This is a genomic window from Secundilactobacillus mixtipabuli (assembly GCF_002217925.1).
Taxonomy (GTDB): Bacteria; Bacillota; Bacilli; order Lactobacillales; family Lactobacillaceae; genus Secundilactobacillus; species Secundilactobacillus mixtipabuli.
In genome coordinates this window covers 57672-102115 of sequence record NZ_BCMF01000010.1, presented here as the reverse complement: position 1 = coordinate 102115, position 44444 = coordinate 57672, and the positions used below count along the sequence as shown (strand labels likewise).

The 44444-nt window shown below is 43.2% G+C and carries 39 protein-coding genes, 1 tRNA gene and 1 pseudogene (1 of these 41 only partly in view); 8 read left to right on the top strand and 33 right to left on the bottom strand.

What is annotated here, in order from left to right; translation table 11 throughout:
* Positions 1-176: 176 nt before the first annotated feature.
* From IWT5_RS10170 to IWT5_RS12325, 3 genes are all read right to left on the bottom strand, one after another.
* The gene (locus IWT5_RS10170) at positions 177-1169 is read right to left on the bottom strand and encodes a cation diffusion facilitator family transporter (RefSeq protein ID WP_225360273.1); all 993 of its coding nucleotides are present in this window, start codon (positions 1167-1169) and stop codon (positions 177-179) included.
* A gap of 205 nt (positions 1170-1374) precedes the next feature.
* Positions 1375-2133 carry an SDR family NAD(P)-dependent oxidoreductase gene (locus tag IWT5_RS10165; protein ID WP_089109839.1) on the bottom strand — a complete coding sequence of 253 codons (759 nt, stop codon included), beginning with the start codon at positions 2131-2133 and terminating at the stop codon, positions 1375-1377.
* 40 nt (positions 2134-2173) lie between these two features.
* Positions 2174-2758: a hypothetical protein gene (locus IWT5_RS12325; protein ID WP_191981309.1), complete on the bottom strand. Its 585-nt coding sequence runs from the start codon at positions 2756-2758 to the stop codon at positions 2174-2176.
* A 172-nt stretch (positions 2759-2930) separates the two neighbouring features.
* Between IWT5_RS12325 and IWT5_RS10155 the strand changes: the two genes are divergently transcribed.
* Entirely contained in the window at positions 2931-3410 is a 480-nt protein-coding gene (locus IWT5_RS10155) for a MarR family winged helix-turn-helix transcriptional regulator (protein ID WP_089109838.1), read from the top strand.
* A 69-nt stretch (positions 3411-3479) separates the two neighbouring features.
* Here the strand turns inward: IWT5_RS10155 and IWT5_RS10150 are convergent, their stop codons facing one another.
* The gene (locus tag IWT5_RS10150) at positions 3480-4034 is read right to left on the bottom strand and encodes a TetR/AcrR family transcriptional regulator (RefSeq protein ID WP_089109837.1); all 555 of its coding nucleotides are present in this window, start codon (positions 4032-4034) and stop codon (positions 3480-3482) included.
* A 126-nt stretch (positions 4035-4160) separates the two neighbouring features.
* On the opposite strand from IWT5_RS10150, the gene IWT5_RS10145 reads away from it, so the two are divergent.
* The 3 genes from IWT5_RS10145 to IWT5_RS10135 all read left to right on the top strand — a co-directional run bounded on the left by IWT5_RS10145 (position 4161) and on the right by IWT5_RS10135 (position 7112).
* A complete protein-coding gene (locus IWT5_RS10145; protein ID WP_089109836.1) occupies positions 4161-5165 on the top strand; it encodes an amidohydrolase family protein in 1005 nt (334 codons plus the stop codon).
* A gap of 17 nt (positions 5166-5182) precedes the next feature.
* Positions 5183-5494 carry a DUF2316 family protein gene (locus IWT5_RS10140; RefSeq protein WP_089109835.1) on the top strand — a complete coding sequence of 104 codons (312 nt, stop codon included), beginning with the start codon at positions 5183-5185 and terminating at the stop codon, positions 5492-5494.
* Between the two features lie 448 nt (positions 5495-5942).
* Positions 5943-7112 carry a DUF2075 domain-containing protein gene (locus IWT5_RS10135; RefSeq protein WP_089109846.1) on the top strand — a complete coding sequence of 390 codons (1170 nt, stop codon included), beginning with the start codon at positions 5943-5945 and terminating at the stop codon, positions 7110-7112.
* Between the two features lie 68 nt (positions 7113-7180).
* On the opposite strand, the gene IWT5_RS10130 is transcribed toward IWT5_RS10135, so the two are convergent.
* The 10 genes from IWT5_RS10130 to yycF form a co-directional block, all read right to left on the bottom strand.
* The gene (locus IWT5_RS10130; RefSeq protein ID WP_159459320.1) at positions 7181-7510 is read right to left on the bottom strand and encodes a DUF3658 domain-containing protein; all 330 of its coding nucleotides are present in this window, start codon (positions 7508-7510) and stop codon (positions 7181-7183) included.
* Positions 7511-7636: 126 nt separating this feature from the next.
* Positions 7637-7888 carry a hypothetical protein gene (locus IWT5_RS10125; RefSeq protein WP_089109833.1) on the bottom strand — a complete coding sequence of 84 codons (252 nt, stop codon included), beginning with the start codon at positions 7886-7888 and terminating at the stop codon, positions 7637-7639.
* A gap of 30 nt (positions 7889-7918) precedes the next feature.
* Positions 7919-8500 carry a GrpB family protein gene (locus IWT5_RS10120; protein ID WP_089109832.1) on the bottom strand — a complete coding sequence of 194 codons (582 nt, stop codon included), beginning with the start codon at positions 8498-8500 and terminating at the stop codon, positions 7919-7921.
* 13 nt (positions 8501-8513) lie between these two features.
* Complete coding sequence (gene rlmH, locus IWT5_RS10115; RefSeq protein ID WP_089109831.1) at positions 8514-8993, bottom strand: 23S rRNA (pseudouridine(1915)-N(3))-methyltransferase RlmH; 480 nt, start codon at positions 8991-8993, stop codon at positions 8514-8516.
* A gap of 499 nt (positions 8994-9492) precedes the next feature.
* Entirely contained in the window at positions 9493-10755 is a 1263-nt protein-coding gene (locus IWT5_RS10110) for a S1C family serine protease (protein WP_089109830.1), read from the bottom strand.
* 198 nt (positions 10756-10953) lie between these two features.
* Positions 10954-11763: an MBL fold metallo-hydrolase gene (locus IWT5_RS10105; RefSeq protein ID WP_089109829.1), complete on the bottom strand. Its 810-nt coding sequence runs from the start codon at positions 11761-11763 to the stop codon at positions 10954-10956.
* 166 nt (positions 11764-11929) lie between these two features.
* Positions 11930-12760, bottom strand: coding sequence for a two-component system regulatory protein YycI (locus tag IWT5_RS10100; RefSeq protein ID WP_089109828.1), 831 nt, complete (start codon positions 12758-12760; stop codon positions 11930-11932).
* Between the two features lie 16 nt (positions 12761-12776).
* Positions 12777-14075 (bottom strand): YycH family regulatory protein, encoded by a 1299-nt coding sequence (locus tag IWT5_RS10095; RefSeq protein ID WP_089109827.1) that lies wholly within the window; start codon positions 14073-14075, stop codon positions 12777-12779.
* The gene (walK, locus tag IWT5_RS10090) at positions 14065-15879 is read right to left on the bottom strand and encodes a cell wall metabolism sensor histidine kinase WalK (RefSeq protein ID WP_439959104.1); all 1815 of its coding nucleotides are present in this window, start codon (positions 15877-15879) and stop codon (positions 14065-14067) included. The genes IWT5_RS10095 and walK overlap by 11 nt, the downstream gene beginning before the upstream one ends.
* A gap of 97 nt (positions 15880-15976) precedes the next feature.
* Positions 15977-16699, bottom strand: a complete 723-nt coding sequence (gene yycF / locus IWT5_RS10085; protein WP_089109825.1) for a response regulator YycF — start codon at positions 16697-16699, stop codon at positions 15977-15979.
* 407 nt (positions 16700-17106) lie between these two features.
* On the opposite strand from yycF, the gene IWT5_RS10080 reads away from it, so the two are divergent.
* Positions 17107-17179: transfer RNA gene (locus IWT5_RS10080), tRNA-Lys, on the top strand.
* A 120-nt stretch (positions 17180-17299) separates the two neighbouring features.
* On the opposite strand, the gene IWT5_RS10075 is transcribed toward IWT5_RS10080, so the two are convergent.
* The 5 genes from IWT5_RS10075 to IWT5_RS10055 form a co-directional block, all read right to left on the bottom strand.
* Positions 17300-17797, bottom strand: coding sequence for a GNAT family N-acetyltransferase (locus IWT5_RS10075; RefSeq protein WP_089109824.1), 498 nt, complete (start codon positions 17795-17797; stop codon positions 17300-17302).
* Between the two features lie 77 nt (positions 17798-17874).
* Positions 17875-18801, bottom strand: a complete 927-nt coding sequence (locus IWT5_RS10070) for an NADP-dependent oxidoreductase (protein ID WP_089109823.1) — start codon at positions 18799-18801, stop codon at positions 17875-17877.
* 243 nt (positions 18802-19044) lie between these two features.
* Positions 19045-20241, bottom strand: a complete 1197-nt coding sequence (locus IWT5_RS10065) for an aminotransferase-like domain-containing protein (protein WP_089109822.1) — start codon at positions 20239-20241, stop codon at positions 19045-19047.
* Positions 20241-21245: a ketopantoate reductase family protein gene (locus IWT5_RS10060; RefSeq protein ID WP_089109821.1), complete on the bottom strand. Its 1005-nt coding sequence runs from the start codon at positions 21243-21245 to the stop codon at positions 20241-20243. Before IWT5_RS10060 ends, IWT5_RS10065 begins: the two co-directional genes overlap by 1 nt.
* Before the next feature lie 534 nt (positions 21246-21779).
* Positions 21780-22181 carry a MarR family winged helix-turn-helix transcriptional regulator gene (locus tag IWT5_RS10055; RefSeq protein WP_089109820.1) on the bottom strand — a complete coding sequence of 134 codons (402 nt, stop codon included), beginning with the start codon at positions 22179-22181 and terminating at the stop codon, positions 21780-21782.
* Positions 22182-22311: 130 nt separating this feature from the next.
* Between IWT5_RS10055 and IWT5_RS10050 the strand changes: the two genes are divergently transcribed.
* Positions 22312-22749 (top strand): GNAT family N-acetyltransferase, encoded by a 438-nt coding sequence (locus tag IWT5_RS10050; RefSeq protein ID WP_089109819.1) that lies wholly within the window; start codon positions 22312-22314, stop codon positions 22747-22749.
* A gap of 94 nt (positions 22750-22843) precedes the next feature.
* Complete coding sequence (locus IWT5_RS10045; RefSeq protein ID WP_089109818.1) at positions 22844-23401, top strand: LysE family transporter; 558 nt, start codon at positions 22844-22846, stop codon at positions 23399-23401.
* A gap of 89 nt (positions 23402-23490) precedes the next feature.
* Here the strand turns inward: IWT5_RS10045 and IWT5_RS10040 are convergent, their stop codons facing one another.
* The 4 genes and pseudogenes from IWT5_RS10040 to IWT5_RS10025 form a co-directional block, all read right to left on the bottom strand.
* Complete coding sequence (locus IWT5_RS10040; protein ID WP_089109817.1) at positions 23491-24582, bottom strand: Ldh family oxidoreductase; 1092 nt, start codon at positions 24580-24582, stop codon at positions 23491-23493.
* Positions 24583-25375: 793 nt separating this feature from the next.
* On the bottom strand, positions 25376-26767 hold the full coding sequence (gene dnaB / locus IWT5_RS10035) for a replicative DNA helicase (RefSeq protein WP_089109816.1): 1392 nt from the start codon (positions 26765-26767) through the stop codon (positions 25376-25378).
* A gap of 82 nt (positions 26768-26849) precedes the next feature.
* Complete coding sequence (gene rplI / locus IWT5_RS10030) at positions 26850-27302, bottom strand: 50S ribosomal protein L9 (RefSeq protein ID WP_089109815.1); 453 nt, start codon at positions 27300-27302, stop codon at positions 26850-26852.
* Positions 27303-27457: 155 nt separating this feature from the next.
* Positions 27458-29479: pseudogene (locus IWT5_RS10025) on the bottom strand (DHH family phosphoesterase).
* Between the two features lie 234 nt (positions 29480-29713).
* Here IWT5_RS10025 and IWT5_RS10020 point away from each other — a divergent pair.
* Complete coding sequence (locus tag IWT5_RS10020) at positions 29714-31132, top strand: DHA2 family efflux MFS transporter permease subunit (RefSeq protein ID WP_089109814.1); 1419 nt, start codon at positions 29714-29716, stop codon at positions 31130-31132.
* A 74-nt stretch (positions 31133-31206) separates the two neighbouring features.
* Here IWT5_RS10020 and IWT5_RS10015 read toward each other — a convergent pair whose 3' ends face one another.
* The 10 genes from IWT5_RS10015 to dnaA form a co-directional block, all read right to left on the bottom strand.
* Positions 31207-34101 (bottom strand): leucine-rich repeat protein, encoded by a 2895-nt coding sequence (locus IWT5_RS10015; RefSeq protein ID WP_159459319.1) that lies wholly within the window; start codon positions 34099-34101, stop codon positions 31207-31209.
* A gap of 189 nt (positions 34102-34290) precedes the next feature.
* A complete protein-coding gene (gene rpsR, locus IWT5_RS10010) occupies positions 34291-34527 on the bottom strand; it encodes a 30S ribosomal protein S18 (protein ID WP_054655617.1) in 237 nt (78 codons plus the stop codon).
* A gap of 24 nt (positions 34528-34551) precedes the next feature.
* Positions 34552-35076, bottom strand: a complete 525-nt coding sequence (gene ssb / locus IWT5_RS10005) for a single-stranded DNA-binding protein (protein ID WP_089109812.1) — start codon at positions 35074-35076, stop codon at positions 34552-34554.
* A 35-nt stretch (positions 35077-35111) separates the two neighbouring features.
* Entirely contained in the window at positions 35112-35399 is a 288-nt protein-coding gene (gene rpsF / locus IWT5_RS10000; RefSeq protein WP_089109811.1) for a 30S ribosomal protein S6, read from the bottom strand.
* Positions 35400-35691: 292 nt separating this feature from the next.
* Positions 35692-38205 (bottom strand): DNA gyrase subunit A, encoded by a 2514-nt coding sequence (gyrA, locus tag IWT5_RS09995; RefSeq protein WP_439959106.1) that lies wholly within the window; start codon positions 38203-38205, stop codon positions 35692-35694.
* A 136-nt stretch (positions 38206-38341) separates the two neighbouring features.
* Positions 38342-40288 carry a DNA topoisomerase (ATP-hydrolyzing) subunit B gene (gene gyrB / locus IWT5_RS09990; RefSeq protein ID WP_089109809.1) on the bottom strand — a complete coding sequence of 649 codons (1947 nt, stop codon included), beginning with the start codon at positions 40286-40288 and terminating at the stop codon, positions 38342-38344.
* A 34-nt stretch (positions 40289-40322) separates the two neighbouring features.
* Positions 40323-41441 (bottom strand): DNA replication/repair protein RecF, encoded by a 1119-nt coding sequence (recF, locus tag IWT5_RS09985; protein WP_089109808.1) that lies wholly within the window; start codon positions 41439-41441, stop codon positions 40323-40325.
* Positions 41442-41445: 4 nt separating this feature from the next.
* Positions 41446-41691: a S4 domain-containing protein YaaA gene (yaaA, locus tag IWT5_RS09980; protein ID WP_159459318.1), complete on the bottom strand. Its 246-nt coding sequence runs from the start codon at positions 41689-41691 to the stop codon at positions 41446-41448.
* A gap of 278 nt (positions 41692-41969) precedes the next feature.
* A complete protein-coding gene (dnaN, locus tag IWT5_RS09975; protein WP_089109806.1) occupies positions 41970-43109 on the bottom strand; it encodes a DNA polymerase III subunit beta in 1140 nt (379 codons plus the stop codon).
* A 249-nt stretch (positions 43110-43358) separates the two neighbouring features.
* On the bottom strand, positions 43359-44444 hold the 3' portion of the coding sequence (dnaA, locus tag IWT5_RS09970) for a chromosomal replication initiator protein DnaA (RefSeq protein ID WP_089109805.1). It continues 252 nt past the right edge of the window; 1086 of the gene's 1338 nt are visible here — the last part of the coding sequence; the start codon falls outside the window, past its right edge — the gene reads right to left on this strand; its stop codon occupies positions 43359-43361.

The following is a 44444-nucleotide window of genomic DNA, read 5'->3' as shown; positions in this document are numbered from 1 at the left end:
GTGGTTGATTTTAATGAATGGGCGGGAATGCCCGTTTTTTATTAAATAGTAGTGTAACAAAAAATCTGTTATCAGTAATAGATAAAATCTATTACCAACAACAGATATTGTAGAACCTAAAAAACTAGCGGAAGCTCATTAAGCTTCCGCTAGTTTTTTTGTCTCCCCTACTATCATCATTCCAGCTCATCATCAGGATCCGGTACGGCTTGAGTCGTCACATCGAAAATCTGAAACTGTTCTTCTAACATTTTTTCAATCCGTTCAGTTAGCCCATAAAGTGTTAAGACATCCATCTTGGCATTAACCATAATCAGCATTTCAACAATTAAAACATCACCGTTGTAGCGGCTTCTGAATTCCCTGATCTGGTGAACGTCATCAAACTGCATAATGGCGGACTTGATCCGCTGTTCCAAATCAGGATCCACGTAATCAGCTAAGTTCAAGGTACATTCCTGAAAAATCACTAACCCCGACCAGAGAACGAAGAAACCAATAATGATACTAACAGTACTATCAATCCAGGGCGTTTTAAATCCGAAAGCCATCAGGACCGTTACTAGGGTGCCAAAACTAGTTGCCACGTCGCCCATGCTATCCTTTGCCGCTGCTGACAGCACAGCATTACTGAGCCGCTTACCGTTGTGATAATTGAAGTACCAGACGACCGCCATGAGCACCGTTGCAATGCCTGCGCCAAGTGCGGAATAAAGATTAGGATGATGACTGATGCCCGCAGTATACATGGTTTTTACACCCTGAAAAATAATTTGACCCGCAATAAAGATAATGATAAAACTGGTGACCAGCGTAAAGATCGTCGCCATCCGAAACCGCGACAACTGCATCCGGTCATCGTTACGACCATTTAGCAACGGAATCCGTTTGCCAACTAGAAAGTGGTCATCTGAGTCCGTCGCGGTGTGCAAGCCGACAATCAGAAACAGAGTGGAGATCACGCCAGACAGGTTGTTCATCGCATCCGCCCGCAGTGCTTGAGAATGGCCAATAGCAGCCAGCCAGTATTCAATGAGGGTAATCAGTAGGTAGATGGCAATATTCACCCACAACGACCTCAGTGCCGTCTGAAGCTTCTTGATTTCTTGTTCTTCAATGACTGATAAATGAACCCCTTCGCGTTTTAGATATTGTGCGAGATTGTTCACGCTGTCCACCTCCCCTATAATCACTCAAATTATAGCGCCAAATAGGGTAAATGACGGTTGGAAAGGCTCCGCAAAAATGTTTCACATGAAACATCTGTTCTGTTGCAAATATAAAAAGCGTTCCAGCTATGAAAGTTCATATCCGAAACGCCTTTTGATTTCTATTGAAAAAATTGCGGCTTGCCAGAGCGCTTGTTAAACCTGATTACCAAGGTAAAGTGCCGGCATTTTCCGTAAAGGTACCCGTGGTGGTATCATTCATCGGCAAACTGGCCATCTTGATGATCTGTGCAGCACCAGTAGCAACGTCCTGCATTCCTGTTGGAGCAGGTGCATCCTCTGGACGGCCACCAAATCCGGTAGCAGTCCAGCCTGGGTTAACCGAGTTCACCGTAATGCCATCATCCGCTAACTCTTTACTGAAAATAATCGTGGCAAAGTTAACTGAGGCTTTTGATGACTGGTAGCCCAATGAATTAACCTTATAGAACCGAGAACTAGGATCACTAGCCAAGCCCATGGAGCCCATGTTACTGGAAACGTTGATGATTTTAGCTGGACTAGCTGCTTTTAATAGTGGAATCATCGCCTGAGTCACATCGATCAGGCCAAAGTAGTTCACGTCAAAGTCCTGACGAATAGTATCAGTACTGAGTTCTGAGGCAGGCTGATGGTGATCCATGGCGATCCCTGCGTTATTGATCAGAATGCTGAGATAACCGTAATCAGCCTTGATTTTAGCCGCTGCAGCCTTGATCTGTGCCTTATCAGTCACATCGAGTTGAATGAAATCAGCTTTAATCCCGTCATCCTTAAGCTGTTCAACCGCTTTTTCGCCACGTTCTTGGTTACGGGCACCAATCAAAATATGCTGGCCCTTCTTGCCAAGTGCTTGAGCGGTAGCAAAACCAATGCCCTTATCAGCACCGGTAATTAGTGTCAAAATTGTTTTTTCTTCTGCCATAAAATGATTCTCCTTATCGTCTGTGATTAATCTCGTTTAATTAGTCGTTTTCATGAAGCCAGTTCTCTGTTTTTTGGTAAAGCCCATCTTCATCAGTTTTTCGGTCAGTTCCCATGAGGTCCTGGCTGATTTCACCACCAGCTTTTATACGGCCATAGGCTAAGAACCGGTAACTCCGGCGTAATTTAGCAACGTCATCTGGGTTAACCTTGAGATCTTGACCAGGAATCGCTGGCTGCATTTTATCAGCCTCGTCGATTGAAGTTAAATTAACGATTTTCCATTCATTGTTCCGCTTCTCAACCCGGTAGATCAAGCGCATATAAGATTCAATGACAGCTTCAACGCCATTGATCATCTGCCAGTGATTAGTGGTTGATGAAAGTTCAACGTAGGCGCGGCTCCCATTTTGATGTACGATAGGTGCGCCAAAACGGCCGACGATCGGTAATGAATTGGCAAAATCTGCCGGTTGCTTGCCTAAAAAGGTTGAAACCGGTCCGCTTTGCCAGCTCGTCGTCACAGTGGCATCCGGAAAATAACAATCGGCAGCTTCCTTAACGTGCCGACCACGATACATCCGTTCCTTCAATACAAGTTGGCTAATTGTTTCAAAATCATTCATGATTTTCCACGTTCCTTTCGATCAACCGTTAACTCTCATCACTAACGACAATTACAATATCAAATAGTCTATAATTGACAGAAATCTACTTTATACTTATAATTGATAATTGTCAATTGTTAATAATTAATTACTATTACCAACCTCAAAACCTCACTAAGGAAGTGATGAAATGGCAGACAACACTAACAACGCATTAGAACTCGAGCAGTTATTTACCGATTTGACACAAGCAATCACCCAAAACCGAACACTGGATGAATTCGGTCTGACCCGGCTTCAAGCCATTACGTTAAAGAACGTCTATACGCGGCTTGGTATCAGCATGAGTCAGCTTGCTGATACCACCGGCATTTCCCGGGCACAACTCACCCGCTTGATTGCCACGTTAGAAAAACGTGACTTGGTCGAACGCCGGCACAACGAAGATAACCGTCGGGTAGTTAACGTGTACGGCACCGAACATGGTAAAAACGTGATTCATGAGCACAGTCAGCTGATTGCTCACCGGATTCAATCGCATACTGAAAACCTATCTGAGACCGAGAAAGCTGCCCTGACTCATCACTTGCGAGAGGCAATTCGGCTGATGATCAAAGCGGGAATCATTACACCAGATGATCAGTCGCCGCTGAATCAAATTCGAAAGTAAATAATCTAAATAGCGTTAGAGGGAAATTTTCCTCTAACGCTTTTTTTGACGCTAATGTCAGTTAATATCTCATAAATTATTGGGAATCAACAACCGATATAAGTCCAGTGCCTCAGCCTGTGAAATGGGTTCTGGTGCTTCAGCAATTTGTTGCGCAAAGTTCAGAATCGCTCCGCCAAGAAACTCACTGACAAACTGTCTTTTCGCAATTGGATAGTCCCGTAAAATCAGAATTTGTTGGGCGGTTCCACTTAACACCGACTGTACTTTTTTCTGCGTACCACTCCAAGAAACGAGCTTAATCAGTTCCAGGTTGTTTTCAATTTCAGACACAACCACCTGACTACTATTCTCAAAGTTTGGCTGCTGTAAAGCATCGATTTGCTTCTCAAAATCCGAAATAACGATCAGAAAGTGAACCACGATCACATCCGCAATATTTTGATAATGCCTGTAGAAGGTCGCCCTTGAAACGCCAGCGCTTTTACAGAATTCTTTGATCTCAATTTGCTTAAAATCAGTACCAGCCTGATACTTCGCCACTATGGCATTGAATAGCCTGGCATGTGAACGTTGCTTTCGTTGATCGATTTTTACTGGTTGATTGATGAATGCTCTAGCCATTTTTACTATGCGACATAAGACACATATATGTCTTACATCTTCCTTTCATCCGACTTTATTGCTCCCTATAATACTCAATGTAGCGCGAAAGTACAAACCTGATTTGGAAGATAAAGGAGTAGCACAATGAAAATCATTACAGTTGAAGAACATTTTGAATCCGCGAAAATCACCCAAGCCATCAACGAAATCGTTGGTAAGGCGGCTATGCCAAACGTCAGCAAAGAAATGCGACACTACATACAGACCACGTTGCCAACGCCTGAAATCATGCATGACGTCACTAAACAACGAATTGAATTTATGGATAAATTCGAAATTGATCAACAAATCCTTTCTTACGGTAATTCATCACCGCAGAATTTAGACCCTAAGATTGCTGTGAAGCTCTGTGAACAGGCTAATAATGAATTAGCTAAAGCGATTGCCACTAATCCGACCCGTTTTGGTGGCTTAGCCGTACTACCCGTTGGTGAACCAGTGGCCGCCGCGACTGAATTAAAGCGGGCTGTTAACGACTTGCATTTAAACGGTGTCTTACTCAAGGGAAATTATCAAGGCAAGTTTTTTGATGACCCGTTCTTCTTCCCAATTTTTGAAGCAGCCAGCCAATTAGATGTTCCGGTCTATTTCCATCCGTCGTTCATTCCAACCGACGTGACGCAGCACTACTTTGCTAATGAAAACTGGTCAGACGTAGTGACCGGAATTCTGTCCTCTGCCGGATTTGGCTGGCACATGGACGTTGGTATCCAGGTCATGCGCATGATTGTTTCTGGCATCTTTGACAAACTGCCTAACTTAAAACTGGTTTCCGGTCACTGGGGTGAATTCGTGCCCATGTTCCTGGAACGATTGGACGATGAAATTGATGCTTATGCTGGTTTGGAAAAGTCCTTCTCAGACTATTACCGAAATAACGTCTACGTTACTCCTAGCGGTATTTTGAGCAAGCCGCAACTCAACTTCTTACTTGCCGAAATGGGTCCAGAACATTTGATTTACTCGATTGATTACCCTTATAAGCAGCCTAAGAATACTCGCACCTTCTTGGATAATACTGATTTAACGAGCGATCAGCTGGACGCCTTTACGCATGGTAATGCTGAACGAATTTTCCATCTGAATTAGAAAGGAACCTGATAAGAATGACTTTAAACCCACAACAACTTAAAAACACCCAGAACGAATTACAGCAAAATTTTGAACTCAGCGGATTAACGAAGGAACAAGTTGCCGGTGATCTCAACATCAGCCTAACTAAGTTGAATCATTTATTTACACTTACCCAGAATTCACTTAATGATCCTTGGATCTTGCGTAACTACCTCATTCAAAAGGTCGAAGAACAAGGTAAAAAACCGGTTCCTTTTACAGCTTTGGTTGGTGATTGGCATCAGTACTGGTTCCTGAATAGCCATCTGATTGACGCGCGAAAGATGTCGGCTGGGGATAATTAAAGCACCTTGCTGAGTTTCTTTATCAACCACTGTTAAGGCCTTTATAACTACCACGCCTGAAGTCCCTGATCCTCTTAACTGGTCATTACAGTAAGTTACCGATACTTTAAATCTGGATTAACCAGCAATAATGTTTCACATGAAACATTTTTAACTTGATCAACAAAAAGACGTATCTCCTAACAAGCTCTAGCCTGTCAGAGATACGTCTTTCTTATTTGTATAATTGAATAAAACAACTACACGTTGTAATTGTATTACTCGGGGACAATCCAATTCATTTAATCAATACTATCCCGCTAATCCACCACTCTGGGGAATCCAAGTTAATACAAAATACCAACTGGCATTACCGCAAGACTAAGCAGTATAATGTTAAGGCAATTGTTTTTTATCGCACGAAGCTAATAACAACTAATCAACTAGGAGTTTTCTAATGACCAAACCAATGAACAAAGTTTTAAAAGCACAATTTTTTGTGGATGATCTATCCGACGATCAAAAAAATGTGATTACTAATATCAACTGCTACATTAAACAGGGACTCACCGGCAAGACATCTTCAGTTGCCATCATCGAAGGTGCAGCCGGAACTGGTAAGTCGGTCGTCTTAATGGAACTGGTACGCCAGTATATGACCGATAAGCGCTATAAGACCTCTCTGGTAGTAAATCACCCTGAACTGTACAAGGCCTACCGTGAAATGGGCTCAGCTATTCCAAATATGAATGTCAGCACCATCCGCCGTCCTACTTCACTGATTAACTACGCTCAAAAGAATCACGAAAAATATGACATTATTTTTGTGGACGAAGCGCACTTGCTCTACTCCAAATCAGAACCCTACGCCCATTACCGCGGTCAAAATCAACTAACTGACTTGATGAATCTGGCAAAAGTAGTGGTCGTCGTGTACGATTTTGATCAAGTCTTCCAATCAAAGATGTACTGGGACAAAAAGCTGCTCTTCAAAACCATCGGTAACCACCCTTACAAGCAGTTTGACATGAACTTCCAGTACCGAATGGTGGCTAGTGACGAGCAGGTTAAATGGATGAACGATTTGACTGAAGAAAAGCCGATTAAGCCATTTCCTGACAACAGTGACTTCGAATTCAAAGTGTTCGATAAAGCTGGTGAGATGTTCGAAAAAATTAAGGAACGAAACAAGGAATATGGCATGAGCCGAATGGTCGCAACGTCTGGTTTCCCACGAATCGATGGCCGGCATAACGTTGAAATGGATACCTTTAACCTGCCATGGGACGAATGGGATCCGCAACGGACGCCATGGGCTAAACGTGAAGGCTCCATTACTCAAGTTGGAACCATTTATACCTTGCAGGGCTTTGATTTAAACTATGTCGGCATGGTCATTGGCCCATCATTCGGTTATGACAAAGAAACCGACACAATGACTGTCATTCCAGAAAAGTATTCTCACAAAGAAGTCTTCAAAAAGCGCAAAGACATCAAATTTAGCCGTGAAGAATACAAGGCGTTCATTGCTAACGTTTTGAACGTGCTGATCAAGCGGGGGAAGTACGGTTTGTATCTGACTGCTTACGATGATGCTTTGCGGGCACGGTTGTTGGAGTTGAACAATACAGGTAAGTAGAATTAATCTACTCAACAAATAAAAGCAGATCGGGAAATTTCTCGGTCTGCTTTTTTATGAATATTAAGTTAGTCGCCTTTGGAAGAAAGCCTATCCAATCTATACCGATACCACCAGTCTGGCACATCCACGGGATAGTTACCCATCGCTTTACCAATGACTCGGGTTGCTGACCAGCTAGTTAATTTCTCTAAGCTCAAAAAGCGAACAAAAAAGGTCTCCCCAACACCAACGACTGCTCCGTTTAGGTTCACTCTTACAGGTACGTTCTCTTCCAACACTGCTTGCCATCCATTTGCATACGACTGACGCTCATTGACTGATAAGGGATGTTCATTCTGCAATACGGACTGAATATCAGCAAAATCGAGTTCACCTAAATGCGAGACTCGATACAATGCTGACCATTTTTTCGCTTTTGGCAACAGTAATGGCACCCGCACTTGCGTAACCCGATTAGTTACGCGTTGAGTTAACTGACAAAACCAGTAAAACCCAAGCTGGTCGTCTGCCGTTTCACTCCATCACACTCGCAACGGTTCTCCAGCAGCAATGGCTGATTTAAGCTGCTCTATTTGTTTCATAACGGATGTCCGTAATTCACCAGCTGTTTGCCCATCGGTATTATGGCTAGCTTTCAATTGCCAAAATGAGTTCTTGGCACCGCTAAATCGGTATAAATCCCCAAATTGAGCATCTAACTGCAAACCGATTGTCAATAGTTTTGCTTCGTATTTCAACATACCCGCAAAACTTTCGTCAAAAGTTACTTCCATGGATGCCACCCCTTATCTTATTTTCAGCATCTATTTACCCGGTCGATACCTGCCGTTAAATGCTTCTCGCCCTTTTTGCGTATACCTGGTGACAAAATCCGTTTTAGCAGCAGTGTAAGCGTCACGGTTATACTTGTACTTTTGTTCTAACTTTAACTTTAGTTCCCCATACTGCTTTGCTACTTTCGGATTTGCGATCAGGTAATCACGAAAATAGAGCTCTCCCCAATCACCAGCGGGTTTGACGTGTAAATGGTACACCTTTTCCGCAAAGCCAGTAGGTGTATACCCCTTGTTCAAATCAATTGTTTTTAAACGGTCATTTCTAGCCATGACCCGCCATTTCAATGATTGCAAATCTGAAATGACACTGTCCAGATCATATGAACCAACAAGTTCTAACAAAATATCAACCGTGGGCTTCGCAATTAATCCAGGAACAGACGTACTGCCAATGTGATTAATGCGATAAATAGCCGCACTATGCAAATGTTGGACTATCTTTTGTTTTTCGTCCTCATACCACCGCTGATAATTCGGATCAGGTGCTTTCAAGACAATTGGAAACAGCTGCCAAAGCTCATGAAGACTCATTTCTTCTAATTTTTTCATGAAGTGGTCCTCCTCACTTATGATACGGACTACCCTCATTAATCATAAACGCCCGGTAAATCTGTTCTGTCAACACTAGCCGCATCAGTTGGTGGGGTAGCGTAAATCGACCAAATGAAATTTGGGTATCCGCACGTTTCAGGACTTCTGGCGCCAATCCCAGCGAACCGCCAATCACAAAGGTAATATCAGAGTGCCCATACGTAGTGAGATCCTTGATCTCTTTAGCAAATTCCTCTGATGAGCGCTCTTTTCCTAAAATAGCTAAAGCATAGACATATTCCCGATCCTTAATCTTAGAAAGGATCCGTTCGCCTTCTTTTGCCATCACCTGAGCCATCTCAGAGTCACTTAAACTTTCTGGCGCTTTTTCGTCTGGCACTTCCACAATTTCAAATTTGGAAAATCGCGACAGCCGTTTGGCGTATTCCGCGATTCCTTGTTTAAAATACTTCTCTTTTAATTTCCCGACGACGACCAGTTTGATGTTCATAACTTACTCCTTAATTTAAGTTGTCCACAAAGTTATCCACAGTTGATAAAGTCGTTTTTGCGCTTCCTTGTGGACAATAGTTTGCTTGCTAAAAACGCTTATTCGTTTTCAATACATACCGTTCTTTAACTCTTATTGTACCAATGTAAACGCCGTCATAGCAACGTTTTATTAAAATTTAGTTAACCCCATTTTTGAGTTATCCACAGTCTGTTAATAGTTTTTAAGAAACGCCTGGAAGAATTCAGCAAACAAGGCATTTATAGCAATTTAAATGTTATCCACAAAGTTATCCACAGTTTCTTGTGGATTACTCACACTTCCGAATTTTCCACAGCAATAGCGCTTTCGTTATTCGACTGCTACCGCCCACCAGCCCCATTAAACTGTCTTTATCAACTAGTGAATAACTCGAACATTCGTCTTTTTCACTCAAAATGAAAAGGCTGAAGCCTGATAATTCAGGTTTCAGCCTTTTATTCACATGCACGCTTTTTGATTATTGATTCAGTTGTGACGTCGTTTCCGTCAACTTAACTTTGGCAGTCTTTTGATTACCGTTGTGGTAGTAGGTAACGGTAACCGTATCATTAACCTTATATTTATACAGTAGGTCTCTCAGCGTCGAATTCGTGCTGATCTTCTTACCATCTAAAGCTGTGATCACATCGTACTTCTTAATGCCGCTACGTCCAGCTGGTGTAGAAGCACCCGGAGTTTCCATGACAACAACCCCGTTTTCAACGCTGCTTGGTAATTTCAAAATGGACTTCTGCTGCGTCTTTGAAATTTCGGACAAGTCGACGTACTTAATGCCTAACGCTGGCCGAACGATCTTACCGTTCTTAATCAATTGGTTGATGACAGAAACCACTTCGTTACTTGGAATGGCAAAACCCATCCCTTCCACGCTGGTTCCTGTACCGCTACTAGCAAGCTTCATGGAGTTGATCCCAACGACTTGGCCGGCAAGGTTGATCAGTGGGCCACCAGAATTACCAGGGTTAATCGCTGCATCGGTTTGGATAACGGTTGCATTACCCGTTTGCTGGTTCGTGGCTTCATCCGTTGTCGCTACCGTCCGCTTCTTGGCAGAAATAATTCCTTCCGTTAACGAAGTGGCGTACTGTGAGCCAAGAGGTGAACCAATGGCAAGCGCCGTTTCACCGACTTTAATGTTATCTGAGTTAGCAAAACTGGCCACCTTAGAAACGTCAGCACTATTGACCTTCAACACAGCAAGGTCCGTGACTGCATCCTTGCCCACCAGCTTAGCATCAATCTTTTTACCATTACTCAAAATCACTTCAAGGGCGTTAGAACCAGACACAACGTGGTTATTCGTGACGATATAAGCGCTATTGCCAGCCTTTTTATAGATAACACCTGAGCCTTCTGAACTAGCCTGCAAACTGCCGCTAGACGAAGAATTACTGCTGGAATCGTTACCGCCGAAAATACCATTCAGGGTGCTAGAGGACTGGGTCTTCTTTTGTAGGTTAATGACCGAGACCACTGAATCCTTCACGTTTGAAAAGGCCTTAGAAGCTTGTGAACTGACATTGACCTTCATGTTGCTGGTAGTGGCAGTCCCCGATTTATTTGAGCCTGCTGGCACCGACGTCGTATCGCGATTACTCATGTAATTGGCACCGCCGTATGCAATACCACCACCAAGTAACCCGGCAACTAACGCCGTCACAGCAACCTTAATCAATAGTCCACGGTTATTGTTTGATCCTGGTCTTTGTTGATTATCCATACTTCCGCGCGAATCGCGCTTCCCTCCTTGTTCATCATCACAACTGATGTCCAGTGATGACTGCTGTTATTTAGGCCATATTGGTTCTTAAATTTGCTTAACTAACTTATGAAACCATTTTAACTATTAGATGTGAACTTTATTTGAATCTTTACTCGTAAAAAAACTTAAGCTTTTACTAAAAAATTCTTAAGCTAACTACAGTGTTATCAAACCACTGGCCTTTTCTGGATCGGTATCTAGAATCTTAAAATCATGGTTAACGCCAAAATCGTGGTCTTCCATGATTGAGGCTACGGTTAAGTGGGCCAAGGACTTCATGTTATTTTCCTGACTTAAATGACCCAAGAAAATCCGCTTGGTATGTCGACCCAAAACGTCCATCATCACATCGGCCCCGTCTTCGTTACTTAAATGACCGGTATCGCTCAAAATTCGTTGTTTCAACGGCCATGAATAACTACCCATCCGCAGCATTTCAACATCATGGTTACACTCCATTAAATAAGCGTCCGCATCTTTAATAACACCCTCGACATGGTCTGAAACGTAGCCAGTGTCTGTGAGTACCACAAAACTCTTACCACCGCTGTGTACAGCGTAAAATTGAGGCTCAGCAGCATCGTGAGAGACCGTAAAGCTCTCTACGTCCAGATCCCCCATGCTGAGTACGGAATCTGGCGCAATAATGTTCTTTTGTTCAGTAGGAATGACCCCAATTTTACTGGCCATCGCATCCCAGGTACCCTGGTTGGCGTAAACGTTCATCCCATAGCGCCGGGCTAAAACGCCGACACCCTTACGGTGATCCGAGTGTTCATGCGTGACGAAAAGAGAATCCACGTCACTCAAGTCGCGACCGATGGATTGCATCAAATTTTCGATTTTTTTACCGCTCAATCCGGCATCAATTAAAATCTTGTGTTCAGCTGTTTCAATGTAAGTACAGTTTCCCGTGCTACCACTGGCTAAAACACTCACTTTTAATCCGTCATTTTGCTCTTGCATAAACTGCCCAACTTCCTTTTATTTAAAATACAAAAACCCCGCCAACGTGGTCATTGGTAGGGCCGTGAATAATCCGTCCATACTCACTTTTCAATGATTGTTCGTCGTTACTATTACAACGCATTTTGCAACGAAACGCAATCATTAAATACTTACTGATATATCACTATGTGAGCGTGAAAATTTCTGAATTAGCGTTACTTGTTTGATTGTTATCTCCCGTTTTAATCACTTCACCCGTATAGGCGTTTACCCGCTTCAAAATCACTGAAGAGGAATTATTGATTTTAACGGCAAATACCCAGGTTGGTAAGAAGACATACTGTCCCCGTGCCGTTAATAGCCTCGTGTAAGCTAAATGCACCCAAGAAACTTTGGCGCCATTTGGAATTTCATTGTATTGATACAGCCAGGTTAACGCCCGTTCTTCACTGATTGTCTTGGATGCTTCCTTTAGGAATTTAACACCCCCCAGATAGTTTTGACTGTAGCCGATCACTCGGTGCTGACTGTCTAAATCAAACCGAATTTGGCAAAAATGCGAATAGATCGGCTTTTTGGCAACCCGCTGAACGTAAATGATCTCGTTGTTATTCGATAACTGCTTACTATATTCATACTGCTTACCCTTAGCAATTAGTCCAGGATTAGCAACAATTTTATCTAAAATCTGTTTAGCCGACCCATCGGTTAGCTTAACCGGCTTTTTAAATTCACTGACTAACTCACTGCCACTGAAGTGCAAATCTTGCTGCTGCAGGTTTGTCGCACTCTGCCGCAACGCATCACCGTTATTTCCTGAGAAATAATAGCCTTCGTGCTTGTCGGTAGTCGGTTTGCTAAACGTAATCTGATCCTTACGCATTTCCTCTAAGATGTTGTTATTCCCTGAAGCAGTTGAATCACCAACACTGTTGCGATTATATGATAGAAATAGTAAAACATCCATTGCGATAAAAATCGCTAGGAAAATCATTTGAATTCGTTTAAAATTCACGACCGGCTACCTCCTTTCACTGTTGGCCAAGTAGTTTACGATAATTCTGCCACTGATTATTCGTTTTGACGTACCAGGTTGGCACTAAATTAACAACGTTTGCTAGTGACTTGTCACGACTCCATTCATAGCCCAGTTCAATACCTTGAATCTTATTTTCCTTAATACCAGCGTTTTTCAGCTGTTTTAGCAGATCAGTACTCGACATAATCGTTGCTGAAGTCTGAACGGGTGGAACTGGCACCTGCAAGCTGTCTAGTGAGAACTTCATCCGGTAAGACGATTGATCCAGCACTTTCATTTGAATGGCACCAAAATTGCTCTGATCAAAAATAGGAAGTCCACCTGCGTATGTTCGGAAAACAGCAGTGTTGCTGCCAGAATCATAGGAATAAAAGCGGACACTGTCTAATGGCATACCGACCATGACTAACTGGTCATAAACGTGATTCATGGTCTGCAAAAAGCTGTTGCTCTTAACCTGCGAATTATAATCAGTAAAGGTGACCGTATCCGTCGTTTTATCAACACTCATATGACGGAAACCGTGATCATCATAATCGGTACTATTTTGATGCCGCTTAATCTGAACATTACTGTTAGAATTGGTGGTCATGATCCGGTTAGCGTAGTAATCTTGCGTCTGCTGAGTTAACTGATAACTATACGTGCGTAATTTAACAGCCTTCGGATAGGTCAAAATGACTTTACCGTTGAACAATTCAAAGGCCACTCGATGTTTGACCATTCTATCCGCTAAAACATGGCGTAGCTTATCAGCCCGATTATTTTTGAGGGTTACTCTAACGATGCGATACCCTTGATCGTTCAGCAGATAAAGATGCTTAGGATCATTGAGCAGTAACTGCATCCGGTTGAACTTCTGGTTTGGAATCTTCAACTGATTATTAAATGCTTTGCGGAAGAAATTAACCGAAATAGCAGAGTTATAGTTCAGCAGAACTGACTCCTTGCGCTTTAACTGAGCGAGATACCGTTTGGAATTCCCTTTGCTGACACTTTTTGCTTTTTCCGCCGTAAAATGACTCATTCGATCACGTAAATCGGAGGCCACGTTAACCCGGTTATTCGTTAATAACTCCTGCCTACCTAAACGATCGGTCGAAAGAAGCTGTGATGGTAAATAAATGTCTTGAAACGTTGTATTACTGGTACTATCTGAATTTTTAGTCACTTTGGTACGATTACTCAAGTTCGAGTGGGCCGGATTAGTCCACATCATACCCGAAAGTCCGAGACTGATTAATACTGCTGCTACCAGACTAACTGGCAGCCATAATTTTCTAAGCTTCATCCCAGAGATCATCCCCCTCATCGTAAGGTTCGTACGGCAGTGAAATGTAGAAGGTGGACCCGTGTCCTTCACGGCTCTCTACCCAAATTTTACCGCCCAAGGACTGAATAACTTCTTTAGAAATAGCCAATCCAAGCCCAGTACCGCCTTGAGCCCGGGAACGAGCTTTATCCACTCGGTAGAACCGGTCGAAAACGTGAGGAATATCCGCACGCGGGATACCTAATCCCTGATCAGAAATACTCAAAATCACGTTATTATTCGTTTCAATCAAACGGCAAGTAATGACCCCGCCATCTGGTGAATACTTGATCGCATTATTCATAATATTATCGATCACTTGTGTAAAGCGGTCCGTATCAATCTCAACCCAGAGATCTCGCTTAGTCAGCTCTCGTTTGATCGTATAATGCTTGTCAGACCGGTCTTTTTGTTCGTCACTATCAATGATCATATCAAACCGATTCAAGATGTAATTATACAGTTCATTCAAGTTGACCAGCTCTAAATTGAGCTTCTGCGTGCCAGAATCCATTCTTGAAAGGGTCAGCAAATCGTTAATCATTCGAATCATCCGATCCGTTTCTTCTTGTGTAACCTTCAAGAATTTCGGCGCAACTTTAGGATCCTTCCAGGCACCGTCAGATAACGCCTCAACGTATGACCGAACACTGGTTAACGGCGTCCGCAACTCATGTGACACGTTAGAAACAAATTGCTTACGATCCTGATCAATCTTCTGTTGTTCAGTAACATCATGCAGAACACAGGCGAGGCCACTAATGAACCCAGATTCACGCTGAATCAGTGAGAAGTAGGCCTGCAGGATCAAATCATGATCGTCCGTTGAGAAGTCCAGCATAATCTCATCAGGATTTTCGAGTAAATCACGCAATGTATATTGATTACGAATATGCAGAATATCCAAAATTGATTCACCAATGGCTTGATTGGAGTCAACGTCCAAAAATTCAACAGCCGTTTCGTTGATAATAGTGACATTCCCACGTCGATCGGTCGCAAGAACCCCATCAGTCATATGTGCCAAGACAGAATTCAGCCGTCTTCGCTCAGATTCAGTAGACTCTTGCGCTTCTTCCACACGAACAGAAAGGTTATTAACCGCACTGGCTAACTGACCCAACTCATCGTTTCCATAAACTTTTACCTGCCCAGAGTAATCCCCGCGAGCAATCCGCTGGGTTTGTTCCTTCATTTCTGTGATTGGGACAGTAATTGCCCGGGAAATAACGATTGATAGCACTAATCCCATGGCAATCGCAATAATGGCCGCAACTAAATAGATGGCAGTCACTTTGCTAATACTGTCATAAACGCTCTCTAAATTGGCACGAATGTACACAACCCCAACGGGCGTACTGCTCCCGCTGCTTTGTTTGATCAATGGTGTGACTTTCGTGTAATAATATTGATTGGCTGATGCGTCAAACGTTGTCGTTTCACTACCAGCGCTATTATTATAAATAACTTTTTTTACCGTGTCGTCAGTGGTTTTTTGACCAACGACCTGCTGATTATTAGCTTCGTTTGTGCCACGAATGGTGCCCTTATTATCAATAACAAGAATTTGTGCGTTCGCCGTACTTGGAATGTTAGCATCCGATAGCAAAATTCGAATTTGCCGGTTAGATGCGTCGGTGTTCGCTCGTGACAGCTGAGTGGTTAAGTTTGTACTGACGTAACGCTGCAGCGAAATTTGGCTTTTAAATTGCCGCAAGTTTTGCGTCTCTAATTGCTGTACAAACACGGCGCCGACAATTTCCAATGTAATAATGAGCATCATCGCGAATACAAACGCGATTTTGAATTGTATCGAATGATACCATTTAAGTTTTCGTTTCACGCTACCGTTTACCCCTTAAACGCTCTTATGCGTATGATTACGCTTGACCTGACTCACTTTCAGTATTCCGCAAATAATACCCAACACCGCGACGAGTGACTAACCACGTTGGGTGACTGGGATTATCCTCAATCTTTTCGCGAAGCCGACGGACAGTCACATCGACCGTTCGGACATCACCAAAATAATCGTAACCCCAGACCGTTTGCAGTAAGTGCTCACGCGTCATTACTTGACCGATATGTTGCGCTAAGTAGTGCAACAGTTCAAATTCACGGTGAGTTAATTCAATATTTTGACCCCGCTTAGTAACGGAGTAAGCATCTGGATGAATGACCAAATCGCCAATTTCAATGTCTTTGTTTTCCTCTTCTTCTGGCTGAGCAGCGTTAACCGTATTTTGGCGACGCAAATTAGCCTTAACACGAGCCACTAGTTCACGGTTTGAAAATGGCTTAGTCACATAGTCATCCGCACCAAGTTCCAAGCCCAGAACTTTATCCAGTTCAGAATCCTTAGCCGTGACCATAATAATCGGCATGTCATGCTTCATCCGTACCTGGCGGGCAACTTCCAGCCCGTCGATCTTAGGTAACATCAAGTCTAAGATAATCAAATCTGGATTAACTTCTTCAACTTGTTTAAGGGCTTCTTCACCATCATGGGCAACAACCACTTCGTAGCCCTCTTTAGTTAGGTTAAATTTAACAATATCAGTAATTGGTTTTTCATCATCGACAACGAGAATAACTTTTTTCATCTGAACATGTCCTCCTTCAGATAACGATTCGTTCAAGTATTATAGTTTTAAGTTAGGTGCTTTTCGGTCATTCCTGCGCAGTAGCACGGGCCACACAGGATCTTACAAGTAGGTGGCAGGTACATTTAAAATAATACCTGCACAAGGTTTATTATATCACAGTATTTTACATTACGCGAAATGGCCAAATCTAGCGCGTATCAAAGGTTTATCGCGTAAAAAGATTAAATGCTTGTATAATACAATTATTTAATCTTGATCAGCCTATTTTGTCCATCTTATTCATTAATTTAAATATTCTGCCACTTTTTTTCAAAAAATAGTTGCCAATCACTTTTTATCATGATATATTAGTAAACGTTGATTAAGACAGGTGCTTAATCGCAAGGCTTTAAACAAGCTGTAATGGGCAGTTAGCTCAGCTGGCAGAGCAACGGACTCTTAATCCGTGGGTCCAGGGTTCGATCCCCTGACTGCCCATATTACGCAACAAACCATTAATCAGTTTTCACGCTGTGCTTGACACCGTGGATGCTGATTTTTTTGTGTCTTTAAACTAAACGCCCAAGTGCCTTCGCACTTGGGCGTTTTCACTGGTCACTATTTAAATCGACGTCCTAAAATATCCAAACTATACAGTTTGCCATCCATATCAGCCACGTCTGGTAAATGTCCCCAGGTTTCGAAACCATTTTTCTTAAAGAGGCCAATGCTAGGCATATTATGGTGGAAAATAAATGCCACCAGTGTATCAATATCCAACTCTTTTAACTGTGAGAAAACGTACGTTAACGTCTTTTGTCCCAGTCCATGGTGGCGATAGTTCTCATCAATATAAATACTGATCTCAGTGGTGTGTACGTAAGCTGGCCGGCCATAAAACGACTCTAGGCTCACCCAGCCGGCAATGGTGCCATTATCCTTCATCACCCAAATTGGGCGCGAATGCGGGTCAAATTGGTCAAACCACGCCTGCTTAGAAGCAACGGATACGGGTTCTAAATCCGCCGTCGCCTGTCGGCTTGGAATAATCTGATTATAAATTGCGGTAATGGTTGGTAGATCAGCTTCAGTTGCGTATTCAAAGTTAATACTCATCGGTCAATGCTCGCTTTCAAAATTTCTATGAATAGCATACGCCTTTCTAGTCATCCATACCACTTCACACCATGATGTTATTTAACTGGTGAATCTGCAATCGTGATGACGATCTTACCATGCGCATGATGAGACTCACTGCGGATATGCGCCGCGCGAAGGCCAGCCGTTGTTAACGGATATTCACTATCAATGATCACCTTGACCTTCCCCGTAGCCACTAACTCAGCCACTGCTGCTGTATCCTGACCATTAGGATGCATCCGCCAGTGTCTAGCTGAAGGATGCCCGTTTTGCTGTGTAAATGACGGTTGCCCAGCAATGCTAATAAGCCGTCCTGTTGGCTTCAAGATCTTTAGGCCATTATCAATATCATCCATCGTGTCAAACACCCCGTCGTAGTCATGCAAAACGTCAGTATACTTAGTTTGATGGTAATCAATCACCTCATCAGCCCCCAGGGAACGTAGTAAAGCATGATTTTCCGTACTGGCAGTCGTTGCCACATAGGCTCCTCTAGCTTTGGCAATCTGAATGGCAAACAAGCCAACACCACCGGCACCACCTTGAACAAGCACTTTATCACCTTTACCAACGGCTAATTGTTGGACGATCACTTGATAGGCAATCGTTCCAGCCAACGGAATGGCAGCACCCTCTTCAAACGAAATAGTCGCTGGTTTTAAGGCTAACTTGTCTTCTCTAACCGCTACATACTCCGCATACGTCCCACGGTTGTCCGGTCTAGCAATGACAGCATCACCGACTTTAAACCGATGAACGTTTGAGCCTACTTCAGCAATCACACCAGAAACGTCCATCCCTAGCAATAACGGAAAACCCCAACCTGCTCGCGTCCCGTTTCGGGTACGCCAATCAATGGGATTGACACTAGTCGCGACCATTTTTACTAGTACTTCGTCTGAATCAATGCGTGGTACTGGGATCTCTGCTTCGTGAAGTTCTTGAGCATCCCCAAAACGGTCAATTACAATTGCCTTCATTATTTTCAGCCCTCTTTCGTAAAATCCTGTGGTTTAATTTTGCGCACAATATAGGCTGATTAGCGCAGAAAAGCAAGCATTTCAAACCGCAATTTGAACGCACTAAAAAAACGCTGATATCCCCAAATCATGGGCTGATATCAGCGTTTTTTTGATATGTGTGAATGGTGCTATGTGTATTGCTTAGAAGCAATTTTAAAATTTTTTCTACTATATATTATGTGTTTAGTTATGTGTCTGCAATTAAACTTTAACTTGTTGGCCGATGGCTTCCTTGATGGCATTCCCTAACCGCTCGATTCCGGTGACGATCTTGTCATCTTGCATATTGGAATAGTTTAAACGGAATGTGCCAGGAATAACTTTGTCGGCGTAGAATGGTTCGCCGGGAACAAAGGCTACATTATGGTCAGTGCAAGTGTTGAAGAGTGTTTGCGTATCCACGCCGGGAACTTCGACCCAGATGAACAGGCCGCCTTCTGGATGACTGCAATGGGCATCCTTTGGGAAATACTTCTTGATGGCGTCCATCATAATGCCTTCACGGCGACGGTAAACGTCTCGAATTTTAGCGATGTGATCATCAATATTGTAATCGGACATGTACTTCGCAATAATATGCTGCGTTAAATTGTCGGAGTGCACATCAACCGTTTGTTTCATCAAAGTAAACTTCTTAACCAACGTTTTTTCAGCAACAATCCAGCCGATCCGTAGGCCTGGTGCTAAGATCTTTGAGAAGGTGCTCATGTAGATCACCCGTTCATCATGTTCGTAAGTTTTAACGGGTGACACATCCTTACCAGCAAATCGAATGGCACCGTACGGGTCGTCTTCCAGGATCATGACGTTGTACTTATCAGCAATTTCAATCATCTTTTGTCGGCGGTCTGCAGGCATCGTCCGGCCAGTTGGATTTTGAAAACTTGGAATCGTGTAAATGAATTTAGTATTTGGATTATCCTTAACCGCCTGTTCCAAAGCGTCCATCTTCATGCCGTCATCATCCATCGGAACCCCCACCATGTGAGCGCCGTAGCTGCGGAAAACATCCAGTGCGCAAAGATATGTTGGTTGTTCCACAATAACTGTGTCGCCAGGATTAACAAAAAGCTTAGCGGTTAAATCAATCGACTGCTGGGAACCAGTGGTAATCATAATGTTATCAATATCGCACTTAATACCTGAACGGTTCATCCGTTTAGCAATCTGCTCACGTAATGCTGGAAAACCAGCTGCAATACTATATTGTAAGGCCTGACGACCAGATTCATCATAGACTTCATTAGTCACTTTCTTTAAGTCTTCAACGGGGAATAATTCAGGTGCGGGTAATCCGCCTGCAAAGGAGATCACTTTAGGATCGCCAGCCACCTTTAAAATATTACCAACTGGATCAACGTTGCTTTCAGGTATATTGTCCGAAAATTGATATTTCATTATGCTTCCACCTCTGTTTGTTTTGGATCTGCCACGTTTTCTGTTGGCTTGTGATACTTACGCATCATTTCTGCCATGTGAACTTCTTCAACAACGAATTCGTGAACCCGGCAAACGTAATCGTGTTCGCGGCCAATCTTAGCAATGTAGCCGTTAATGTAATCTACTTCAGTAGGACGGCCCTTTGAAAAGTCTTGATACATTGATGGATAGTGGTACTTGTAAGCTTGACTAACTGGAATAATAGAATCGATTTCTTCTTGACGAGATTCAATAAGACGAATGCCAGCACGTTCGCAAGCATCAAAGGCTTCGTTGAATAGCGTGGTTGCCATTCGGGTAACACCTTCATATTCAATAAATTGGCCCATTTGCATTTCATACATCGTACAAAGCGTGTTGGTAACGGCGTTGAAGACCACCTTTGACATGCACATGCCCTTCCATTCGTCCACCATCACTGGACCCATCTTAGCGGCTGTAAAGTCCTTGAAGATAGCTTGAGTTGTTTCATCGGCTGGTTTGTTGTTGTAAGGAGCCATATGCATCACTTCGCTATTTACGGGACCCATGAAATCAACGTTGGCTGGACCATCCATCCGGGTTGCAATCATCGCGGTACCACAAACGATGTGATCTGCTGGGAAGTACTTTTCAATCTTTTCAAAGTGGCCCATGCCGTTCATAGCTGAGAAGACGTATTGGTCATCATGGAAAATACCAGCTTTACTGTCGCGTTCAAGTTCTTCGGCTAATTGCATCTGCTTCTTAAAGATGATCCAAACATCTGGATGACCCTTGTATTCTTCTGGATAATACATGTTGATTGGAATGATCCGACGATTTTCATGGTCACGGGCAACTGAGACACCGCCCTGTTCACGAACCTTTTCAACGTTTGGTTCCCATGTATCGATAAAATCAACGTCGACACCAGCGTTTTCCTGAAGCATGACACCATACCGATAACCCATTGCACCTGCACCAATAATTCCGTATTTCATTACAACCACTCCTTCTAGATTTTTTGATTTTATCAGCTATACGACAACTAAAAAACGCCCTTTGGTCAAAGACCAAAGGGCGTTTAGTAACGCGGTACCACCTTAATTCAAATTACCGTTTGAAGTAATTCCTCAACACGCACGGCAACTAATAGTTGCGATACGCTGCACGATAATGGGTGCCACCAGTTCGCCTCGAGAAGCGAACCCGTCGAACACGATCTTTCAAGTCACAGTCCTAATACCGTCTCACCAAACCGGTACTCTCTTCATAAGGCTATGACCCTAATCCATCGGGTCAAATCTTGTTGTCGTATTTGATTTGTTGCAAGTAGTGTATCCCTGAACATGAGAAAATGTCAATCTTTTTTAATAAATTAATTTTAAGCGGAAGGTTTTCATAATGGTATAAGTATTGTTATATCAATATTTATTACCATAAAAATTTTTTTGAACTTTTGGCGAAAAAGATCGCTTAAGCGTCTCTCACCAAAATAACATAACCAAGAATTCAAATGACGGTTTGCCCTTTAACTAATAAATTAATTTACCTAATAACCGTTTCAACTCATTTTTCTCGTTATCTGTTAGCTGTGATACCAGTGTATCGGATGAATGCTGCTCAAAGGCATGTAATTCCGGATAAACGTCGGCACCCTTTTTCGTCACGTAAACGCGCCGTAAACGTTTGTCATTGGCATCGTCTTCTAACCTCAGATAGCCACTGTCCACTAGTTTGCGGACCGTTCGAAAAGCGGTCGTTCGGTCAATCTGAACGGAATCAGCTAATTCCCCCAGAAACATCCCCGGCTTTTCATAACTGCGAATCACATAGATAAAGGCATTATTTGCTAACCCGAGTCGTCTAAACTCCGCATTAGTATTGATTTCAATCTTGCGTGTAATTGCCCCGATATCACGAATAATCTCAAACATCATAATCCTCCGTATGATCCATTTGACTCTAATCTACAGGAAGGTTATTGTATTTGCAATTAAATAGTGCTAAGATTTTGAAAGTAATTGCAAATGCAATGAATTGAAAATATCGTTAGGAGTGTCATTTATGTGGAAAACCAAATCATTTTCAGAATTATCAACCAAGGAACTATATGAACTTTATCATCTCCGGGTCGCAACATTTGTCGTGGCGCAAAAACGAATTTATCAAGAAGTGGATGAAAATGATTTAAAGGCACTGCACGTTTTTTATCAGGATGACCGTATTGTGGCTTATTCTCGAGTGTATAAAGAAGACGGTCATGTCACCTTTGGCCGAGTTGTTACGGATCCCGCCCACCGTGGCATTGGATTAGGTGATCAACTGATGACCAATGTTTTAACCGCGATTCGAACCCATTTCGGTCACCTACCCATTGAAATCGAAGCACAGGTTCAAGTTCAAGGCTTTTATGAAAAATATGGCTTTAAGACTGTTGGTGACCCCTTCATTTTCAATTCCACCCCTCACATCAAAATGGTCCACGAAGCACTCAAGGTATAACCGTTCCAATCTTTAGCACCAGTGGACGGGGGCAGTACAAACACAAGAATTGTGATTTCAATGAATAATCATACATAGTTTAGGAGGAAGGCGAATGTCAGCCTTTTTTATCTTTGTTTTTGTGATGTCTTTTACGCCTGGCCCAAATACGATGATGGCAATGGTTTCCGGCCAGCAACGCGGGTTTCACGCCAGTTTGCGTCTTAATCTTGGTATGTTATTCGGAATGGGATTCATGGGTTTAATGGGTGCCTTATTTGCGCATTGGTTACAATCCACACCCACTTTTCTAACCGCCATGAAAATCATTGGCAGTGCTTATCTCTTGTACCTTGCTTACCATATTTTAATCAGCCGTCCTGGAGAAACAAACAATTCCACCGGTGATTTTCGCACTGGTATGTTACTTCAGCTAACGAATATTAAAGGCTATCTGTATTTTATAACGGGTCTTGGCGCGTTCAGCTTGTCTGGCATTTTAAATAACATACCCATTAAATGGCTGCTGATGGTCCTAATTGGCAGTTTTGGAACCCTCGCTTGGACTGTCTGCGGTCAAATGATGAGTCGTTTCTATACGCGTTACTACCGAGGGTTCAACACAATCATCACACTATTATTGATGTTTGCAGCATTCGATCTTTGGCGTTAACTACGATCAGTAATGTTTCACGTGAAACATTACGCAGGAAAAAAGCTTAGTTCTAAACCCTTTGATGGTTTCAGAACTAAGCTTTTTCATTACTCTATATCAAGCGACCCATACGTCACACCAAGTCGGTCAGCAATTCCAGTCACTTCTGCAAGTGTCTTATCATCAATAACCATACCATTTTGTTTGCGGTCTTCATACGCGAGTGCTTCCTTGTCACCAGCGACATAAATCGTTTTGCCAGGAATCGCAGGTAATTCACGAATTTGCTGTAAATAATCGGAGAAACGCTGAACAATTTGATCCACGTCCCCAAAAATTGCCGGATCGATGGCAATGAAGCTCTGACATGGGCCCACTTTTAGATCTTCAGGTGTTATCTCAGTTGACGTGTTTCCCAGAGATAAGATTGACGTGAACACTTCAACGATAATACCTAAGCCAAACCCTTTATGACTCCCAGTTTCTTCAGTCACGCCTCCCAATGGCGTTAGACCGACATTGGACAGTGGATCACGTAAAGCATCCAAGTCCTTAGTATCATTGTGATCATTAATCTCTTGATTGCCATCTTTAGCGACCCATAGCGCTGGTAAATCTTTTTCCAACTTACGGTAAACCTCAATTTTTCCTTGAGGAACCGTCGTGGTAGCTGCATCATAGATAAAATTATGCGGTTTAGCCGGCATAGCAAAGGCAATCGGATTAGTACCAACAAATGCCTGCGTTGCGTGGGTCGGCAGCATTGCTGGACGCGAATTAGTCGATGAAAGGCCAATTAAACCTTGATCAGCTGCCATATTAGCATAGTAACCCGCAATCCCATAGTGACCGGAACGCTTGGTTGTCACGATGCCGACACCATGCTTCTTCGCCTTTTGAATGGCAATATTCATACTGTAAATGCCGTTTAATTGACCTAAGCCAAAATTAGCGTCAACAACCGCACTGACATCTGTTTCCTTCACAATTTCTGGTTGACTTTTAACTCGAATCTTACCGTTTTGAATAAAGTGGTCATACATCACCATCCGTTGAACACCGTGTGAGGCAATCCCATGTAAATCAGTATAGATCAGTGTTTCAGCTACTTCTGCGCTCTGCTTTTCCGTAAAACCATAGGCTTTGTAGATCTTATGTACCAGTGCTTTGACTTTATCACTATCATATCTTTTAACCATTTTAAGCACTCCTTAAGTATTATTTGTTATGAGGGAAAAATGAGACTTAGGCGTTTTTTATTATCTTCTTATTAGTATCGACTTGCAACCACATTTCTTATTGAAAATATTAGTAATAGTCAAGTTTCCACTAGTATGAAATGCATTTTTATAATATAATCAAAATTTTATGCATACTTAATTCTGCTTCACACTTTACCATTTCATAACGATTCCTTTAGAAAGTAGCATGAAAAACTTCATATTTTCATCATATTTATTGCGTATCATTTAACCATAGTCAATTAAATCTTAATTGGCTTCCCTTTTAAACTAGATAACATTTTTTCGATTTTTCCTCCTCCCCTAAATCAGGACAAACCTATTCATAAAACGTTATCGATCCCCTTTGAACCTCATCACAACCCCTAATGTGATGAGGTTCTTTTTGTGCGGTGGCTCTTTTAACTCACCACTTAGTGGAACCTCATTCTCCACAATCTCAATCGACAAAAAAACCGACCACTTAATGGTGGTCGGATCATTTAATTGCAATAGAAAAGGCAGGCCCGCCGACCTTCGGAACGCACGAATGCGCCGATCTTTGGAATCCCGCCATGGTTTGGCACCGTTTGATAGTATCGCATGGATGGTGAGGTGTGTCAAGGTTGTTGGCTGTTATCTAGCCTAATCGGGCTACAACAAGGCAAAAACTGGAGCATAAGGGCACCTCGGCACAAATCCAAGTTCGGGATTTATGCCTAAGTGCCCTTATGCTCCAGTTTCTAAACGCCTTGTTTCCGCACCTTACACCTTACTTATTTGGTTCCGCCCCATACGCTATCGAGGAGAACTTATTATACGACTTCACAAACAGCAATTTTACCGTTCCTCGTGGACCTGAACGGTTCTTTTCAATAATGACTTCAACTTCGCCAACGTTTTGGTCGTCGTCACTGCCACCGCCATCACCGCTGTCATTGTCATCTTCATCCCGTTCATAGTAGTCATCACGATACAGGAATGACACGATATCGGCATCTTGTTCAATTGAACCAGACTCACGAATATCCGACAAAACCGGCCGCTTATCCTGACGCTGTTCCACACCACGAGATAGTTGTGATAACGCAATAACTGGCACGTGCAGTTCCTTGGCCAATTTTTTAAGTTGCCGTGAAATGGCAGAAACTTCTTGTTGCCGGTTTTCAGCACCAGTACTTTCAACCAGTTGTAAATAATCAACCACAACTAAGCCTAAATTACCGTTTTGTTCCTTATCTAACCGACGGCATTTAGCCCGAATCTCCGACATTTTAATCCCGGCCGTATCATCGATGAAGATCTTAGCCTTTGACAAGCTCCCCATTGCAACAATCAGGTTCTGCCATTCGCCCTCTTCAAGCTGACCCGTCCGCAAATGATTGGCATTAATACTGCCTTCCGCACACAGCATCCGGTTAACTAAAGATTCAGCACTCATTTCAAGACTAAAGATGGCTACCGTTTTATCCGTTTTTGTCCCTACATTTTGCGCGATATTGAGGGCGAATGCCGTTTTACCAACGGCAGGACGCGCGGCTAAAATCATCAACTCGTCGTCATGAAGCCCCGTTGTCATTTTATCTAAATCAGGATAACCAGTGGACAATCCCGTTACCGTATCACCTTGTTGTGATAGCCGGTCAATCTCTTCAAACGTGGAATTCAGCACATCCTTGATGGCTTTAAAACCAGCTCGATTGCGTGATTCGTTGACATTCATAATGGCTTGCTCGGCCTGATCCAGTATGTCAGCCACTGGTTCGTCTTCAGAATAGCCATCCGTGACGATCTTAGTAGCCGTTTGAATCAACCGCCGTAAAATGGCCTTCTGAGCAACGATTTTGGCATAGTAGCCCACGTTAGCAGCCGTTGGAACAGCCGCCGCTAATTCAGCAATATAAGGCATACCACCGATATCTTCAAGCTGGTTAAGCCGCTTGAGTTCATCTGAGACCGTTACCACATCAATGGCTTCATCACGATCGTTTAAATTAACCATTGTCTGGAAAATCAACCCATGCGCACGACGATAGAAATCATCCGCGGTAAGTTGTTCCATTGCGTCGACTAGGGCATCGCCGTTTAAAAAGATGGCCCCAAGCACCGCTTTTTCTGCCTCAATATTTTGAGGTGGCGTTTGATCTCTCAACCCTTCACTCATTATTAATTACCCCTTGCTATGATAAACGAAAGGGTCGGGGCAAACTGACTTTGCCGACGACCCTTAGAAAATGGACTTCAAATTACTTTTCTGAGATATGAACCCGAATTCGGCCAGTCACATCTTGATGTAATTTAACGGGCACGTTCACAAAGCCCATCACTTTAATCGGTTCGCGTAATTCAATCTTTCGCTTATCCAATTTGATGCCATACTGCTTTTCCAATGCCTGTGCGATCTGCTTACTTGGAATCGACCCAAACAGCCGACCGTCAGTACCTGCTTTTGCCGCTAATTGAACGATTGTTTTATCGTCTTCCAAAACCTTCTTAACGGCTTCGGCTTCCTGACGTTCTTCTTCTTCGCGCTTAGCTTCAGCTTTTTGCTGACCCTTAAGCTGACTGATTGCATTAGCCGTTGCAGCCTTTGCCTTCCCTTGCTTGATTAAAAAGTTTTGGGCATAGCCATCTGGAACGTTCTTAATTTCGCCGCGCTTACCTTTGCCGCGAACATCTTGCAAAAAAATAACTTTCACAACAAGTCCTCCTTATCCGACACAACGGCCAACGCCGATATGTCGAGACTTTCTCGATCCCATTTTGGGAGCTTTCATTTAATAACTTTACCATAAATCGAGCCCTGTTTAAATAACCCCAGCAACGCGATTCGGTAAAGTTAAATAACCGTTTTTTATGACGCAGATGCTGGCTGATCATCCGTTTGTGCCTTTAAAATAGCAACCAGCTGTTCCTTTACTTCCGTAACCGTGCTGTCAGCGATTTGAGTTGCACCACTCGATAAGTGACCGCCGCCACCCATCTTTTCCATGATGACCTGAACGTTAATTTCACCCATGCTTCGAGCAGAAATCCCAATTCGGCCATCTTCGCGCTTAGTAATGACAAATGAGGCATCCACACCGGACATATTAAGCAGATCATCCGCTGCTTGAGCAGCCGTCACAGAATCATAAACTTCATCTTCTTCACCGGCAATCACCGCCATGTCCTCGTTCACAAACGTCACGAGTTCAATCAAGTGATTCCGTTGCAGATAACTATCCACGTTTTCCTTCATAAACTGCTGCATTTGAACCGAATCGGCACCAGCTGAACGTAAGTAGCTAGCGGCGTCAAAGGTCCGTGAACCCGTTCTCAGGGAGAATGACTTGGTATCAATAAAGATCCCGGTCAGCATCGCTGTCGCTTCAATCTTATTGATTGGTTCGCTTTCTTGTGATTGATATTCAAACATCTCGGTAATCAGCTCACAAGTTGAGCTAGCATATGGTTCAATGTAAACCAGCATTGGATTTTCAGGGAATTCCTCGCCCCGACGGTGATGATCAATAATCATGACCCGGTTTTCAAGTTGGTGATAAAGTTCAGGTGAAATCGATAACGATGGCTTAGAGTGATCCACCATGACTAACAGACTCTGTTTCGTCATCTTAGCCAAAGCTTCGTCAGGCGTAATAATCGCATCATTAATTTCAGGGTAGTCTTTGAGCGAATTCAATAGGCGCTGCACGTCACTATGAACATCGTTACGATCCAAAATGATATAGCAGACCTTCTGGTTCATCTGAGCGATCCGCCGAATCCCCATACAAGCGCCAATTGAGTCCATATCGGGCTGGTGATGTCCCTGGACGAAGATTGCATCAGACTGATTCATTAACTCCTGTAGGGCCTGTGAAATCATCCGTGCACGGACCCGCGTCCGCTTCTCCATTGGGTTGGTCTTGCCACCATAGAAACGGGCCTCTTCATCCTGAGCCCGCACAACGACTTGGTCACCACCACGGCCGAGGGCCAGATCAAGGTTGCTCTGAGCCTGATCCGCCAACTTAGTCAAATCAGCGCCACCATAAGCAATCCCAATACTAAGCGTTAACGGGAAGTTTTGTTTAGACGTACTTTCACGGATGGTATCCAAAATACTGAATTTATCGTTTTCCACCGCTCTCATCGCTTGCGCATACATGAAAACCAGGTAGTGATCATCATCCAGCCGCTTCAGGTACATCCCAAAATGCTGAGCCTAAACAGAGAGTTCGTTCGTCACGTAATTTCTCAAATTAGATATTTCTTGATCAGTCATTGACTGCGTCACTTCATCGTAGTTATCCAGGAAAACCTGACCAATCGCGATTCGTTCGTTTTCGTAGCGCTGCTCAATTTGAGTAAAGTGAGTGACTTCAATCATGTAAACCGCGCGGAAATCTTTTTGAACTAAAAACGAGAATTGGCGGTCTCGCCAAGTAACCGTCTGCGGCTGCTCATCATCTACATGTGCTTGAATTAAATTTTCCAGCTCCGGATCGACATCGCTCATCCGTTTACTCAACACAGTTTCGTCACCAAAGTATTGCTGTAAGTAAGGGTTGACCCACTCAATGGCGTCATTATCGCCAAAAATCATGACCCCAACTGGCATATCGATCAATGCCTCTTGTTCGCCACGATTAATCCGAAATGACAGGTCAGCAATATACCGGTTCATATCAGCACTAATCTCATTCATGGTATTAAAAGCAAACACTAAGCTAGTCACGACTGCCACTAATGCGAGTAACCCTAAAACCCATGAAAATAAAAAGGCCAGAACAATTCCTGCAACTGATAACGCGATCATGAATAATGCCAGACCGCGAAGACGTCTATTCCTTAAAAACTCAGGTAAATTCGTTCTTGAAAATAAACCGTTCATCTTCAGACTCCCCTGCTTTGTCGATGATAATAGTAGTTACATTTTAGCACAAATGAAACCAAGTTGTGACGACTACTCCTGCTAAGTTATTTTAGTTGTGTCGTCATCCCATATCAGGATAGCGGAACATTAAAAATTAATGGTCTCATAAAAATTTAACTTACGAAGACGACTTTTTTCTGGTAATGTAACCCATTGTGCAAAAAAGTTTTCTGAAAGCGAGGAATTTATTCAATGGAACAACAAGCAACAATGGCCTCTTCTCGGCCACGAGTTACCATCAAGCACCCAGCACTAGCCATGGTTAGTATGCTGATTGGTGCCTTTGTTGGTATGTTTAGTGAAACGTCGTTAAATATTGCATTACCAAGTCTGATGGCTAGCTTAGGGATTACCACCGCAACCGCACAATGGTTAGTGACTGGCTACATGTTAGTCATTGGGGTCGTACTGCCGCTTAACAGTTTAATTACCAAGTGGTTCACCACTCGGCAAGTCGTTATTTTTGGTCTATCAGATTTTCTTGTAGGTGCCATTATTGCAGCATTAGCACCAAGTTTTCCAATTTTATTATTCGGACGAATGATTCAAGGTATCGCTACTGGTTTGATCCTACCGTTAATGTTTACGGTTGCCATGCAGGTCTTCTCACCAGCTAAAATTGGGGCCGCTATGGGTGCCTGCGCCATGGTTATCATGTTTGCGCCAGCCATTGGCCCTACTTTGACCGGTTTGATCTTAGCTAAGCTTTCTTGGCACTGGATCTTCTGGGCATTTGTACCCTTCTTAGTCATTGCTCTGATCTTCGCTTTGACTTCACTAGAAAATGTCGGTCAATTAACGAAACCTAAAATTGATATCTTATCTATTTTGACCAGTGTTATTGGTTTTGCCAGTGTTGTTACCGCAGTCAGCTTCGCCAGTTCACACGGCTGGGGTTCACCACTTGTCTTAGGCTTATTATTGCTCGGTATCGTCGTATTAGCAGCTTACACTTACCGTCAAGTTCACATTGCCACACCCATCTTAAACTTGAAGATTTTTGCTAATCCGGCATTTCGTGCTGGTGCTTTAATGGTGATGTTAGATTTCGGGATTATTCTTTCTGCCATGTATATTTTACCAATGTATATGCAAAAAGGATTGTTACTGCCCGTTGCCATGACCGGTATTATCATGCTACCAGGTGGGATTGTGAATGCCTTAGTTTCCGCCGTTTCAGGTCGCTTATTTGATAACTTCGGTGCTAAATGGCTAACTCGATTAGGCTTCCTCATTGCTATTATTGGTAGCATCATGCTATTAACGACCAGTACTCACACTGCTGTGATGTTCGTCATTGCCGCACACGTCATCTTAATGATTGGTTGTCCTTTAGCAATGTCACCAGCTCAAACCCATGCCCTTAATGCCTTAGCAGGACCGACATCCGGCGATGGTAGTACGATCATGAATACCATGCAGCAGATTGTCGGCGCTATCTCAACAGCTTTAGCCACTAGCCTCCTGGGTATCGGTCAAGCTGCGAGTCATGCGAGTGCTCAGGGTGCCTTTACAGCTGGTATCCATGTGGCGGTCTACTTGCCACTCATCTTGTCGCTTATCGCATTAATTATCGCGTTTACGACACGCTCATTTAAAACGGAACACTAAATAGTTAAACTCATTGAAAAACGCCTCCGCAGGATCTCTGCGAAGGCGTTTTTGTGTTGTCTTTAATTTATTGACTAATCATTCTCATGTTTCCGACGTGCGAGACCAAACCAGCCAAGGATGCTTAGAAGTAAAGCACCAATAAGGGACGGCTTAAAGGATGCCCGCTCGTTTGTTTGAGGCAAGCGAGGAGCCGTTTGTTGTGCTTCTGTTGATTGTCGCTGACTATCATTTTGACTTAATTCAGGCTGAGAAGCTAAAGCATGCTCCCCCTGCGTATCCTCAACTTCACGCGTTACAGAATGGGCCTTACCCACCGTCTCAGGTCGGCCATTAGCGTGACCACGATCATCCGCTGATTGAGTCACCGTTTCAGGTTTCTTATTGGGTGTTGTAACTGCCCCGCCCTTATCGGTTGAAGAATTAGGCTTAGTCGTGGGATTAGGCTTCGTAGGTGTGGTTGGCGCAGTTGGTGTAATTGGTGAAGTTGGCGTGGTTGGTGTAATTGGTGAAGTTGGCGTGGTTGGCGGCGTAGTAGTCGATCCACCAGTAGTTGAACTTCCTTTTTGCTCCAGAATAACGATCAAATCATTTGTCCCGTAACTGGCAGAACCAGCCGAGCTAAATTTAAAAGTAACTTGAGCTGGCATTGTCTCTCCATTTGGAATAGTGAGAGTATCTGTATGCCAATCATAAGCCCATTGTTTACCAGTACTATCAACAAATGTTAAAACTTCAGGTAGTGTGATACCAATTTGGTTTCCAATGGCCTTACCAATGTTTTCAATCTGAGTCGCTGTTGCAGCAGCATGCACAATAACTTGGGCTTTTTGATTACTCAAGAAGTCAGCTGATTTATTCCCAGAGTTATTGATAACCTTACTAATTTCATTCTGGGCAAACGCGTTAGTAGCTATTGTTTGATTAATGCCTGAATCTGCTTTATCCAGCACTAACTCGCCAATTTGATTATTTAAAAAGGCGTTTTCACCGATTGCATATATACTACCAGGGATGGTAAATGTATCGTGAATTTGATTATTTGCAAAAGCATTGTTGTCAATTGTTTGGAGATTATTGTCTAGTGTCAGGCTAGTAATCCCGTTATTCATAAAGGCGCTATCACTAATATTAGTAACTGCATTTGGAATTACTAAATGAGTAAGTTTGTTATTCGCAAAAGTATCAGCATTAATTTTTGTTATCTTATTGCTTAAATCCACTGTAGGAATTTCATTATTCATAAAAGCATAGGCACCCAGTTCAGTTACTGAATCAGGAATTGTCAATGCATGACTAATCTTATTATTTAAAAAGGCATTGGTTCCGATTGTTTGAACATTAGTACCTAGCTTTAATGTATCAATTTGATTATTTGCAAAAGCGTCATCGCCAATATAAATCACCGCATTAGGGATATCGACTGTACCGGTGATCCTATTACTCGTAAAAGCATTAGTTCCAATTCTTTGAACATTAGCACCTAGCGTTAACGCCCCAATCTGATTATTCGCAAAGGCGTTGTCACCAATACCTGTCACCTTATCAGGAATTGTAATCATATCAGTAATTTTATTATTTGAGAATGCACCCGTCCCAATAGATAGAAGATTGCTATCTAAAGACACTTTTGTTAACTGATTGCCTGCAAATGCCTGATCACCAATACTCGTTACGGTGTTTGGCAACGTTAGTGTTGTTAATGCATCTGATTCAAATGCAGATGTCCCAATTTGTGTTAATGCGGCACCCAAATTAATTGTCGTTAATAATTGATTATTTTGAAAAGCATCGTCATTAATAATGCCAACTTGATCCGGTACAGTCAATGTCGTTAGTCGATTGTTTTCAAACGCACCTTTACCGATTAATGTCACGCCTGTTCCTAAATCAAGACTAGTAATCAAGTTGTTAGCAAACGTTCCGTCACCTGTGAACCAAGTGTTATTGCCCATCACAACACCGGTAATTTTATTATTCGCAAATGCATTATCACCAATATTGACTTGAAAAGGCATTTTAACGGTACCTGAAATTTGATTATTGGCAAAAGCCCCTGCACCAATACTATTCACTGAATCAGGCATCTTGACTGCGGTAATTTTGTTATTTGCAAACGCACCTGCACCAATCGATTTCACTGTATCAGGAATCACAATATTGCCACTAATGCCGGCGCCATTAAACGCATTATCAGCAATTGCTGTAACGGTATTCCCGTTATACGTATCCGGTAAAGTAATATCTACAGCAGATACCGCTGCAGGTGTAGAACCACCCGCAAGGTATTTTTGTAAATCACCTGTATACCCTGTAATGGTGTATGTCGAACTATCCGTGTTTTGACTGTAAGTGTAGTCGGTAAATTGGGTATAGGTGTTAACTCCCGTCTTTTCGTCGGCCACTGGTAACCAATAATTACCAGTTGTATCTTTGACGATATCCGCGGTTTGAGTGCCGGTTTTTTCATCAGTTGCTTTAGTCGCAGGCGATGAACTTGTTTCCTTTGGCTTGCTTGAAGCATCAAGATTCAGTAAATGACCATTGACATCAGTAGCTGGCTTGTTTGCACTAGACTGACTCGAATCATCTGTACTTGGTGAACTCGAACTATCCACACTAGACTGATCAGAAGACGCAGATGATGCGTTCGCTGAGCTACTCGATTGATTTCTAGAAGCAGTGGTACTACTATCTGCTTTTGACACTGAGGTATCATTACTGCTCGACTTTGTTGATGCCTCTGCGGATGATTGCGAAGTCTCTTTTGAACCAGAATTTGCAGAACTTTCAGAACTTACAGAAATAGTAGTCGCACTGCTAGCATCGGTTTCTTGAGTTGCTGATGCCTGGACACCAGTCACCGTCATACTGAAAGTAAATCCTGTTAACAGCGTGACGGTGACTATTCCCATACGTACCCAGCACTTTTCATTATTAGACTCAAATTGGCGTAATTGCTCTGCCATTGGTTTACTAAATCGGTTAGTTATTCTCATATACTTGTGATACTCTCCCCATTTATTACGATAACTTTTACATTAACTAAACATTCTCTTAACTATACCACTTCTAAATTTGATTGACTCTCAGAATTAATTAAATCCACAAAAAAAGCGCTAACCAGCAAAACTGGTCAGCACTCTTTATTCACTATATTAGTCAGCAACAACGAATGGCATTAAGCCCATGATCCGTGCACGCTTGATAGCGATGGTTAACTTACGTTGGTTTTTGGCACTAGTACCAGTAACCCGACGTGGCAAAATCTTACCGCGTTCTGAAACGAAACGTTCCAATAAGTTAGTATCTTTGTAATCAATGTATTCGATGTGGTTTGCGGCGATGAAGTCGACTTTACGACGACGACGGCCACCTCTTCTTTGTTGAGCCATGATTTTCCCTCCAATTCAGTCCGCTTAGAACGGTAAATCATCATCCGAGATATCAATTGAATCACCATTGTTTGCAAATGGATCAGCTTGATTATCACCGTTATTCTGATTATTGTTAGCCGCTCCATTGGTGTTTGGATCACCAAACGGATTAGTGTTCTGAGGAGCATTGCCAGTGGGTGCATTATTGTTGCCGCTGTTATTGTTGTTCCCTGCATTATTATTCGCTGAACGCGGTTCTAATAAAGCAAAGTTTTCAACAACAACTTCGGTAACGTAGACCCGTTGACCTTGTTGATTTTCGTAGTTTCTGGTTTGAATTCGACCATCAATCCCTACTAACGCACCCTTATGAGTGAAATTAGCAAAGTTTTCAGCAGATTTCCGCCAAATAACACAGTTGATAAAGTCAGCTTCACGTTCGTTGTTTTGATTGGTAAATTGCCGATCAACAGCTAACGTAAAGTTTCCAACTGCCGCCCCGCTTGGGGTATACCGCAAATCAACATCTCTTGTCAAGCGTCCGGTAAGCACTGCCCGGTTGATCATACGACCCGCTCCTCTCAGTAGTTAAATGTCAAAAATTAGTCTTCGCGTTTTACGATCATGTGACGAAGAATATCGTCGTTGATCTTTGAAAGACGGTCGAATTCGTTCAAAGCTGCATCGTCGTTAGCGTTCAAGTTAACAATGTGGTAAACACCTTCATTGTAACCGCCAATTTCGTATGCGAAACGAAGCTTCTTCCAGTCTTTTGAATCGATTAAATCTGCACCATTATCAGTCAAAATCTTGTCAAAACGGTCAACCAATGCGGTCTTTGCTGCATCGTCAAGATCTGGACGAATGATGTAGGTAATTTCATACTTCATGAAATTTGCACCTCCTTATGGACTTCAGGCCCTCTTCATTGAGTTTTAAGAGAGCAAGGAGAGTTATCCGAATGGATTACTCACAGAATATTATTCTACCAAAGTTCACTCAAAAGTGCAATGTTATTTTACAATCAGCGTTTCAGCAGTTCGCTTCTCACCTCACCATTCAGCTGCTGAAGGCGCTTAAAATGAATTCAGTTTACGACTAACTCGACAAGAGATGGTGGTTATACTTTCTATCTACGCAAAAAGAACGGCACTGATTGGCCGTTCTTTTAAATTATTCTATTTACTTGTTGTCATCACTATCACTGGATGAATCATCGTCATCATCCGTTGCGCGATCGACTAAGCGATCCAATGAGGTATCACCATTACTTTCTGACTTCTCTGAATCGGCTTCAGCAGCATCATCTGGCGCTTCTTTTTCAACAACCGCCATCGTTGCGACTTTAGCATCATTATCCAAGCGAATCAAGTGAACACCTAACGTTGCCCGACCGGTTTGAGAGACATTTTCCACGCCAAACCGAATCATGACACCCTTATCAGTAATCAACATGATATCTTCTTCGCCAGTAACCGTAGTTAACCCAGCAAGCGGACCATTCTTTTCGGTGACGTTGATGGTCTTGATTCCTTTACCACCACGACCCTTAATCGCATATTCACTTGCAGGCGTTTGCTTCCCATAGCCCTTTTCAGAGATAACGAAGACGTTATCATTTGGTTCTAAAATAGCTGAACCAACGACGTAATCATCATCACGAAGACGGACACCACGAACACCGGTAGCTGAACGGCCCATTGAGCGCACATCGCTAGCTTTAAAGCTAACGGCGTAACCAGAATGAGTCCCAATGATCATGCATTGCTCGTCATCAATGATCGAGACGTTGATCAATTGGTCATCATCCTTCAAGCTCAACGCTTTCAGACCGTTACTGCGGATATTAGAGAATTCGCTGACTGGTGTACGCTTGACGGTACCATGCAAGGTGGTAAAGAACAGGTACTTTTCTTGGTCACCCGCGGCATCGGACACGTTGATCACGGCTTGAATCTTCTCACCGGCTTCAATGTTGAGCAGGTTAATCACTGGAATCCCCTTAGCGGAACGACCGTATTCGGGAATTTCGTAGCCCTTCATCCGGTAAACTTTCCCAGCGTTGGTGAAGAATAACAGCACATCATGGGTTGAAGTAGAAACTAAGTGTTCGATGAAGTCATCATCATGAATGCCCATACCTTGAACACCACGGCCACCACGATTTTGCGCCTTAAATTCTGACGTTGGTAATCGCTTGATGTAGCCATTGTGAGTCAGTGAAATCATGACGTTTTCTTCTTCAATCAAGTCTTCGTCTTCCAGACTCAACACTTCGCCAACCATCAATTCAGTCCGTCGTTCGTCACCAAACTTGTTTTGAATTTCTAGCAGCTCTTGGTAAATAATCTGGTTTTGCTTATCCTTACTTGCCAAAATTTCTTGGTATTCAGCAATGGATTTCTGCAATTCCGCATATTCTTTTTCAACCTTGTCACGTTCCAAACCGGTCAAACGAACCAGTCGCATATCCAAAATAGCTTGTGCTTGCTTTTCGGAAAGTGGATAACGACTAATCAATTCGTTTTTAGCAACTTCAGCCGTTTGTGAATGACGAATAATCGAAATAATTTCATCAATGTGATCAAGGGCAATTTGTAACCCTTCAAGAATGTGGGCCCGTGCTTTCGCCTTTTTCAGTTCAAACTCGGTCCGACGACGAATCACTTCGAGTTGATGAACCAAATAATACTGCAAAATTTCTTTTAAGCTCAAAATCTTTGGCGATCCGTTAACAATCGCTAGCATGTTGAACCCAAAAGAAGTTTGCATCATTGTCATTTTGTATAAGTTATTCAAAATAACTTCTGCACTGGCATCGCGGCGAACATCCACCACGATCCGCATCCCTTCACGGTCAGACTCATCGTTGACATCTGTAATGCCTTCGATTCGTTTGTCCCGTGCCAAATCAGCAATCCGCTCAATTAAACGCGCCTTGTTGACCATGTAAGGAATTTCAGTAGCGACAATCTTTTGCTTACCGCTCTTATCCTCTTCGATTTCGACCTTAGCCCGTAAAGTAATGGTTCCTTTACCTGTCTCATAAGCTTTCCGGATACCGGATTTGCCCATGACGACACCACCGGTTGGAAAATCTGGTCCTGGCAAGGCTTCCATCAAATCAGCAGTTGTCGCATCCGGATTCTTCATCAGGATATGCAGTGCGCTAATGACTTCCGCCAAATTATGCGGTGGAATATTAGTCGCCATCCCAACGGCGATCCCAGACGCCCCGTTAACCAGTAAGTTAGGAAAACGTGCTGGTAAAACGACAGGTTCTTTTTCAGTACCATCATAGTTTGGCTGGTAATCAATCGTATCTTTGTTGATATCACGCAGCATTTCCATGGCAACCTTGCTTAATTTAGCTTCGGTATAACGCATGGCCGCTGCACCATCACCATCGACTGACCCAAAGTTCCCATGACCGTCGACTAGCATGTAACGGTAACTGAAATCTTGCGCCATCCGAACCATGGCTTCATAAATGGCAGAGTCACCATGGGGGTGAAACTTCCCCATGACATCCCCAACGATTCTGGCAGATTTTTTGTACGGCTTATCAGGCGTAACCCCTAATTCACTCATCCCGTATAAGATGCGTCGGTGAACTGGTTTTAGGCCATCACGAACGTCTGGCAGCGCACGAGCGACAATAACACTCATGGCATAATCCAAAAATGAAGTCCGCATGGTTTTCGCTAAATCGACATCGGTGATGCGACTTGGCAGTTCTTCATTCGCCAAATTTAGTACCTCCCATAATGTATCTCGGGCACTCAACTACCCGTCAATCAAAGATCTCCAGTGAATTTTCAATCAACTCAAACTAGACATCCAAGTTCTCAACATACTTCGCATTCGTTTCGATAAAGTCTCGTCGTGGTTCAACTTTGTCACCCATTAACGTGGTGAAGACTTCATTTGCTTCCGCAGCATCACTCGGGTCAACCCGTAGTAGCCGACGTTTGTCTGGATCCATTGTGGTTTCCCATAATTGACTGGCATCCATTTCACCAAGCCCCTTGTACCGTTGAATAACTGGTTTTGGAGACGGTGGTAACTGACCGATAATCGCATCTAGTTCTTCGTCAGAATCAATATAGCGTTTCATCTTTCCTTGACGGACTTGATACAGCGGTGGTTGGGCAATGTAGACGAAGCCGGCATCCAATAGTGGCCGCATGTAACGATAAATAAGCGTTAACAGCAACGTCCGAATATGCGCGCCATCAACATCGGCATCAGTCATGATGATCAACTTGTGATAGTTGACTTTAGAAACGTCAAAGTCCTCACCAAAACCAGTTCCCATAGCCGTAAAGAGTGAGCGGATTTCTTCGTTGGCCAGAATTTTATCCATGCTGGCTTTTTCAACGTTTAAAATCTTCCCACGAATTGGCAAAATGGCTTGCGTTAATCGTGAACGACCCTGCTTAGCTGAACCGCCGGCAGAATCACCTTCGACAATGAATAATTCTGAAATCGAAGGATCTTTACTGGTGTTATCTGCCAATTTACCTGGCAAATTACTGATTTCCAGGCCGCTCTTCTTTCGAGTGACTTCACGGGCACGCTTGGCAGCAACTCGTGCTTTAGATGCAAGCAGCCCTTTGTCGACAACCTTTCGGGCGACGGTTGGGTTCTCCATCATAAATTTCATGAAGTGTTCACTGAAAATATGATCGGTCGCTGTTCTGGCATCTGAGTTCCCCAGTTTAGTCTTCGTTTGACCTTCAAACTGTGGATCAGGGTGCTTAACTGAGACAACTGCGGTCATCCCTTCACGGACATCTTCACCGCTAAGGTTAGACTCGTTATCCTTCATCAAATTATTCTTACGCGCATAATCATTAACAATTCGGGTCAGGGCTCGCTTGAAGCCTTCTTCATGAGTCCCACCTTCGTAAGTATGGATGTTGTTCGTAAAAGTCAGTAGGTTGGAATGATAGCCATCCGTATACTGAAGGGCCACTTCAACCGTGATGCCCTTTTCTTCACCTTCAACATAAATCGGCTCGTCAAATAAAACATCCGTATTCTTATCCAAATACTCAACGTAATGTTTGATCCCGCCTTCGTACATAAAGGATTCTTCCGTTGGCTTTTCAGGACGTTCATCACGAATTGTGATTCGCAGGCCCTTGTTCAAGAAAGCCAGTTCACGAATTCGCGTCGTCAACGTTTTAATATCGAAGACCGTCGTTTCGCGGAAAATATCTGGATCTGGTAGGAAATGAACGGTTGTCCCGTGAATATTTTCTGGTAGACCTGTATCAATGACTTTCATTGGCGTCGTGACTCGGCCGTAGGCAAAGTCCATGTAGTAGCGCTTACCATCACGGACAACCTTCACATCCAGTTTAGAGGACAGTGCGTTCACAACTGAAGCACCCACACCGTGAAGACCCCCGGAAACTTTATAACCGCCACCGCCGAATTTACCGCCGGCATGCAGAATCGTGAAGACCGTTTCCAAAGCAGGCTTACCCGTTTTCTTTTGGGTATCAACGGGGATTCCCCGTCCATTATCCATTACCGTAACACTGTTATCTTTTTCAACGGTCACATGAATCGCGTCAGCAAAACCGGCTAAGGCTTCGTCAATCCCGTTATCAATGATTTCCCAGACCAGATGGTGCAGTCCTTGTGAACTAGTTGAGCCAATATACATCCCGGGCCGTTTCCGAACCGCTTCAAGTCCTTCTAGAACTTGAATCTGACTGGCATCATATTCACGAGCACGTTCTTGTTTCGTTTCTTGTTCTTCAGCCAAGTGTGATCCTCCTCACTACAATTCCCTGAGTTAACTAATGATCAGCCTGGATTTCACCATTGCTGATTCTAAATACTGTTGGTTGGTTGATTAATTTTTGCGCCACACCACTTAAACTAGTCGTGGTTAAAAAGGTCTGAACCTTATCTTGAATCGCAGTTAACAAATGAGTCTGCCGGTTATCGTCTAACTCCGACAGGACATCATCTAGCAGTAAGACTGGATACTCACCAGTCTGTTCATGCATCAGATCAATTTCAGCTAACTTGACACTAAGCGCCGTTGTCCGCTGCTGCCCCTGAGATCCAAAACTCGAAACATCCTTATCGTTCACCAAAAACTTCAAGTCGTCCCGGTGCGGCCCAATAAGTGTCGTTCGCTGGAAGAGTTCCTTATCACGGCGCTGCTGATACAGTTGTTTGAGTGCATCATAAACATGCTGTGTATCAACCAAATCATCATCAGCAACACTCGTTTCATAATGGAACGATAACTTTTCTCTTTGCTGAGAAATTTCCTGATGAATCTGAGCTGCCCAAACTTCCAGCCGTTTTAGTAACGTCACCCGCGCACTAATGATCTCTGAACCATAGGCTGCCAGCTGATCGGAAAGCACGTCTAAAAGCACCATATCCGATTGCTTCTTGCTGCCCAATTCTTTGAGATAGCGATTCCTCTGTTTGAGAATCGTGCGGTACTGAGTCGTATTGTATAAATACTTATGACTCATTTGACCAAATTCCATGTCCATAAAGCGACGGCGGACTTGCGGTGCACCTTTGACCAAGTTTAGATCCTCTGGCGCAAATAAAATCACGTTCAGCTGACCGACATAACCTGATAATTTAGCCTGTTCCAAATGATTCACTTTGGCCTTTTTACCATGTTTCGACAGATCAAGTTCAAGCGGCGTAATTCCGCTATGCTTTTGAACGCGACCTAACACCTGTGCTGTTTCGGCCTGCCAGCCGATTAGCTCACGATCATTACTGGTTCGGTGACTGCGTGCCAACGCCAAAAAGTAAATGGCCTCCAGCAGGTTCGTTTTACCCTGAGCATTCTCGCCAATTAAGACGTTCACACCCGGGCCAAAAGTCACTGTCAAATCCTCATAGTTGCGAAAATTATGCAGCCTTAATTCTTCTAGTTTCATAAGCTTATTCAGCCTGTTTTAAGCGAATAAAAAACAGCCCGACATCTCTGACATCGACCGTATCTCCTGGATATAGTTTTCGTCCGCGCCGATCATCCGGCTCATCATTAACATTAACCGCATGTTCCTTTAAGTACCACTTTGCTTGACCACCTGAGCTGACAATTGCTTCTTCTTTGAGCAACTGGCCTAAGGTGATAAAGGGTGGTTCAATGAAAACTTCCTTTTTCACGGCTTCACCCACCTTCATTTTCTCTTATAATTATACGCTTTTTGGGGGTAAAAGTATAGTTTCACTTTCATTTAGAGCGGTTTAAGCGGTTTTCGATATTCATAAGGCCTTTTGCCATAATCCGGTTAAAAACGCTTAGAGCTTAAAAATAACGTTTTTGTGGAAAATAGGCCGAAAAGAGGATAATTTTCGTTATTTTCATTCAAAAACCGTGAAAAATGGACGTAACGGACCGTTGGCACAAAAAACGGCACGTCAGTTTAAAAACTGACGTGCCGTTTTGCTTAATTTTTAAATTAAAAGGTTCTAACTGGTGTGATCAGCTGGATGAAGTTTTCCTTATCTTCCGTTGGAACCAGGGTAAATGGTCGCAATGGTGAAGTAAAGGCAATTGCGATAACTGCCGCACCGAATGAACGAAGGGCGTCCTTCATGTAATCAGGGTTGAAGGAAATTTCCAGTTCGTCGCCAGTCATTTCACTTGGTGTCAACGCTTCTTCAACGTTCCCAACATCAGGAGAGTTGCCAAAAATCTTGGCTTGGCTATTGGCTGGGTCAAGGGTCAGCTTAACCACGTTGTTCCGTGATTCATGTGATAACAGTGAGGCCCGTTCAATAGCTGAAAGTAAACCTTTAGCGTCAAATTCGGCGCTGGTTGTGGATTCGTTTGGAATCAGCCGTGAAGTATCTGGGTAGTTACCTTCCAGTAATCGAGAATAAAACATCGTGTCACCAATGGTAAACAGCACTTGGTTCTCTGATAAACGCATCTCGACATCCGGATTATCATCGCCGATCATCCGTGCCAATTCCGTTAAACTCTTACCAGGAATGATGACGTCATAAGTGGCTGAAGCGGCGGATGGCAACTCAATCTTACGCTGACTCAATCGGTGACTATCGGTAGCAACGGCAAGCAGCTGATTATCAACTAACGTAAAGTGGACCCCGGTTAAGATCGGCCGACTTTCCTGGTTGGAAACGGCAATAACCGTTTGATTGATCAATTCCCGAAAAACGTCACCGGTTAATGTGATTTGGTCACTGGCGTCAATTTCAGGCAAATGCGGATAATTGTTGGCATCCAAACCGTTGATGGTAAACGAAGCTGAACCAGAAGTAATTTCAGTTTGAAAGCCTTCGGTGACGTCTAACGTCATGTTGTCTTCGGGTAATCGTTTAACAATATCACTGAAGAAACGAGCTGGTAACACAATGGCACCTGGATTTTGAATGGCCAGCTGATTGTCAGGGTTATCTGCATGAATCAACGTTTCAATGGAAATATCAGCATCGGAACCCGTTAAGGTTAAACCAGACTCGTCAGCGGATAATTTCAGACCCGTCAGTATTGGAATGGTCGTTTTAGAAGAAATTGCACGTTGCACATTATTGAGTTCTTTGATGAACGCTGCACGGTTAATTGTAAATTTCATAATCGGTACTCCTTATAATCCATAATATAAATAAAAAGAATAGTAATAGTAGGGCGGTGGATACTGTGGATAAGTTTAAGAAACACTCGGCAATTGTAAGTTATGCACATGTGGATAACTTGTGCATAACTTTTTGAGTTTTCCACATCTCTCACTTTCGAAGTCTTATCCATCATAGCCTATTCGTATCAGTAAAAAAAGTAGCCGACTTGAGAATTAAATCAAATCGATTACTTTTGCTGGCTAGGACTACCTTTCAATTTCGGTTTTGAGATTCGTGATTTCAGCTTGCAGGTCACTGTCCGTTTTTAGCGCATCAGCGATCTTATCGTAAGCATGAATAACTGTTGTGTGATCTTTACCACCAAATTCGTTACCAATCTTTGGTAGTGAACTATCGGTGAGCTCACGAGATAGGTACATGGCGATTTGACGGGGCATCACAATGGTCTTCATCCGCTTTTTACCCTTTAAGTCGGTTAATGAAACGTGATAATACTTAGCGACTTTTTCCTGAATTAGCGGAATCGTGAGCTCACTAGAACGCCGATCTAGTTTTAGACTCTTTAATGAGCTGGCGACCAGTTCAGTCGTGATGGGCTGGTGAACCATCTTGGAATAGGCGTGAACCCGTGCTAAAGCACCTTCAAGTTCACGCACGTTGGAGTCGATTCGACTGGCGATATAACTTAAAGTTTCATCGGGAATGGCGATGTTATCAGCCTCAGCCTTATTCCGCAAAATGGCGATCCGGGTTTCCAAATCAGGCGGGGTAATATCGACGGATAAGCCCCAGGCAAAGCGGGAAACTAAACGATCTTGCAACTTTGGAATCTCGTTTGGCAGCCGATCAGAAGTCAGGACGATTTGCTTACCATCATCATGAAGATCGTTAAAAGTATGGAAGAATTCTTCTTGAGTCCCTTCCTTATCAGCAAAGAACTGAATATCATCAACTAACAGTAAGTCGACGCTGCGGTACTCCTCACGGAATTGATCTTGAGTCTTCGACTGAATCGCTGTAATGAAGTCGTTGGTAAACGCCTCACTAGTCACGTATTTTACCTTAGTATTCGGATCATCGGCTAACATCTTGTTACCAATGGCGTGCATTAAGTGGGTCTTGCCTAGGCCTACACCCCCATAGAAGAATAATGGGTTATACATCACGCCAGGTTCCTCGGAAACAACCAGCGCAGCAGCATGAGCCATCTGATTTCCCTTACCAATAACAAACGTATCAAAGGTATATTTAGGATTCAGTTTAGCGCTTTGACTAAATGGCGCAGAGGCTGTCGCGGGGTGTGCAAGTGTGGATACCTGAGAGCTGCTGTC

What these genes read in the sequence shown, in the direction of transcription:
- walK (WP_439959104.1), bottom strand. Translation starts at nt 15,879, where the DNA reads ATGATGCTCATTATTACATTGGAAATTGTCGGCGCCGTGTTTGTACAG.
- IWT5_RS10120 (WP_089109832.1), bottom strand. Translation starts at nt 8,500, where the DNA reads ATGAAAAAATTAGAAGAAATGAGTCTTCATGAGCTTTGGCAGCTGTTT.
- IWT5_RS10105 (WP_089109829.1), bottom strand. Translation starts at nt 11,763, where the DNA reads ATGCAAGAGCAAAATGACGGATTAAAAGTGAGTGTTTTAGCCAGTGGT.
- IWT5_RS10095 (WP_089109827.1), bottom strand. Translation starts at nt 14,075, where the DNA reads ATGAAGCTTAGAAAATTATGGCTGCCAGTTAGTCTGGTAGCAGCAGTA.
- IWT5_RS10040 (WP_089109817.1), bottom strand. Translation starts at nt 24,582, where the DNA reads ATGGTTAAAAGATATGATAGTGATAAAGTCAAAGCACTGGTACATAAG.
- IWT5_RS10155 (WP_089109838.1), top strand. Translation starts at nt 2,931, where the DNA reads ATGGCAGACAACACTAACAACGCATTAGAACTCGAGCAGTTATTTACC.
- gyrA (WP_439959106.1), bottom strand. Translation starts at nt 38,205, where the DNA reads ATGCGGACTTCATTTTTGGATTATGCCATGAGTGTTATTGTCGCTCGT.
- recF (WP_089109808.1), bottom strand. Translation starts at nt 41,441, where the DNA reads ATGAAACTAGAAGAATTAAGGCTGCATAATTTTCGCAACTATGAGGAT.
- IWT5_RS10050 (WP_089109819.1), top strand. Translation starts at nt 22,312, where the DNA reads ATGTGGAAAACCAAATCATTTTCAGAATTATCAACCAAGGAACTATAT.
- dnaB (WP_089109816.1), bottom strand. Translation starts at nt 26,767, where the DNA reads ATGAGTGAAGGGTTGAGAGATCAAACGCCACCTCAAAATATTGAGGCA.
- IWT5_RS10135 (WP_089109846.1), top strand. Translation starts at nt 5,943, where the DNA reads ATGAACAAAGTTTTAAAAGCACAATTTTTTGTGGATGATCTATCCGAC.
- IWT5_RS10165 (WP_089109839.1), bottom strand. Translation starts at nt 2,133, where the DNA reads ATGGCAGAAGAAAAAACAATTTTGACACTAATTACCGGTGCTGATAAG.
- yycF (WP_089109825.1), bottom strand. Translation starts at nt 16,699, where the DNA reads ATGAAAAAAGTTATTCTCGTTGTCGATGATGAAAAACCAATTACTGAT.
- ssb (WP_089109812.1), bottom strand. Translation starts at nt 35,076, where the DNA reads ATGATCAACCGGGCAGTGCTTACCGGACGCTTGACAAGAGATGTTGAT.
- IWT5_RS10015 (WP_159459319.1), bottom strand. Translation starts at nt 34,101, where the DNA reads ATGGCAGAGCAATTACGCCAATTTGAGTCTAATAATGAAAAGTGCTGG.
- IWT5_RS10020 (WP_089109814.1), top strand. Translation starts at nt 29,714, where the DNA reads ATGGAACAACAAGCAACAATGGCCTCTTCTCGGCCACGAGTTACCATC.
- IWT5_RS10055 (WP_089109820.1), bottom strand. Translation starts at nt 22,181, where the DNA reads ATGTTTGAGATTATTCGTGATATCGGGGCAATTACACGCAAGATTGAA.
- rpsR (WP_054655617.1), bottom strand. Translation starts at nt 34,527, where the DNA reads ATGGCTCAACAAAGAAGAGGTGGCCGTCGTCGTCGTAAAGTCGACTTC.
- IWT5_RS10045 (WP_089109818.1), top strand. Translation starts at nt 22,844, where the DNA reads ATGTCAGCCTTTTTTATCTTTGTTTTTGTGATGTCTTTTACGCCTGGC.
- IWT5_RS10140 (WP_089109835.1), top strand. Translation starts at nt 5,183, where the DNA reads ATGACTTTAAACCCACAACAACTTAAAAACACCCAGAACGAATTACAG.
- IWT5_RS10125 (WP_089109833.1), bottom strand. Translation starts at nt 7,888, where the DNA reads ATGGAAGTAACTTTTGACGAAAGTTTTGCGGGTATGTTGAAATACGAA.
- rlmH (WP_089109831.1), bottom strand. Translation starts at nt 8,993, where the DNA reads ATGAACATCAAACTGGTCGTCGTCGGGAAATTAAAAGAGAAGTATTTT.
- IWT5_RS10060 (WP_089109821.1), bottom strand. Translation starts at nt 21,245, where the DNA reads ATGAAATACGGAATTATTGGTGCAGGTGCAATGGGTTATCGGTATGGT.
- IWT5_RS10150 (WP_089109837.1), bottom strand. Translation starts at nt 4,034, where the DNA reads ATGGCTAGAGCATTCATCAATCAACCAGTAAAAATCGATCAACGAAAG.
- IWT5_RS10145 (WP_089109836.1), top strand. Translation starts at nt 4,161, where the DNA reads ATGAAAATCATTACAGTTGAAGAACATTTTGAATCCGCGAAAATCACC.
- IWT5_RS10075 (WP_089109824.1), bottom strand. Translation starts at nt 17,797, where the DNA reads ATGAGTATTAACTTTGAATACGCAACTGAAGCTGATCTACCAACCATT.
- yaaA (WP_159459318.1), bottom strand. Translation starts at nt 41,691, where the DNA reads ATGAAGGTGGGTGAAGCCGTGAAAAAGGAAGTTTTCATTGAACCACCC.
- dnaN (WP_089109806.1), bottom strand. Translation starts at nt 43,109, where the DNA reads ATGAAATTTACAATTAACCGTGCAGCGTTCATCAAAGAACTCAATAAT.
- IWT5_RS12325 (WP_191981309.1), bottom strand. Translation starts at nt 2,758, where the DNA reads ATGAATGATTTTGAAACAATTAGCCAACTTGTATTGAAGGAACGGATG.
- IWT5_RS10110 (WP_089109830.1), bottom strand. Translation starts at nt 10,755, where the DNA reads ATGGATAATCAACAAAGACCAGGATCAAACAATAACCGTGGACTATTG.
- IWT5_RS10065 (WP_089109822.1), bottom strand. Translation starts at nt 20,241, where the DNA reads ATGAAATATCAATTTTCGGACAATATACCTGAAAGCAACGTTGATCCA.
- rpsF (WP_089109811.1), bottom strand. Translation starts at nt 35,399, where the DNA reads ATGAAGTATGAAATTACCTACATCATTCGTCCAGATCTTGACGATGCA.
- IWT5_RS10070 (WP_089109823.1), bottom strand. Translation starts at nt 18,801, where the DNA reads ATGAAGGCAATTGTAATTGACCGTTTTGGGGATGCTCAAGAACTTCAC.